Annotated in this window: 46 protein-coding genes (1 of these 46 running past the window's edge); 34 read left to right on the top strand and 12 right to left on the bottom strand. The window is 44.1% G+C overall.

Annotation, left to right across the window (positions count from 1 at the left end; all coding sequences use genetic code 11):
• The 9 genes from ACYVD3_RS17650 to ACYVD3_RS17610 form a co-directional block, all read left to right on the top strand.
• On the top strand, positions 1-1,030 hold the 3' portion of the coding sequence (locus ACYVD3_RS17650; RefSeq protein ID WP_460643808.1) for an alpha-glucosidase. Its footprint begins 971 nt before the window's first position; only the last 1,030 of its 2,001 coding nucleotides appear in the window; its start codon lies beyond the left edge, outside the window; the stop codon is at positions 1,028-1,030.
• Positions 1,027-1,857 (top strand): TSUP family transporter, encoded by an 831-nt coding sequence (locus ACYVD3_RS17645; protein ID WP_460643801.1) that lies wholly within the window; start codon positions 1,027-1,029, stop codon positions 1,855-1,857. Before ACYVD3_RS17650 ends, ACYVD3_RS17645 begins: the two co-directional genes overlap by 4 nt.
• Before the next feature lie 74 nt (positions 1,858-1,931).
• Positions 1,932-3,269: a fucose isomerase gene (locus ACYVD3_RS17640; RefSeq protein ID WP_460643800.1), complete on the top strand. Its 1,338-nt coding sequence runs from the start codon at positions 1,932-1,934 to the stop codon at positions 3,267-3,269.
• A 111-nt stretch (positions 3,270-3,380) separates the two neighbouring features.
• Positions 3,381-4,586 (top strand): ROK family protein, encoded by a 1,206-nt coding sequence (locus tag ACYVD3_RS17635; protein WP_460643799.1) that lies wholly within the window; start codon positions 3,381-3,383, stop codon positions 4,584-4,586.
• Positions 4,587-4,886: 300 nt separating this feature from the next.
• Positions 4,887-8,006, top strand: coding sequence for an alpha-mannosidase (locus ACYVD3_RS17630; RefSeq protein ID WP_460643798.1), 3,120 nt, complete (start codon positions 4,887-4,889; stop codon positions 8,004-8,006).
• Positions 8,007-8,135: 129 nt separating this feature from the next.
• A complete protein-coding gene (locus ACYVD3_RS17625) occupies positions 8,136-8,678 on the top strand; it encodes an HAD family hydrolase (RefSeq protein ID WP_460643797.1) in 543 nt (180 codons plus the stop codon).
• A 15-nt stretch (positions 8,679-8,693) separates the two neighbouring features.
• Positions 8,694-9,632: an ABC transporter permease gene (locus ACYVD3_RS17620; RefSeq protein ID WP_460643796.1), complete on the top strand. Its 939-nt coding sequence runs from the start codon at positions 8,694-8,696 to the stop codon at positions 9,630-9,632.
• Complete coding sequence (locus ACYVD3_RS17615) at positions 9,632-10,498, top strand: carbohydrate ABC transporter permease (protein WP_460643795.1); 867 nt, start codon at positions 9,632-9,634, stop codon at positions 10,496-10,498. The genes ACYVD3_RS17620 and ACYVD3_RS17615 overlap by 1 nt, the downstream gene beginning before the upstream one ends.
• Positions 10,499-10,546: 48 nt before the next feature.
• Positions 10,547-12,154, top strand: a complete 1,608-nt coding sequence (locus ACYVD3_RS17610; RefSeq protein ID WP_460643794.1) for an extracellular solute-binding protein — start codon at positions 10,547-10,549, stop codon at positions 12,152-12,154.
• A gap of 108 nt (positions 12,155-12,262) precedes the next feature.
• Here ACYVD3_RS17610 and ACYVD3_RS17605 read toward each other — a convergent pair whose 3' ends face one another.
• Complete coding sequence (locus ACYVD3_RS17605; protein WP_460643793.1) at positions 12,263-13,177, bottom strand: helix-turn-helix domain-containing protein; 915 nt, start codon at positions 13,175-13,177, stop codon at positions 12,263-12,265.
• A 170-nt stretch (positions 13,178-13,347) separates the two neighbouring features.
• On the opposite strand from ACYVD3_RS17605, the gene bglB reads away from it, so the two are divergent.
• A complete protein-coding gene (gene bglB / locus ACYVD3_RS17600; protein ID WP_460643792.1) occupies positions 13,348-14,424 on the top strand; it encodes a beta-galactosidase BglB in 1,077 nt (358 codons plus the stop codon).
• 85 nt (positions 14,425-14,509) lie between these two features.
• Entirely contained in the window at positions 14,510-16,153 is a 1,644-nt protein-coding gene (locus tag ACYVD3_RS17595; protein WP_460643791.1) for a hypothetical protein, read from the top strand.
• A gap of 424 nt (positions 16,154-16,577) precedes the next feature.
• Here ACYVD3_RS17595 and ACYVD3_RS17590 read toward each other — a convergent pair whose 3' ends face one another.
• Positions 16,578-17,909 (bottom strand): HD-GYP domain-containing protein, encoded by a 1,332-nt coding sequence (locus ACYVD3_RS17590; protein ID WP_460643790.1) that lies wholly within the window; start codon positions 17,907-17,909, stop codon positions 16,578-16,580.
• 253 nt (positions 17,910-18,162) lie between these two features.
• Between ACYVD3_RS17590 and treR the strand changes: the two genes are divergently transcribed.
• From treR to treC, 3 genes are all read left to right on the top strand, one after another.
• Positions 18,163-18,876: a trehalose operon repressor gene (gene treR / locus ACYVD3_RS17585; protein ID WP_460643789.1), complete on the top strand. Its 714-nt coding sequence runs from the start codon at positions 18,163-18,165 to the stop codon at positions 18,874-18,876.
• Between the two features lie 216 nt (positions 18,877-19,092).
• Entirely contained in the window at positions 19,093-20,502 is a 1,410-nt protein-coding gene (gene treP, locus ACYVD3_RS17580) for a PTS system trehalose-specific EIIBC component (RefSeq protein ID WP_460643788.1), read from the top strand.
• Complete coding sequence (gene treC / locus ACYVD3_RS17575) at positions 20,503-22,161, top strand: alpha,alpha-phosphotrehalase (protein ID WP_460643787.1); 1,659 nt, start codon at positions 20,503-20,505, stop codon at positions 22,159-22,161.
• Here the strand turns inward: treC and ACYVD3_RS17570 are convergent.
• The 3 genes from ACYVD3_RS17570 to ACYVD3_RS17560 form a co-directional block, all read right to left on the bottom strand.
• Entirely contained in the window at positions 22,158-22,724 is a 567-nt protein-coding gene (locus tag ACYVD3_RS17570) for a manganese efflux pump MntP (protein ID WP_460643786.1), read from the bottom strand. The genes treC and ACYVD3_RS17570 overlap by 4 nt on opposite strands.
• Positions 22,725-22,786: 62 nt before the next feature.
• On the bottom strand, positions 22,787-23,308 hold the full coding sequence (locus tag ACYVD3_RS17565; RefSeq protein WP_460643785.1) for an NYN domain-containing protein: 522 nt from the start codon (positions 23,306-23,308) through the stop codon (positions 22,787-22,789).
• Between the two features lie 54 nt (positions 23,309-23,362).
• A complete protein-coding gene (locus ACYVD3_RS17560) occupies positions 23,363-24,733 on the bottom strand; it encodes an MATE family efflux transporter (protein ID WP_460643784.1) in 1,371 nt (456 codons plus the stop codon).
• Between the two features lie 737 nt (positions 24,734-25,470).
• Here ACYVD3_RS17560 and aspS point away from each other — a divergent pair.
• The 5 genes from aspS to ACYVD3_RS17535 all read left to right on the top strand — a co-directional run bounded on the left by aspS (position 25,471) and on the right by ACYVD3_RS17535 (position 31,640).
• The gene (gene aspS, locus ACYVD3_RS17555; protein WP_460643783.1) at positions 25,471-26,802 is read left to right on the top strand and encodes an aspartate--tRNA(Asn) ligase; all 1,332 of its coding nucleotides are present in this window, start codon (positions 25,471-25,473) and stop codon (positions 26,800-26,802) included.
• 270 nt (positions 26,803-27,072) lie between these two features.
• On the top strand, positions 27,073-27,366 hold the full coding sequence (gene gatC / locus ACYVD3_RS17550) for an Asp-tRNA(Asn)/Glu-tRNA(Gln) amidotransferase subunit GatC (protein WP_460643782.1): 294 nt from the start codon (positions 27,073-27,075) through the stop codon (positions 27,364-27,366).
• Between the two features lie 12 nt (positions 27,367-27,378).
• The gene (gene gatA, locus ACYVD3_RS17545; protein ID WP_460643781.1) at positions 27,379-28,890 is read left to right on the top strand and encodes an Asp-tRNA(Asn)/Glu-tRNA(Gln) amidotransferase subunit GatA; all 1,512 of its coding nucleotides are present in this window, start codon (positions 27,379-27,381) and stop codon (positions 28,888-28,890) included.
• Positions 28,883-30,316, top strand: coding sequence for an Asp-tRNA(Asn)/Glu-tRNA(Gln) amidotransferase subunit GatB (gene gatB / locus ACYVD3_RS17540; protein WP_460643780.1), 1,434 nt, complete (start codon positions 28,883-28,885; stop codon positions 30,314-30,316). The genes gatA and gatB overlap by 8 nt, the downstream gene beginning before the upstream one ends.
• 31 nt (positions 30,317-30,347) lie before the next feature.
• Complete coding sequence (locus tag ACYVD3_RS17535; protein WP_460643779.1) at positions 30,348-31,640, top strand: aminotransferase class I/II-fold pyridoxal phosphate-dependent enzyme; 1,293 nt, start codon at positions 30,348-30,350, stop codon at positions 31,638-31,640.
• 117 nt (positions 31,641-31,757) lie between these two features.
• Here the strand turns inward: ACYVD3_RS17535 and ACYVD3_RS17530 are convergent, their stop codons facing one another.
• The 7 genes from ACYVD3_RS17530 to ACYVD3_RS17500 all read right to left on the bottom strand — a co-directional run bounded on the left by ACYVD3_RS17530 (position 31,758) and on the right by ACYVD3_RS17500 (position 37,843).
• Positions 31,758-32,636 (bottom strand): LysR family transcriptional regulator, encoded by an 879-nt coding sequence (locus tag ACYVD3_RS17530; RefSeq protein WP_460643778.1) that lies wholly within the window; start codon positions 32,634-32,636, stop codon positions 31,758-31,760.
• Positions 32,637-32,736: 100 nt separating this feature from the next.
• Positions 32,737-33,144, bottom strand: coding sequence for a GNAT family N-acetyltransferase (locus ACYVD3_RS17525; protein ID WP_460643777.1), 408 nt, complete (start codon positions 33,142-33,144; stop codon positions 32,737-32,739).
• Positions 33,145-33,230: 86 nt separating this feature from the next.
• Positions 33,231-34,391, bottom strand: coding sequence for a cobalamin-independent methionine synthase II family protein (locus ACYVD3_RS17520; protein WP_460643776.1), 1,161 nt, complete (start codon positions 34,389-34,391; stop codon positions 33,231-33,233).
• A gap of 95 nt (positions 34,392-34,486) precedes the next feature.
• Complete coding sequence (locus ACYVD3_RS17515; protein ID WP_460643775.1) at positions 34,487-35,416, bottom strand: LysR family transcriptional regulator; 930 nt, start codon at positions 35,414-35,416, stop codon at positions 34,487-34,489.
• A 43-nt stretch (positions 35,417-35,459) separates the two neighbouring features.
• Positions 35,460-36,656, bottom strand: a complete 1,197-nt coding sequence (locus ACYVD3_RS17510; protein ID WP_460643774.1) for an NADP-dependent isocitrate dehydrogenase — start codon at positions 36,654-36,656, stop codon at positions 35,460-35,462.
• Between the two features lie 72 nt (positions 36,657-36,728).
• On the bottom strand, positions 36,729-37,148 hold the full coding sequence (locus ACYVD3_RS17505) for a metal-dependent transcriptional regulator (RefSeq protein WP_460643773.1): 420 nt from the start codon (positions 37,146-37,148) through the stop codon (positions 36,729-36,731).
• A gap of 161 nt (positions 37,149-37,309) precedes the next feature.
• On the bottom strand, positions 37,310-37,843 hold the full coding sequence (locus ACYVD3_RS17500) for a hypothetical protein (RefSeq protein WP_460643772.1): 534 nt from the start codon (positions 37,841-37,843) through the stop codon (positions 37,310-37,312).
• Positions 37,844-38,092: 249 nt separating this feature from the next.
• Here ACYVD3_RS17500 and ACYVD3_RS17495 point away from each other — a divergent pair, with 249 nt between their 5' ends.
• The 15 genes from ACYVD3_RS17495 to ACYVD3_RS17425 all read left to right on the top strand — a co-directional run bounded on the left by ACYVD3_RS17495 (position 38,093) and on the right by ACYVD3_RS17425 (position 57,170).
• On the top strand, positions 38,093-40,957 hold the full coding sequence (locus tag ACYVD3_RS17495) for a penicillin-binding transpeptidase domain-containing protein (protein WP_460643771.1): 2,865 nt from the start codon (positions 38,093-38,095) through the stop codon (positions 40,955-40,957).
• A 26-nt stretch (positions 40,958-40,983) separates the two neighbouring features.
• Complete coding sequence (locus ACYVD3_RS17490) at positions 40,984-43,101, top strand: penicillin-binding transpeptidase domain-containing protein (RefSeq protein ID WP_460643770.1); 2,118 nt, start codon at positions 40,984-40,986, stop codon at positions 43,099-43,101.
• A 602-nt stretch (positions 43,102-43,703) separates the two neighbouring features.
• Positions 43,704-44,162, top strand: coding sequence for a hypothetical protein (locus ACYVD3_RS17485; protein ID WP_460643769.1), 459 nt, complete (start codon positions 43,704-43,706; stop codon positions 44,160-44,162).
• A gap of 524 nt (positions 44,163-44,686) precedes the next feature.
• Positions 44,687-45,742, top strand: coding sequence for a hypothetical protein (locus tag ACYVD3_RS17480; protein ID WP_460643768.1), 1,056 nt, complete (start codon positions 44,687-44,689; stop codon positions 45,740-45,742).
• A 17-nt stretch (positions 45,743-45,759) separates the two neighbouring features.
• Positions 45,760-51,222 carry an RHS repeat-associated core domain-containing protein gene (locus ACYVD3_RS17475; RefSeq protein WP_460643767.1) on the top strand — a complete coding sequence of 1,821 codons (5,463 nt, stop codon included), beginning with the start codon at positions 45,760-45,762 and terminating at the stop codon, positions 51,220-51,222.
• 75 nt (positions 51,223-51,297) lie between these two features.
• Positions 51,298-51,813 carry a hypothetical protein gene (locus ACYVD3_RS17470; RefSeq protein WP_460643766.1) on the top strand — a complete coding sequence of 172 codons (516 nt, stop codon included), beginning with the start codon at positions 51,298-51,300 and terminating at the stop codon, positions 51,811-51,813.
• A gap of 253 nt (positions 51,814-52,066) precedes the next feature.
• Positions 52,067-52,549, top strand: coding sequence for a hypothetical protein (locus ACYVD3_RS17465; RefSeq protein WP_460643765.1), 483 nt, complete (start codon positions 52,067-52,069; stop codon positions 52,547-52,549).
• A 104-nt stretch (positions 52,550-52,653) separates the two neighbouring features.
• Positions 52,654-53,091, top strand: a complete 438-nt coding sequence (locus tag ACYVD3_RS17460) for a hypothetical protein (RefSeq protein ID WP_460643764.1) — start codon at positions 52,654-52,656, stop codon at positions 53,089-53,091.
• 332 nt (positions 53,092-53,423) lie between these two features.
• Positions 53,424-53,894, top strand: a complete 471-nt coding sequence (locus tag ACYVD3_RS17455) for a DUF1905 domain-containing protein (protein WP_460643763.1) — start codon at positions 53,424-53,426, stop codon at positions 53,892-53,894.
• A gap of 112 nt (positions 53,895-54,006) precedes the next feature.
• On the top strand, positions 54,007-54,801 hold the full coding sequence (locus ACYVD3_RS17450) for a helix-turn-helix transcriptional regulator (protein ID WP_460643762.1): 795 nt from the start codon (positions 54,007-54,009) through the stop codon (positions 54,799-54,801).
• Positions 54,802-54,887: 86 nt separating this feature from the next.
• Entirely contained in the window at positions 54,888-55,298 is a 411-nt protein-coding gene (locus tag ACYVD3_RS17445) for a VOC family protein (RefSeq protein WP_460643761.1), read from the top strand.
• A gap of 295 nt (positions 55,299-55,593) precedes the next feature.
• Entirely contained in the window at positions 55,594-55,929 is a 336-nt protein-coding gene (locus tag ACYVD3_RS17440) for a DUF4865 family protein (protein ID WP_460643760.1), read from the top strand.
• 234 nt (positions 55,930-56,163) lie between these two features.
• On the top strand, positions 56,164-56,367 hold the full coding sequence (locus tag ACYVD3_RS17435; RefSeq protein WP_460643759.1) for a hypothetical protein: 204 nt from the start codon (positions 56,164-56,166) through the stop codon (positions 56,365-56,367).
• Entirely contained in the window at positions 56,360-56,602 is a 243-nt protein-coding gene (locus tag ACYVD3_RS17430; RefSeq protein WP_460643758.1) for a GNAT family N-acetyltransferase, read from the top strand. The genes ACYVD3_RS17435 and ACYVD3_RS17430 overlap by 8 nt, the downstream gene beginning before the upstream one ends.
• A 25-nt stretch (positions 56,603-56,627) precedes the next feature.
• Positions 56,628-57,170: a cysteine hydrolase family protein gene (locus ACYVD3_RS17425; protein WP_460643757.1), complete on the top strand. Its 543-nt coding sequence runs from the start codon at positions 56,628-56,630 to the stop codon at positions 57,168-57,170.
• The last annotated feature ends 501 nt before the right edge of the window (positions 57,171-57,671 follow it).

Here is a 57,671-nt window from a genome sequence, read left to right as displayed (position 1 = left end):
AGAAGGAAATTCCAGAGGTTATTTTGCCACGAAAGGGAATGGAAGCGATTACCTGGTGGATTTCGGAGAGTTTTACTGCGGAGTGGTGGATTTGACAAATCCGGAGGCCTATGAATGGTATAAAAATGAAGTGATTAAAAAGCACAGCTTAGACCTCGGTATTGACGGCTGGATGGCTGACTTTGGGGAGTATCTTCCGACTGATGACATCAAGCTGTACAGCGGGAAGTCTCCCATGATTGAACATAACCGCTGGCCTGCCCTCTGGGCAAAATGTAATTATGAAGCGGTGAAGGAAAGCGGAAAGCTGGGAGAGGCAGTGTACTTTATGAGGGCAGGAGGAGCCGGAAGCCAGAAGTACTGCACCCTGCTGTGGGCAGGAGACCAGTCCGTGGACTTTACCCTTCATGACGGCCTTGCAACTGTTATCTGCGCAGCATTAAGCTCCGGAATGACAGGCTGTGGTTTAAACCACAGCGATATCGGCGGATACACCTCTCTGTTTGACAACACAAGGACAAAGGAACTGTTTTTAAGATGGGCCGAGATGGCCGTATTTACGCCTGTGATGCGCACCCATGAGGGGAACCGTCCTGATACCAATTTCCAGTATTACGAGGATGAGGACTGCATGGAGCAGCTGGCAAGGCTGGTGGATGTTTACACCATGCTGGCTCCCTACATGAAGAAGCTGGTAAAGGAAAATGCCGGGAAGGGGACCCCGGTTCAGAGACCGCTGTTTCTCCACTATGAAGAAGATGAAAGGGCGTATAACATCCAATACGAATACCTGCTTGGGCCCGATCTGCTGGTGGCTCCTGTATATCTGGAAGGGCAGGTCACCTGGGAGGTGTACCTGCCGGAAGGAGAATGGATTCACCTGTGGACAGGAGAAGAATACAAGGGCGGGGATGTAACGGTGGAGGCCTCTATGGGATATACTCCGGCATTTTACTTAAAGTCTTCGGAATATGCTCCTTTGTTTGAGGAGATACGCAGAAAGCATGGGAAGCCGGACAGTCACCTATGAGATACCCAGGATTTTTTCTCACCATATTGCTGTCCAACATCATCCAGGGAATCACAGGCTTTGCCGGGACCATCCTTGCAATGCCTCCCAGCCTGATGTTGGTGGGATACAACACAGCCAAACCAGTGCTAAACGTATTGGGGCTGCTGTCTGGTGTCTATGTGTTTGCAGGCCACAGGAAAAGCGTGTGCTGGAGGGAACTGAAGAAAGTGGTGGCAGTGATGGCAGCGGGCATACTGGGAGGGATTTTTTTAAAGGGATTCTTTGTGGGGCAGGAGCAGCAGCTCTACCGGATGCTGGGAGTATTTGTCATCGCTCTTTCCGAGCAGGGCCTTATAAAGCTGAAGGGCGGAGAAAAAGGCTTGAAACGCAAAAAGGCGGAAGAAGCCGGGAGCACTGAGGGACTTGAGATGATAGAAAATGGGCCGGTGATGAAGAATTTACATCAGGCAAAGGACGGTCAGGAAACAAAAACTTCCCCGGCCCTGTATCTGCTGCTGGTCCTGGCCGGTATTGTACACGGTATTTTTGTATCAGGAGGCCCGCTTCTCATCGGATATATGACAAAAAGGCTGAAGGACAAGGAAAGTTTCCGGGCAACTGTTTCCACTGTCTGGGTGGTGCTGAATACCATCATACTGCTGGATGACATACGCATGAAGCTTTGGAATCCGGGCCTGGTCAGGATACTGGCCATGTCACTTCCTTTCCTGCTGGCCGGCATGTTCATGGGAAACCGGCTTTACGTCAAAATGAGCCAAAGGCTCTTTATGATGATTACTTACGCGCTTCTGTTTATCTCGGGCATTTCCCTTTTGGTAAAATAGGTACCGGGATAACATGGGAGGTTTCCCAGATGCGGTTAAGAATATAGCATTGATTTCAAAGGAGATAAGAAGATATGAAATTTGAAGTTGCATACATACCAATCGGCGTACCTACCTTTCATCTGGAAAGCGCCCAGATTGAATTTGAAAAATCCATCCGTCTGATTTCTTCTCTGACAGAGGAGGCAGTGTATCCGGAGAAAATGCTTTTGTCCATAAATGACCTGTGTACCTACCTGGATACCATCAATCCGGGACTCATCATCCTCCAGAATATCACTTTTGCAAACGCCGCCTATGCAAGTGAAGTCCTCAAGCGCTTCACCTGTCCGGTGCTTTTGTGGACACTCAGGGAGCCGGTCATCGACGGAGGCCGTTTGAGACTTAATTCCCTTACCGGAGCTTACTCCGCGGGCAACGCACTTTGTGCTTTCCGTGACGGTGAGTTTGAATATGTCTTCGGATCGCCGGAGGAAGATGCAGTGGCTGCAGTTGTAGGCTCTGCCATCAGGGCAGCCAGGGTAAAACACCGGTTAAGGGATTTAAAGATGACCTCCATCGGCCATACTCCCCAGGGTTTTGGATTTGGAAGGGCTTTGGATGCAGAATTGATGCGTGCATTCGGCGTGACCCTGGATTCCATTGAAGCCAGAGAGCTTATTGATAAGGCCAAATCCTATAGGATGGAGGAGTGTTCTTCCTATCTGGAAGAAGCAAAAACCATGATGACGGGCCTGGATCAGACGCCTGAGAGGAACGTAATGGACTTTGCAAGGCTTTACAAGGCTTACAAGGATTATGTGACGGAGAATCAGATCGGTGCCTTGTCTTCACGGTGCTGGCCGGACTTTTTCACCTCCTATGGAACTCCCGTATGTTCTGTGCTGGCCCTGCTTAATGCATTGGGGACAGCAGCCAGCTGCGAGTCTGATGTATACGGCGCCCTGTCCATGTACATCGGAATGCAACTGACAGGAAATGCCGCATTTTTCGGAGATCCAGTTTCCATGGATGAAAAGGAGGGCACCATCACGTTCTGGCATTGCGGTATGGCGGCCTGTACCCTGGCAAGAAAGGATACCGGTGCACAGGTGGGAGTACACCCTAACCGCAAGATTGGTCCAGTCATGGATTTTGGCTGCCAGGCATGGGATAAGGTTACCATTTTCCGGGTAGGCCGCAAGGCTGATGGAAGCTTCCGCTTTTTCATTGCGTCAGGAGAAGCCCTTGACCGCCCCAAGCAGTTCTGCGGGACCTCAGTGGTGGTTAAGACGGACCATGATGCAAAGGATATCATTGTGAAAAGCGTAAAATCTGGCTGGGAGCCGCATTTTGTTGTTATTTACGGAGATGTGGCAGAAGAGCTTGCCATGCTTGCCCATATGCTGGGGATGGAGACCTGCATATATTAGGAGTGGTGTACTTGAGATTTTCAAATACGGTCTAAGGTTCTTCTTGATTTTAACAATGTTTGAGCCTATACTGGTAGGGAATATGATATATTGAGAAACGGAGGAAAAGATATGGGCTATACGGGAATTAATCTGGAAAATGTAAAAGTGAGCAACCGCAGCGCCATATTAAAACTTCTCAATGACCACGGAGCCATGTCCAGAAAGGACATCGCCATAGAACTGGGTCTGACACCGGCCACAGTTACCCTGATCTGCACAGACCTTATTGCCGCAGGAATCCTGCTGGAAAAGGGCGAGATGGCTGAGGAGAAGCGTGCAGGCAGGAAAAAGATGTCCATTGATATCAATTACCGGTACAAATACGTGCTTTCTGTCAGCATTGAGGCCCCGGAGACCTGCATAGCTATCAGCGATTTAAAGGGACGTCTTCAGGGAATGAAAAAGATTAAGACAGAGACTTCCCTGGAGCCCCAGGTATTTTTAAAGAAAATTGCTGACGAGAGCAAGCACTTTATGTGGGAACAGGGGATATCCAGGGATTCTGTATTAGGTGCAGGCGTATCGCTTCCAGGCCCTGTGAAGCGGGATAATGGAGTGAGTCTTCATGCGTACCGCATATGGAACCAGGCGGTACCTGTGGGGGAATATATGAAGATGTACCTGAATCTTCCCGTTGTGGTGGATAATAATGTAAAGGCTTTCGCAGAGGGGGAACTCATATACGGAACAGGAAAGGAGCAGGAGAACCTTCTGTTCATCAAGTGGGGGCCCGGTGTAGGATCTGCCATTATCATACAGAACAAAATTTACGACAGCCAGAACTCCAAAACAGCGGAGATTGGCCATTACATTGTGGAACCAGGTGGTCTGCCCTGCCGCTGCGGCAGGCGGGGCTGTCTGGAAACCCATGTTGCCACCCATGCCATCGCAGACAGAGTAAGGCGGGCCTGCACCAAGGAGACCATGCCTGAGCTGTATGGGTTTGTGGAGGGGGATGTGGACAGGATAGAAGTAAAGAACATGGAGCAGTGGATTGAGATCAATGATCCGGGACTCCAGAAGATCATTGACGACATTGTAGAGCGTCTGGCACGTACTGTGGTGAATACCATCACTTTGCTGGCGCCGGATAAGGTGATTATTTACGGATTCATGTTTGAAATGGATAATATCCAGAAACGGTTTTTGGACTTCTGTACCTATTACGATCCCTTGTACAATGGGAATTACATCCTGAAATCTGAGCTCAGCGACAGAATTGGATATATCGGGCCTCTGGCAGCTGCGGTGAACGAGCTGTTTTTGGGGACGTGACCGGTTTCTTTTTCAGAATTGCTTCATAATATTAAAAGGTTCTTTTTATCAAAAAATCAGCCGGTAGATCAGAAACGATTGACCGGCTGATTTTTTTGTACCTTCATAAACACTGCCTGATTTTATGATCTTCTACGCTTTTTTGATTCCCATCAATGACTTTACAGTTCTTCGTGCTGAAATTTCACAACAACTGCAAAAGTTCTACAACAACTTGACAAACATTGCGTAGTCACCTGCCCATGAGATATCGTATAATGAGGAAATATGATGATCGTACGATAAAAGGGGGATATGTAGATGGTGCTTGCAGCAGAACGAAACAAACGGATAAGCATATGGATTGAGGAATTGAAAAACCATTTGTTTGATATGCTTGATGAGGTGACATTTACCGGCTTTACGACGAAACAGCATTTCACTTATGAAGAAGCAATAAAGCAGGAGTTTTATCCCATGCCCCAGGGGACTTCCTGGGGAGCCAAATGGGAATACGGCTGGTTTCAGACAGAGATCATACTGCCAAAAGAGGCGGAGGGGAAGCGGATTTTCCTTCACCCAGAGGTGGGTGGGGAGATGCTGGTCTGGGTGAATGGAAAGACAGCAGGGGCGAAAGATTTAAAGCACGAAGGAATTACACTGACCCGCCGGGGGAAAGCAGGTGAGGTTTTTTTTGTGGTAGCAGAAAGCTATGCAGGGCATGGTCCAAGACTGGAAAAAGGCGGACCATGCCCTCCTTGGCGTACGGCGGTTCCCGAACCTCCAGCCTTTCAGGTGAAGACAGGCGCTTCGGATTTCGGTATCTGGAATGAAGATGCATTTCAGCTTCTCATGGATGCAGTTACCCTTTATAAGCTTTCCCAAGGACTTGATCCAAAGTCTTTAAGAGCTATGAAAGTAAACCAGGGACTTTTGGAATTTACTTTTCTGGCAGATTTTGAGCTGGACCGGGAAGCAAGGGATGAATCCTTTCGCAAGGCAAGAAAAAAACTGGCACCGCTGCTTTCCTGTGTCAATGGGTCAACGGCACCGGAGTTTACTATATTTGGACAATCCCATCTGGATCTGGCCTGGCTCTGGCCCTGGGAGGAAACAAAACGAAAATGCGCAAGAACCCTGTCTACACAAATTGCTTTGTCCGATGAATATGAAGATTACAAATTCCTTTTATGTGAACCTCCCATTATGGAAAATGTAAAAGAAAACTATCCGGAGTTGTACGAACGTCTTCTTCACAAGGTTGAGGACGGAACCTTTATACCGGAAGGCGGGATGTATGTGGAAGCGGATACCAACCTGGTATCCGGAGAGAGTCTGATCCGTCATTGCCTTTACGGAAGAAAATGGTTTTTGGAAGAGCTGGGAAAAGAAAGTGTCATGGCATGGCTTCCAGACTGCTTTGGCTTTAACGGACAGCTCCCTCAGATTATGAAAGGCTGCGGAATCCGCTACTTTGCCACTCAGAAGGTGGCCAGGGCATTAAAGGGCTGTGATGTGTTTCCTTATAATAATTTCTGGTGGGAAGGAATTGACGGTACCAGGATTCTTACTCATTTTTATAAAGAGAATAACGCCCGGCTGGATCCTCTTGATTTAATCACAAGATGGCGGGAGGACCGGGTTCAGCAGGAGAATATTGATTCCTTTCTCTTTCCCTTTGGATTTGGTGACGGCGGGGGCGGTGCCACCAGAGAAATGGCAGAAACAGCAAGGCGTGTAAAAGATTTGGAAGGAGCACCGCGCACCCGGATGGAAAGCCCTGTTAAATTTTTTCAAAGGCTGGAAGAGGAAGGCTCAGTAACAGAGGTTTACAGAGGGGAAATCTACCTGCCCTGGCATAGGGGAACCTACACCTCCCAGGCGTGGATCAAGAAAGAAAACCGACTGACGGAACGGAAGCTGCGGGAAGCAGAACTTTTAAATTCCATTGCATGCTTTACAGAAAACGGAGAAAACCGGAGAAAGGAGCTGGAATCATTATGGAAAGTGCTGCTCTTTCACCAGTTCCATGACATCATTCCAGGAACCTCCATTACCAGGGTATATGAGGATGCCAGAGAAGCGTTAAAAACCGCCGGAGAAAAAGCACTTGGTTTTTATGAAGAAGCAAGAAAGCAGATCACAGGATCAGAGGATGACGGTGTCTTAATATTCAATTCTTTATCCTGGGAGCGGGAGGAACTGGCAGAGATACCGGCTAAAGAAGGAGAATGTCTGGTTCGGAGGGGAAGAATTCCTGTGACCCAGAAAAACGGGGACAGGCTGCTGGTTCCTGTGAAGGTTCCCTCCTGCGGCTATACGGATCTTGGCGGGCAGAACCAGACTGACTGTGGAAATTCCGCAGTTTCAGAAGATAAGGTATGCCGGATCTATGAACAAGACGGTTGGCTTGTTCTGGAAAACAGGTTGGTCAAGGTAATTGTGGACGGCCTTGGTCAGGTGAGGAGTGTTTTGGATCAGGAAACAAAAACCGAATATGTAGATGGGATCGCAAACCAATTTTTCTTATACCAGGATATTAATGTGGATTATGATGCCTGGGAAATGAGTTCCTTCTATAAAAATATACCGGTAGAGCTGGGAAGCAGGGCGGAGATCACCATAGAGGAGACAGGGCCGCTTAAAGTGGTGCTTCTGGTAAAGCGGATGATTCACCAATCCTCTCTGACACAGAGAATCGCATTAACCTATAACAGCAGGCGGATTGATTTTGTCACGGTCATTGACTGGCAGGAAACTCACAAGCTGCTGAAGACAGCTTTCCCGGTTCATATCCGAACGGAAGAAGCCCTGGAAGAAATCCAATTTGGGTATGTCAAACGCCCAACCCATGAGAACCGCCGTTACGATGCAGACCGTTATGAGGTCTGCAATCACCGGTATACTGCTATGACGGAACCGGGAAGGACTGCGGCAGTGCTCAATGATTCCAAATATGGAATCAGCACCAATGGGAATTCCATGGAACTGACACTCTTAAAATCTCCTGTATGGCCGGATATGTATGGGGATAAAGGAATACAGGAATTTACTTATTCTTTCTATATAGAAAGCAGAAATTTTACAGAAAGCGGAGTTGTGCGGGAAGGAATGCAGTTAAACTGCCCCCTGGCATTTTGGGGGAAGGGTACCGGAGAAAAAGAATTTTTCCGGATCTCAGCAGAAAATGTGATTCTGGAGACGGTGAAAATGGCAGAGGACGGGGAAAATCATATGGTTTTAAGATGCTATGAAGCCATTGGAAAACATACCTCCTGCTTGGTGACGGCTGGTTTTAAAATCAGCAACGTGTGGGGAACTGCCATGGAAGAGAATATGGAAGGCGGAAAAACTGTTCCGGTGAATCTGCTTGAAAATGGCAGTGAGATGCTCTTACATTTTGCTCCATTTGAGATTAAAACCCTTCGTCTGATTCCATAAACGCAAAAAGTGGGAATAAGATGTTTTCAACAAAAACAAATTACGCATAGCAACAATGTGACCAAAATATTATAATGTTTTTATCAGCTTTAAGATGAAAACGTCAAAATTTGATACGGAGTTAACAAAATGACAAAAAAGTTAATTATTTTTACAGACAGCGGAGACACAATTATTGATGAAGGAACCGAAGTCCGCAATGAAGACGGTATTGTAGTCCACGCAGAATTGATGCCCGGCGCAGGGGAGACCTTAAAAGCTCTTTACGATGCCGGTTATATCATTGCCATGGTGGCAGATGGAGAAGAACAGTCCTTTTCCAATGTTTATGAAGAAAACGGTCTTGGTTATTGTTTCCATACCAGAACAATTTCCCAGATCGTGGGGATACAGAAACCTTCCCAACAGATGTTTCAGGATGCCATGGAGAAGAATCACCTTACAGAAGAAGACAAAAAAAGAATTGTTATGATCGGTAACAATGTGAGAAAGGATGTTGCGGGAGCCAACCGTTTTGGAATTACTTCTATTCTCATTGACTGGTCTCCACGCTATGATATGATTCCGGCTGATGAATGGGAAAAGCCGGACTATACCGTCCATGAACCGAAAGAACTTCTGGCTCTGGTAGAAAGACTGGAGGCAGGGCTGGAAAAAGAAGGGAACGTATAGAAAGAGGGTGTGGATATGATGAAAGAAAAAATAACAAAGGAAAAGGTGCGCAAGATCCCGTTTAAGGTATATCTGCGCAATACCTGGCAGCTTTACTTAATGCTTCTGATTCCGGTAATTTATATGCTCCTGTTCCGTTATAAGCCAATGATCGGAGGCGTAATTGCTTTTAAGAAATTCAATGTATTTGCCGGTATCTGGAACAGCCCATGGGTTGGATTTGCCAACTTTAAGGAAGCCTTTGGATCAAAGGATTTCTGGAATGCATTGAAAAATACCCTGATTTTAAATGCAGGTGATTTGATTATTGGATTTCCCATTCCTGTATTTATTGCTGTATTCCTGTTTGAAATCAGAAACATACATATCAGGAAAGCGACTCAGACAATTTTGTACCTGCCCCACTTTCTTTCCTGGGTCATTATTGCAGGCATTATTACACAGTTGTTTTCAGCAGGAGGTCTGGTCAATGATCTGATCCGGAAAGCAGGCTTTACAGAGGTGAACTTTTTAAGCTCTCCTTTTATCTGGCGTTTTGTGTACTGGTTTTCAGGTGTCTGGCAGTCAGCCGGTTACTCTCTGATCATCTATCTGGCAGCACTGACAGCCACAGATCCGTCTTTAGGAGAAGCAGCGTATATAGACGGTGCAACAAGGCTTCAGAGAATCGCTCATGTTACCATACCCCAGATCAGACCAACGATTTCCATCATGCTCATCATGCAGCTTGGAAAAATCGTATCCATTGATTTCGACCGTCCTTATATGATGGGAAATACTCTGGTAAAGAGTGCTTCCGATGTTATCAGTACCTATGTTTATAATGTTGGCCTTCAGGCAGGACGATTTGATTTTGCCACTGCAGTTGGATTATTCCAGTCAGTGGTGGGCATTATACTGATTCTGTCTGTTAATAAAGTTTCCAAAAAAATGGGAGAGGAGGGAATTATGTAATGGGAGAATTAAAGAGCAAGACAGAACGCAGGTTTCAGCTTTTCTGGAATATCTTTTTTGTGGCAGTCAGCATTATTGCGCTGATTCCCATCCTCCGTGTTATATCCATGTCCTTCAGCTCCAAGGATGCCATTCTGGGTGGAAAAGTTTTTCTGTATCCCGTACAGTTTACGGCGGAAGCTTACGTCAGGGCATTTCGAAGCGGAAGCTTTGCTTCTTCTTTTGTCTATTCCGTTTTTCTCATGCTGGGATCTACGGTCGTATGTATCATCATGACAATCATGGCGGCATATCCCCTTTCAAAAAAGAATTTAAAGGGCGGAACAATCATTATGACCCTGTTTGTTGTGACCATGTATCTGGATCCGGGAATCATCCCCAAATATTTAAATGTCAAGGATTTTAAAATGATTGATACCGTATGGGCTCTCCTTATTCCGGAGGCTCTCAGCGCATATAATATGATCATTATGTGTACTGCTTTTAAAGGGGTAGACTCCTCCCTCTATGAAGCGGCAAAGATTGATGGATGTAATGAGATCCAGACCTTATTTAAAGTAGCCATTCCTTTGGTTTATCCCACATTGGCTACACTCGCCCTGTTTTATGCAGTAGGCAGATGGAACCGATTGAGTGATGTTCTTTACTATGTAAACACTTCTAAGCTGTACACGGTTCAGATGGTATTAAAACAGTTGATTGAATCGGTTAAGATATCCCAGGAAGAGGGAATTGCATCACAGTTGGTTGCTGATAACATTAAATCGGCCAGTATTGCGATTTCCATGACACCAATGATTATTGCCTATCCGTTTATACAGAAGTATTTTACAAAGGGCATTATGCTTGGGGCAGTAAAAGGATGAGTATTTTTTTACAATAAATATAGGAAGAAAAGAAAGGGAGGTTTATTTATGAGAAAAGCAGGATTATTGAAACGCTGCATGGCAGTTTTGGCAGCAGCAGCTCTGGTAACCGGATGCAGTTCCGGTGCAGGCAAGGAAGCAGCGAAAGCAGCAGGCGCTGAAGAAACAAAAGCTGAGGCAGCGGCTGCTGCAAATAATGGGGAGGAAGTGACCATTAAGGTTATGGTTTGGGACAGAGGTGATGCGGCTCCTGGAACGACTGTAGAAAACAATACCCAGACGGAATGGATCAAACAGCAGATGAAGGAAACGTACAACATTAATGTGGAATATGTTTCCGTTCCAAGATCCTCTTCTGATGATAAGCTGAACATCATGATGTCCGGCGGAAGCGCCCCTGATATCGTATTTACATACAATCAGAGTATTTTCTATAACTTTGCACAGAATGGCGGTCTGGCCGACTTAACCCAGGCCTATGAAACCTATGGCTCTGATATTAAGAAATTTGTCTCCGATGCACAGAACATGGGACAGATCGACGGAAAACAGTTTGCAATTATGAAGCAAAGAGGTGTGGAAGCTCCCCGTCATACTGGGTATATCCGCCAGGACTGGCTGGATAAGCTGGGAATGGAATTGCCGAAGACAAAAGAGGAACTGACTGCGTACTTACAGGCAGTAAAGGATAAGAATCCAGGCGGTGTTGATCATGTCATTCCCTGGGCAATGAGCGGACGCAATGATACAGAAAAGGGTTATTTAAATTTTGTGGGTTCTTATGTAAACCTTGAAAGCGACAAGGATGCTTATGTTTACAGCGAGACTTATATGGCAGTTGCTCCAGGCGCTGTTGATGGCATCAGGAAATTAAACGAACTTTACAACAAAGGACTTATTACAAAAGATTTTGCTACTGATACAACCGAAGATATCTACAAGGCTTCAGTGACAGCAGGCAATGCAGGATTCTTCTTAGATGACACAGAGCGTCCATGGGATTACATCACCATCTTAAACCAGAGTGCAGGCGGAAGAACCTTTGTTCCGGTACAGTGCTTTGAACTGGCTGACGGTTCCTTCCGAACTCCCTTTGAACAGAGATACGGTATGTTTGTAATGGTTCCAAAGTCAAGCGAGAAAAAGATTGATGCCTGTATGAAGTATTTAAACTGGCAGGCAGATCCGGAAGTTGCTGAGAATATTGTTTACACAACAGAGCATAAGAGAGATGAAAGCGGAGTACCGATCAAATTATCCGGCGAAGAACTTTCCAGCAAAGGATATCCGGGAACCTGTGATGACTTAAATATTGTAAACCTTGCGATGGAATGGACCAAGAGCAAAGATGCTATCGTATCCAAATGGGAAAAAGATCAGTCCGTTGAATGGGAAAATCCGGAGTGGTTCTCCAACTTCTATGATGTACGTTCTGAAGGCAAATTCCGTTTCCCTGTATACTCTAACATTTCACAGGCAGAGGCAGATTACGGACAGAATGTGGTAAACATGATGATTGAATATGTTTACAAACTGGTAAGCTGCTCACCGGATCAATTCGACAGTATGCAGCAGACGGAATACAACAACCTTGTAAATGCAGGGCTGCAGAAGATTCTTGACGCAAGAGCAGAATATTATGACAGCATAAAGTAATTCCTTTTACGGGGCAGCAGGCTATAAGAAGCTCGTTACAGCTCTTTTTCATCGGAATAATGATGATGCCGGGAAGCTGTAACGGGCTTTTTCTGCCCATTTGGTGTTTTAAGGAATGGTTGGAAGGCTGTTTCCGCCTCCGTCTTTTCGAAATTCAGATGGGGACTGGCTGCAATATTTCTGAAAAATACGGTTAAATTGAGAAAAACTGGTAAAACCGCATTCTTCCGCCAGTTCAGAGATCTTCTTTTTGGTGTTTAAAAGCAGGTATTGTACGTTTCGGATCCGCGTCATCTGAATGTACTGGGTGAGAGTGTAGCCCGTCACATCTTTAAACTGATGGGACAGATAGTAAGGACTGATATAAAATTCCCTGGAAAGGGAGTCCAGAGTTAATTCTTTCGAATAATGATTATGAATGTAATTGGCAATGGTGTATACCTTTTTGGAGGCTTCATCCTTTAACGGTTCATTGGTGTAGATGTTAGAGGGTGCCAGTTGCCTTATTGTATAGAGAAACTCCACAAACATTCCGTGAATCATCAGGGATTTTAATTCTGGTTCCTCATCCTGAAAGGAGTAGCGGTAAATCCGGTTTAGTTTTTCGTTGATCAACTGCTGCTGTTTGGAGGGAAAGCGGTATATGGGAAGGGGAGAATAAAATGGTTCGAAAAGCTTTTCATAAGTTTCCGGCATTCCCCAGAGTTCAGGGGGGAACAAAAAGCCGATGATAAGCCGTTTACTGGGAGCTCCTTTCTGATATTCTGTTCGGTGAAGAACCGATGGCCGCAGAAGAACCAGGTCACCGGTGCGGATGGAATAAGGAAGGCCCTCTACCAGATGGCATGCCTGAGGACTGATCAATATCATGATTTCATAAAATGAATGAAAATGTTGGAATGGCATGTTGATATCGAAGGAACGTTCATCATAGTCAAAATAATAATAAAGGGAATGCTGGATATCGTTGATGGTAATATTATGTTTTTTCTCATAAAGAAGTGTATCATCTGGATTTGTCATAGGAGTCGCCTTTATTCTTTCTATGGAATGGTCATGTTTCGGATATGTATTATAGCAGAGCAATCACAAAATGTGCAATACATTAGCTAAAAAAAAGGAAAAATATTGTAGAGATTGCAAAGTGCACCAACCGTTATGGTGGCTGGCAGCGGAAAGGAAGTGGCAAAGGAATGGAAAAATTAAAAGAAAAAATTGATTTACTGGTTTCAAGCTTTGAAAAAATTCTGTATGATGAAGATGATATCTTTTTAAAAAATATGGAAAAAAATAATCTGTCCGGAGACAATGCAGAGCGGTACCGGTACTGGGAATGGACGCAGGGAGTAGGACTGTTTGGTTTATGGAAAATATATGAAGAAACAGGAGAGAAAGAGTCTTTAAAGAAACTGGAAAAGTATTATGGAAAACAGCTTACCATTGGTTTGCCTGCACGCAACATTAATACAACAGCTCCTCTTCTGGCTTTATCCTATCTGGTAGAAAAAAATGGAAATGAGGCTTATATGAAAATCTGCAGGGACTGGGCGCAGTGGCTTGTGGAAGAACTTTCCAGGACAGAAGAAGGCGGATTCCAGCATCTGACCTCTGATACTTTAAATCAGCAGGAGCTGTGGGATGACACGTTGTTTATGGCTGTTTTATTTCTGGCCCGTATGGGAGTTCTGCTGGATAATAAAAAATGGATTGATGAAGCGGAATACCAGTTCCTCCTTCATGCCAAATATCTGGCTGACAGAAAAACCGGTCTCTGGTATCATGGCTGGACATTTCATGGCTGCCATAATTTTGCAGGTGCATTTTGGGGAAGAGGAAACAGTTGGATCACTATGGCGATTCCGGAATTATTCAGCATCATTCCATGCAGCAAAGCTGTGAAGCATTATCTGACAGAAGCGCTGAAAAATCAGATTAAGGCCCTGGTTGCCTATCAGAATGAAAGCGGTATGTGGCATACGGTAATCAATGACAGCGCCTCTTACGTGGAGGCAAGTGCAACTTGCGGGTTTGGTTATGGAATATTGAAAGCAGTTCATTTAGGACTTGTTGATCCGTCTTATGAAGCAAGTGCCAGAAAGGCTCTTTTACCGGTTCTTCAGTGCATTGATGCAGAAGGTGTCATGCATCAGGTATCTTATGGAACTCCCATGGGAAGAGAAAGCGTACAGTTTTATAAAGACATTGAACTTCGGCCAATGCCATATGGACAGGCAATGGCAATGCTGTTTCTGTTAGAAGCATCAAAATAACCTGTTTTTTTCATCAATAAACAGCATTATATTACCGGGGAACTTACTTTCTCCGGTGCAAAGGGCTAAAAGAAGGAGGAAGGCTATGAAGCGTTACATCGTACATCTGCTGAAGGGAGCAGAATATAGGACGAGGCAGTTTATGGACGAGCAGGTAAAAGATCCGGAGAACCTGCAGTGGGGAGGAATCCGGGGAGATATCTGGGAGGCAAAGCCAACGATTTATGGGTTGACCACGGCAGTGGCTGTATATCTAAACAGGGAAAGCAGCTTTTACCGTCATGAGGCTCTTTATGAGGCCATTAACCTGGCACTGGATTTTACAGCCAGGACTCAGAGAGAGGACGGGAGCTTTGACTATCCATCCTGCAATTTTAAATCCGCTGCAGATACTGCTTTCTGTTTCAAGCGGCTGATCGGGGCCTACCGGCTGCTGGTAAAATATGATATTGAGAAGGATTCCAAGCTTCTGGTCCTTCGGGAAAAATATCTGACCATCATGGGCCGTACTCTGGATGCGATCCTTACCGGAGGCTTTCATACGCCCAATCACCGCTGGGCCATAGTGGCTGCCTTGCTTCAGGGAGCCAATCTGTTTGCAGAAGAGAAGGAGTTCTCCGGACAGCTTAAGGCCAGGGCCGGGCAGTATCTGTCTGAGGGGATTGATGGGGATGAGGACGGGGAATATGCAGAGCGTTCCACTGGCAATTACAATGCGGTGGTGAACAGCGCAATGATAGCCATGTATGAGGAGACCGGAGATGAGGACTTCTTAGGCTATGTGGAGCGGAATCTGGCCATGATGCTGACTTATATAGATCCGGATGATACTATATTTACCCAGAATTCCACCAGGCAGGACAAGGGAAGGCTTGAATATGGGGATAAATACTTTTACCAGTACCTGTTTATGTGCAGTTATGCAGAAAATCCTGTGTTTGACGGAGCAGCACATAAGATCATCCGCGACAATATGGAGCGGGGAGATTTAGCACCGGACTGTCTGCATACGATCATGAACCATGATGAAATGTTTGAGCATTGCTTTAAAGGATACGGCTTTTTGGAAGAGTACCGGAAGTTTTTCCGGCATTCAGGGGTGCTTCGGGTAAAGAAAAAGGCCTATACTTATACGGTGCTCAATGGAAAGAGCGGATTTCTGTATTTTAAAAGCGGACGTACCATGGTTTACATAAAGATTGGAGAGAGCTATTGCGACATCCGCAATTTTATTCCTCAAAAAATAGAGGAGCAGGAGAACGGATGCAAGGTGGAGGCCGTGGCAAAGGGATGGTATTATCTGCCCTTTAAAGAAAAGCAGGACACCTCCGACTGGTGGAAAATGGACCATGCAAAAAGGGAAAAGCTGATAAGCAGTCAGTTAAAAACTACGGTGGAGATCCATGAGTTGGAACAGGGGCTGGAGCTTTCCATTAAGGCGGAAGGGCTGGACCGCCTTCCTATGCGGCTGGAGGTTTGCATTCCAGCAGGGGCTGCCCTGAATCATCCGGCCTTTAGTCTGAAGGCGGGAGCAGGGGAAGGACTGATTCTGAGAGAGGGCTTTTTGACGGTTCGGGATGAAGGAAAGGAGCTGGTACTGGGGCCGGGGTTTGGTGAGCATGAATTTCAGGGCCATTATTCAGGCGAGGAAGTAAATTGTGATGGGTATACGGTCTATGCCAATGGGTATACGCCGCTGGAGAAAACTTTTCGGATTACAGTACTCTGACTTTTGAAAAATTCCGGGCTTTTCCAACCCCTAATTGTCCGCTTTGTTCCGCAGAGAGGCAGGAACAAACGAAAAATGACAGGACTGGATTTATGTGGTAAAATAAATAGCAGCACGCTTTGGAAATATATTGTGAACGTGGCTAATGAATATACTACGTAATAGAAAGGAAATATTCTTTTATGAAAAAGATATTAACAATAGCGATATCCGTCCTTCTGGTGTTGCCGGCCATAGGTTGCAGCAATCAAAACGGCGATATGCTTCCATCTCGGTAGCATATCGCTGTTTGTTGTCAGCACTCGTTTCTCAGTCTGCATTTCCTTGTAAACTGACCTAAATGATGCTTAAAGCTATTTTTTATCCTGTCCCCGGGATTTGTATATGATATGAATCCATCTGAAACCAGATGGATCTTTTTACTTTATGGCCATGACGGCTTAAGCTCCGGATCCTTTATGGAAAGTGCGAAACAAAGCTTTTCATTGTAGGTTTCTAATTGAAGGAAAGATTCATACTCGTTTTTCAATTTCTCGTAAACGCTTAATATGGGCTGGCAGCGGATGGAGGTGGTTTCCAGGATCTCATCAATATGTTCCATAGCCAGGTCAACGATGAATTTATCCAGAAGGCCATCATGCTTCATCTTGGTCAGAATGGACAGAATGCGGTTTGTTGGAAAGGCGGTTTTATAGCTTCTGGTGCCGGTCAGTGCGCTGATGATATCCGCAATAGCCACCAGCCGTTCTTCCGTGGTCAAATCCTCGGCTTTCAGCTTTTTCGGATACCCGGCTCCATTTAGCTTCTCATGGTGGCGCAGGGCGATGCGTTCAATAGTTTTGTCAATGCTGCCCCCAAATATTTTTTCTGTAAAATTTACGTGGGTCCTCATAATGGACATGGCCTGATGGCTTAATTTTCCCGGATATTCAAGAATCTCCACCGGAATGGCGATTTTGCCCAAATCATGGAGCAGGGAGCCGCAGAGGATCAGGTTCAGCCGGTGTTCACTCAGGGAAAGGAGTTTTCCCAGCTCGTAGCTGATGCTGGTGGTGGTTATGGTGTGGGTTACGGTGTGGTGGCTTCTGAAATCAATGATAAAGACCAGCATTTTCAAGTATTCCGTAGTCTCTTCTTCGGAAAGGGGAATGCTGGTTAGGAAGTCGAAATATTCTGAATCTTTTCTCCATTCAATATCAATGGGTTCCTGAAAGTTAATCCTGGCTGCAAGTTCTACGATATGAGGTGCGAAGACATTGTTTGTTCCCTGAATCAGCAGTTGGCGGGTATCCTCCCAGGAACGTTTTTCCAGAGACATGGAGACATCAATGCGGTCTGCGATGTGAAGTATCTGCGATAAGTCTTTTAATTTTGTACTGAGTTCATCTCCATTTTCAAGAAAGTTCCAGGTGATGTGGTGTAAAAGCACTGCAGGAGCCAGTTCCTTTAAGGGAGAGAAATACCGTATGAAAAGATATCCATAGAAGGAATGTTCCCAAATATCACTGGTTTCAAATTGAATCATCCTGGAGATCTCCTCTGTTTTGTAGGCTCCTATATCGTGAAGCTGGGCCAGAAAGCAGATATCCCGTAACTCCTGCCGGGAATATTGCCCCGTATTCCTCAGCATGCGGGAAATAATATAAGCCACGTGAGAACCGTGTTCCGTAAGCCGCGGATCAATGTAATTGCAGAAGCGCCGGATAATGCCCAAGACGCTTTTGTTATTTAAGTTTTTTGTATACTGCATTTGCATGCATAACCCTCCTTTGTATTCCTTGCTCTGGAAATATTTTACCATATGAATCCATATATGGAAAGAAAAGAAAATTTTTTGTATTTCGTTATGATTTTCTTTTTAAAGAAAAAGATATGTTATAAGAAATGAATTGACGGCTGTCTCTTTTTTGCATAAAGCCGATTTATTTGACTAAGGTATACGTATATGTTAAAATAAAAACTGATATCTAAATCAATAGAAAAGTCAGGTAAAGTGAGGATATAGACCTATGGAAAGTAAATACAGGCGTCTTTATAAAGAGCTTCTTGAAAAAATAGAAAGGCGGGAATACCGTCCGGGAGACAAGCTTCCTGCGGAAGGGGAACTGATGGAAATTTACGGCGCTTCCCGTGATACCGTCCGCAAAGCCCTGGGGCTTTTGGCTGAGGATGGCTGCATCCGAAAAGCCAGGGGAAAGGCCGCCGAGGTGGTGGATAAGAGCAAGTTCAATTTCCCGGTATCGGAGATTGCAAGCTTTAAGGAAATCTACCGGTATTCGGATTCAAAGCCAAGAACCTTTGTAGAGAATTTAGAAATCGTGAAAAATGATAAAAAGCTGATGGAAGCGCTGCAGATCGGCCCGGAGGATGAGGCTTTTGTGCTGGAACGGGTCCGGGAGATCGATGGAGAGAAGATCATCATTGATAAGGATTATTTTTCAAGAAAAGTAGTGGAAAACCTTCCGCTGCGTGCGGCTCAGGATTCCGTTTATGAATATCTGGAAAACGAACAGGGTCTTAAAATCGGCTTTGCAATGAAAGAGATCACGGTCCATATGGCTGGGGATGAGGATTACCGCCTTCTTGATATGGGGCGTTATGATATGGTGGTGATCGTGAAAAGCTATACGTACCTGGAAGACTCCACCCTGTTTCAGTACACGGAATCACGTCACAGGCCGGACAAGTTTAAGTTCGTGGATTTTGCCCGCAGGAAACTATGAAAAACCCTGCTTCTCATCATGTTCCGGACCTGGCGGTTTGCCCCTGACCTATTAAGTCCGGATAAATGCCGCCTTGGTTGCCCCTTAGCTGTCTGCAGACAGGTTAAATTCTCTTTTCTGTATATTGACAAAGGTATACGTATATGTTATAGTGAAAATACAATATGAACATATAAGTTTGCTAATAGCAAAAACATGTATGAAGGGAGTATGAATATGGGTAAGTATGAAAGCGATGCAAGGAAATTATTGGAGTACGTGGGGGGAAAAGAAAATATCGGGGCAGTAAGCCATTGTATGACCAGGATGCGTTTTGTGCTGGTGGACCCGGGGAAAGCGGACACAAAGCAGATCGAGGCCCTTTCAAGCGTCAAGGGCACCTTTACACAGGCAGGACAGTTTCAGGTGATTATCGGAAATGACGTACAGTCCTTTTACAATGACTTTGTATCGGTATCCGGCGTGGAAGGAGTATCAAAGGATGAGGTAAAGAAAGAGGCAAAGGGAAATTTAAATCTTTTGCAGCGGGCGGTGGCGGACATTGCGGAAATCTTTGCTCCTCTGATTCCGGCCATTATCGTAGGCGGTCTGATTCTTGGCTTTCGCAATATCATAGGAGAGATCAAGCTTATGAACGGGGGAACAGAAACCCTTGTTTCTGTGTCCCAGTTCTGGGCCGGCGTCCATAGCTTCCTCTGGCTCCTTGGCGAGGCTATCTTCCATTTCCTGCCTGTAGGAATCACCTGGTCTGTCACAAAAAAGATGGGAACAACCCAGATCCTTGGAATTGTTCTGGGACTGACTCTTGTATCCCCCCAGCTTTTAAATGCCTATGCCATGGCAGCAGGCGCAGAAGTGCCGGTATGGGATTTTGGATTTGTAAAAATGGAGATGATCGGCTATCAGGCCCAGGTGATCCCAGCCATTCTGGCAGGCTTTGTACTGGTTTACTTAGAAAGGTTCTTTAAGAAAATCACGCCTCAGGCGGTTTCCATGATCGTGGTTCCATTCATGTCCCTGTTGTTAGCGGTGATCGCAGCTCACGCAGTGGTAGGACCCATTGGCTGGACCATTGGTTCCTGGATTTCAAAAATTGTTTATGCAGGTCTTACCTCCAGCTTCCGGTGGATGTTTGCAACCTTATTCGGTTTTGTATATGCTCCCCTTGTCATCACCGGTCTTCACCATATGACCAATGCCATTGACTTGCAGCTTATGGCAGAATTCGGAGGAACCATGCTGTGGCCCATGATCGCTTTGTCCAACATTGCACAGGGCTCTGCAGTTTTAGGAATGATGTACCTTCAAAAAAAGAATGAGGAAGCAAAGCAGATTTCCATTCCTGCCTGCATTTCCTGTTACTTAGGGGTTACGGAGCCGGCTATGTTCGGCGTGAATTTAAAGAGGGGCTTTCCGTTCCTTTCTGCCATGATCGGTTCTGCCATAGCGGCTACGGTTTCCGTTGGAATGAATGTTATGGCAAATTCCATTGGCGTGGGCGGTCTTCCCGGAATCCTGTCCATTCAGCCTCAGTATATGGGAATCTTCGGACTGTGTATGCTGATTGCCATTGCAGTGCCTTTTGTGCTGACTGTTATACTTGGAAAGAAGAAAGGGATTGAGTAAATGGAGAGTTTTAAGAAGTCATGTGTATATCAGATCTATCCCAAATCTTTTAAGGACAGCAATGGAGACGGAATCGGAGATTTAAGGGGAGTGATGGAAAAGCTGGATTACTTAAAGAGGCTGGGCGTGGATTCCCTCTGGCTGACCCCGTTTTTCCTATCACCTCAGAATGACAACGGTTATGACATCCAGGATTACTGCCGGATTGATCCCCTGTTTGGCACCATGGAGGATTTGGAAAAGCTGATCGCAAAGGCCGGAGAACTGGGCATGGGACTGATGCTTGATATGGTTTTCAATCATACCTCCACAAGTCATGAGTGGTTTCAAAAGGCCCTTCAAGGTGATAAAAGATTCCAGGATTACTATTTCTTCAAGGAAGGGGCCCCTGGAAATCCGCCTACCAACTGGCAGTCAAAATTCGGAGGCAATGCATGGGAATATTCTGAGGAAGTTGGAAAATACTATCTCCATTTATATGATAAGACTCAGGCAGATTTAAACTGGGAAAATCCCATGGTACGGGAAGAGATCAAAAAGGTGATCCGTTTCTGGAAGGAAAAGGGGATACGGGGATTCCGGTTTGATGTCATTAACCTGGTATCCAAGCCCTCTGCCTGGGAAGATGATGAAGAGGGAGACGGCCGCCGGTTCTATACCGACGGCCCCCGGATCCATGAATATTTAAGAGAGATTGTGGTGGATACGGGCTTGGATGGGGATAATATCATTACGGTGGGAGAGATGTCTTCCACCACCATTGATCACTGTATCCGCTATACCAATCCTCTTGAAAAGCAGTTTAAGATGTGTTTTAATTTTCATCACTTAAAAGTGGATTATCAGGGCGGTGACAAATGGTCTCTGATGCCCTTTGACTTTGAGAAACTGAAAAAGATTTTCCATACATGGCAGACCTGTATGACGGAAGGGGATGGCTGGAATGCGGTGTTCTGGTGCAATCACGACCAGCCCAGGGCAGTATCCAGGTTCGGCGATGATGGAAAGTATAGAAAGCAAACCGCGAAGATGCTGGCTACCGTCATACACGGAATGAGGGGAACACCCTATATTTATCAGGGAGAGGAAATCGGAATGACCAATGGGTACTTTACTGATATTTCCCTTTACCGTGATGTGGAAAGCCTTCATTACTTTGAAATTTTAAAAGAACAGGGGAGAGAGGAAGAAGAGATTTACCGGATTTTAAGAGAACGGTCCAGGGATAATGCCAGGACCCCCATGCAGTGGGAAGCAGGAGGCCAGGCCGGATTTACCACAGGAACTCCCTGGATCGGTGTCAATAAAAACTGTGAAGAGATCAATGTAAGGGAGAGCCTTGCTGATTCTGACTCAATATTTTTCTACTATCAGAAGCTGATTGAGCTGAGAAAGGGATACAGCGTAATCAGTGAAGGAAGCTATGAGCCTGTTTTGCTGAAGCAGAAAGGAATATTTGCCTATAAAAGAATCTGGCAGAAAGAAAAACTCCTGGTCTTTGCAAATTTTACAGGAAAGAGTCAGGAAATTGAAGGAAATGAAACAATGGAGGGCTGGGATATTCTGTTATCCAACTACCTTAGTCCAAAGATCAATGGGAAAAAGTTTGTTCTGGACCCCTTTGGTGCAGTCATGCTGTATTCTTGTGAACAAACTTAAACCTCCAGCAGGTGCTGTGCCAGAATTTTGATCCCCATAAGGATCAGGATCAGCCCGCCGGCAAATTCCGCCTTTGATTTATAGCGTGTTCCAAATACGTTTCCAACCTTAACTCCAAGGATAGACAGGGTAAAGGTGGTGGCTCCGATAAAAGAAACCGCCGGAACGATCTGTACCTGAAGGAATGCAAAGGTGACACCTACGGCAAGGGCATCAATGCTGGTGGCGACTGCCAATGGGATCATGTTTCTGGGGGCCATGGGAGAAGATTCACATTCTTCCTCCTCCTCTTTGCTGAAGGATTCCTTTATCATATTAAAGCCGATGGCTCCAAGCAGGATAAAAGCGACCCAGTGGTCAAAGGAGGTAATGGCCTCCTTAAACTGCGACCCAAGCAGGTATCCTACAAGAGGCATTCCCGACTGGAATCCCCCGAAATACAGACCTGCAATGACTGCATTGTTCCAGTTCATCTTTGGCATGCATAATCCTTTGCAGATGGAAACGGCAAAGGCATCCATGGATAAGGCTACCGCAATGATGAACAATTCCAGTAATGACATGTGATATTCCTCCTGTGTATTAGCTTAATAAGTATATGCCCCGGAAAAAAGGGATAGAATGGTCAGTCTTTTTTATTCAGCCGTATTTTTTCTAAATATTCAAACAGCTCCGGGTCCAGGTTATCGAAGAGGCGGTTTTTCTTTGAAGGAATCCGTTCCAAGTGTTCCTTCTTAATCTCAAGATTCGTGTCTTCGATTTCTTTCTTTAAGTCTCTTGCAGAAAGGCGTGTGCAGCCTGTTCCCAGGATGATAATCTGTTCCAGCTTGTCTGAGGTGGCTACCCGTACCTGGTGCTGTCTGCCGATCTGCTGGGAGACCTTTTCAATGTACTGGTCTGCGGTCTCGGCTTCTTTGGTAAAAATCACATGGATGTTGTGGTATTCCAAGACAGTGCCCGGATTTCCCTTGACCTTGTAGCCGTCAAAGACAAGAATGACATTGCATTTTTTATAGCCCTGGTAGTTGCATAGCACATCCTGAAGCCTGGTTCTGGCGGAGTCCATGTTGGTCTCCGCCAGTTCTTTTAGTTCAGGCCAGGCAAATATGATGTTGTAGCCGTCTACTAGCAGATAATCAGACCTCATTTTTTGCCTCCTGGTGGAGCAAGCGGATATGCTTGCATATTCAGTTTGTAGAGCCTAAATTTTTTTGATGCAGTTTTCGTAAATTCGTTTAAACAGGATGGTACTTAAAACCAGGGCCATGATCTCAGCCAGAGGGAAGGCATACCAGATTGCATGAAGACCAAAGACTTTCGCGAAAATATATGCAATAGGTAAAATACATACAAGCTGCCTGGCAATGGATACGATAAGGCTGTAGACCCCGTTTCCAAGAGCCTGAAAAACGGAACCAATGATGATGGAGTAGCCGGCAAAAAGGAATCCTGAGCTGATGATGCGCAGGGCGGGAACTCCGATGGAAATCATGTTCTCGGAAGCATCAAACAACTGGAGAAGCTGTACCGGGAATACCTGGAATATAATGACTCCCAGGAACATGATGGAGACAGACCCAATGATGCTGGAGCGTATGGTCTTTATAATGCGGTCCCTGTTTTTAGCGCCCCAGTTATAGGCCACAATGGGGACCATACCGTTATTGAGTCCAAATACAGGCATGAAGATGAAGCTTTGCAGCTTAAAGAAAATACCGAATACGGAAACTGCGGTTTCGGAAAATAAAAGGAGGATCTTATTTACTCCAAAGGTCATGACAGAACCGATGGACTGCATGATAATGGAGGGAAGTCCTACCTTATAAATATCCATAATGGTCTCTTTATGGGGACGGAAGCCCCGCATGTTTAAATTCACGTCAGGATTTTTGGTCAAATTAAAATACAGCAGGAGCATCATGGCGATGATCTGGCCGATGACAGTTGCAATGGCCGCTCCGGCAATGCCAAGGCGGGGAAAACCAAAGAGTCCGAATATGAGGATGGGGTCCAGAATGATGTTGATAATGGCTCCAAGCCCCTGGGTGATCATGTTGTAGATGGTGCGGCCGGTGGACTGCATGATCCGCTCCAAAGCGATTTCCAGATAAACGCCGAAAGAAAAGACCGTACAGATGGAAAGATAAGTAGTTCCCTGGCTGATGATCTCCGCATTGTCTGTCTGCACCGTAAAATAGAACCTGGAAAATAGAATTCCGAACAGGGCGGAAACAATATAACTGAGAATAAAAACGAATATTCCGTTAACTGCAGCCAGATTAGCCCCTTTCTGGTTCTTTTCTCCTAAGGACCGGGAAAGGAGGGCATTAACCCCCACGCCGGTGCCTACGGCGATTGCAATGATCAGGTTTTGAATGGGAAAGGCAAGGGAGACTGCAGTAAGGGCTGTTTCCCCGATCTGTGCCACAAAAATACTGTCGACCACGTTATAAAGCGCCTGTATGAGCATGGAAATAACCATGGGAAGAGACATAGTCAGTAAAAGCTTGTTTACCGGCATGGTTCCCATCTTATTTTCTTCAGGTCTTAAAGCATCCATTGTTTCAGACATAAAAAAAGCCCTCCCTATTTTATAGTAAGCGTGATCATAATTGTAACCTTTTCGACAGGAAAAGTCAATATTGTATGATTTATTAGGTTCTTTTTCCATTGCTGGAGAGATTTTGTGAAAAATAAATATTGCAGGTTAAAATAGATTGTGATATTATAAGTGCAATTCATTGTAGTGAAGTGGTGAACTGTTATAAAACAGACCTGAACAGGGAACCATAAACCTACAGGAGTTCAGAAGATATACTGAGAAAGGCAGAGAAGGAGACTCTGGCCTATGGACCTCAACAGGAAGAGGGCGCCACCGACTGAGAGCGCCGTCACGTGGGACTTGGCTAAGGGAACACTCCGGAGCCGATATGCCGAAGCGGCCGTTGATCCTTTTTGATTGGATTGACGGTGACATGAGTAGGCTTATCCGTACACATGCGTTAAATGTTTGAGTGGAGGCATTTGCTTATCCGGCTGTCATATCTGCGGCTGGAGGAAGAGGCAGTTGTCTCAATGCGGGTGGTACCGCGGGAACTTATAGCCATATAAATCCCGTCCCGGAATATGTAACTGTATTCCGGGGCGGGATATTTTGTTGCAGTTAAGCTATGCAGAAGTATTTGGCGGCATATCCGTATGTCTTTTAAATACCTCTCACATCCGCCAAATTATGAATGGCATGGCTGAACTGCAGCAACCTCTTCACCGGAATCAAAACAATTACATTCAGGTAAGGAGAATACAGATATGGAATTTATCAGTGGTGTAAAAGAAAAAGAAACGGTCTCCATGGACCAAATAAGATCCGGCGGTTATGAGGGCCGGACGGTAAAAATGGAAGGCAGCGTTCATACCATAAGGGATATGGGAGAGGTTGCTTTCGTGATCCTTCGGAAAGCCGAGGGTCTGGTGCAGTGCGTATATGAGGAAGGAAAGACGGATTTTGACTTAAGCCTTTTAAAGGAAGAGTCTGCAGTCCGGGTCACAGGAGTCGTATCAAAGGAAGAGAGGGCTCCCCGCGGGTTTGAGATCCGCCTTTTGAAGATTGACCTGCTGTCCCAGCCGGCGGAGGTGCTGCCGGTGGCTATCAGCAAGTGGAAATTAAACACTTCTCTTGAAACAAAGCTGGCCCTGCGTCCCATTACCCTTCGAAATCCCATGGAACGGGCGAAGTTCCGCCTCCAGGAAGGCATTGTAAGAGGATTCCGGGATTTCCTCCATTCCCAGGCCTTTACCGAGATCCGTACACCAAAGATCGTAGCCCGCGGAGCAGAAGGCGGCTCCAACGTATTTAAACTGGACTATTTTAATAAGAAAGCAGAGCTGGGCCAAAGTCCCCAGTTTTATAAGCAGACCATGGTAGGCGTGTACGACCGGGTATTTGAAGTCGCCCCCGTCTTCCGTGCGGAAAAGCATAATACAACGAGACATTTAAATGAATATACCAGCATGGATTTTGAAATGGGATATATTGACGGCTTTGAGGAAATCATGGAAATGGAAACAGCCATGCTTCAGTATACCTTTGGACTTCTTTGCGAGGAGTACGAAACAGAGCTAAAAATGCTTAAGGTCACCCTTCCCAATGTGTCCAATATCCCCACGGTCCGCTTTGCACAAGCAAAGGAGCTGGTGTCTGGGAAATATAACAGAAAAATCAGAAACCCCTATGATCTGGAGCCGGAAGAGGAAGTGCTCATCGGCCGTTATTTTAAGGAGGAGTATGGCAGTGATTTCGTATTTGTCACCCATTATCCCTCAAAGAAACGCCCCTTCTATGCGATGGACGATCCGGCTGACCCTAAGTTTACCTTAAGCTTTGACTTATTGTTTAAGGGGCTGGAGGTCACTACGGGAGGCCAGAGAATCCATGATTATGACACCATTCTTAAAAAAATGGAGGCCAGAGGCATGAATCCGGAGGACATTTCTTCCTATTTAATGATCTTTCAATACGGCATGCCCCCTCACGGCGGTCTTGGGATCGGCCTGGAGCGCTTAACCATGCGCCTTCTTGACGAGGGGAATATAAGAGAGACCACCCTGTTTCCAAGAGATGTGACAAGACTGGAACCATAAACACCCTGGGGGTATACCTTTACACCCGATAAAACGGGGTGGGGTCTGCCCAAAGTACATGGGCAGGGAAGAGGAAACACCCTGCGGGTATACCTTTACACCCGATAAAACGGGGTGGGCCCTGCTCAGAAGACATGAGCAGGAAAGTGGAAACACCCTGCGGGTATACCTTTATGCCCAAAGTACATGGGCAGGGAAGAGGAAACACCCTGCGGGTATACCTTTATGCTCAGAAGACATGAGCAGGAAAGTGGAAAGGAGAAAGAAAAAATGGCGCACATGATCGATGATGATATGATCCAATACGTAGGGATCCTGGCAAAATTGGAGCTTGACCATGAGGAAAAGGAAGCGGCGAAAAAGGATATGGGCCGCATGCTGGATTATATTGATAAATTAAACGAACTGGATACGGCTGGCGTGGAACCCATGTCTCATGTATTCCCGGTGCACAACGTTTTCCGTGAGGATGTGGTGGAAAACGGCGACGACAGAGAGAACATCTTAAAAAATGCTCCCCAAAGCAAGGATGGAGCTTTTAAGGTGCCAAAAACAGTGGAATAGGGGGATTCTAATATGACAGCGAAAGAAATATTATCCCTCACAGCAGTACAGTTGGGGAAAAAAATAAAAAGCGGAGAAGTTACCTCCGTAGAAGCGGTAAAAGCAGCCCTGGGCCAGATCAAGGCCATGGAGCCGGTGCTTAACAGCTTTGTAACCATAGAGGAAGAACGTGCATTAACACAGGCCGAAGACGTACAGAAACGAATCGAAAACGGAGAGCTTACAGGCCCTTTGGCAGGGGTACCGGTGGCAGTGAAAGACAATATCTGCATTGAAGGCATGAAGACCACCTGCAGCTCCAAGATCCTTTCTAACTTTGTTCCTTCTTATACGGCTTCCGCAGTGGAGAGTTTAAAAAAGGCAGGGGCAGTGATCCTTGGGAAAACCAATATGGATGAATTTGCCATGGGAAGCACCACGGAAACATCGGCCTACGGGGTCACGAGAAATCCCTGGAATCCGGAGCACGTTCCCGGCGGTTCCTCCGGCGGCTCCTGTGCGGCAGTTGCCGCGGCAGAATGCTTTTATGCCTTAGGATCGGATACAGGAGGTTCCATAAGACAGCCTGCCGCCTTCTGCGGAGTTACGGGATTAAAGCCCACCTACGGGACCATTTCCAGGTATGGGCTGATTGCCTATGGATCTTCCTTAGACCAGATCGGCCCTGTTGCAAAGGACGTGACGGATTGTGCCGCGATTCTGGAGGTTCTGGCTTCCCATGATGAGAAGGACAGCACGTCTGTGGACCGGAAAGATTGTGATTTCACCCAGGCTTTAAAAGAGAACGTGAAAGGAATGCGGATCGGTATTCCTGGGGATTATCTGGGCCAGGGCCTTGACCAGGAGGTAAAGGAGGCTGTTTTAAAAGCCGCCAGGGTCTTGGAGGAAAAGGGAGCCATTGTGGAGACCTTTGATTTAGGGATGGTGGAATATGCCATTCCAGCCTATTATGTAATTGCCTCAGCAGAAGCCAGCTCCAACCTATCCAGGTTTGACGGCGTGAAATACGGCTACCGGGCCAAGGAATACGAGGGACTTCACGGCATGTATAAAAAGAGCCGTTCCCAGGGCTTTGGGCCGGAGGTAAAACGCCGTATCATGCTGGGCTCCTTTGTATTAAGCTCCGGGTATTATGATGCATATTATTTAAAGGCCTTAAGGACAAAGGCCCTGATCAAGAAAGCATTTGACCAGGCATTTTCAAAATACGATGTGATCCTGGGACCGGCTTCCCCGTCTACAGCACCAAAGCTGGGGGAAAGCTTAAGGGATCCTTTGCAAATGTATCTGGGAGATATTTATACCATTTCCGTGAACCTTGCCGGACTTCCCGGTCTTACGGTTCCCTGGGGCAGGGATTCCAAAGGGCTGCCCATTGGGGTCCAGTTCATTGGAGACTGCTTTAAGGAAAAGAACATCATCCGGGCGGGCTTTGCCCTTGAACAAAGCAAAAGCTATGAGATGCCCCCTATGGCAGCAGAAGCCATTTCAGGAAAAGGGAAAGGAGGAGAGATAAATGAGTAAACAGTATGAGACGGTCATCGGCCTGGAAGTCCATGTGGAACTGGCTACGAAAACGAAAATCTTCTGTGCCTGCTCTACGGAATTCGGCGGAGCGCCCAATACCCACACCTGTCCGGTATGCACCGGAATGCCCGGCTCCCTTCCTGTCCTTAACAAGCAGGTAGTGGAATATGCCCTTGCGGTTGGCCTTGCGGCAAACTGTCAGATCAACCAGTATTGCAAGTTTGACCGGAAAAATTATTTTTACCCGGATAATCCCCAGAACTACCAGATATCCCAGCTCTACCTTCCTATCTGCCATAACGGCTATGTGGAGATCGATACAACCTCAGGAAAGAAAAAGATCGGGATCCATGAGATCCACATGGAAGAGGATGCAGGAAAGCTCATCCATGATGAATGGGAGGACTGTTCCCTGGTGGACTTTAACCGGAGCGGGGTTCCTCTCATTGAGATCGTATCAGAGCCTGACATGAGGAGCGGGGATGAGGTGATCGCCTATTTAGAAAAGCTGAGACTGATCATCCAGTATCTGGGAGCTTCAGACTGCAAGCTTCAGGAAGGTTCCATGAGGGCTGATGTGAACATATCTGTCCGTGAGGCCGGCTCGGCCCAGTTGGGCACCAGGACGGAAATGAAGAATTTAAACTCCTTTAAGGCCATTGCCCGTGCCATTGAGGGGGAGAGGAAACGCCAGATCGAATTGATCGAGGAAGGGAAGCCGGTGGTTCAGGAAACCAGACGGTGGGATGACAACAAGGAATCCTCCTATGCCATGCGGTCCAAGGAAGATGCCAGGGATTACCGTTATTTCCCTGACCCGGACCTTCCTCCTGTGGCCATCAGTGATGAATGGATCAGCAGTATAAAGGCCAGACAGCCGGAGCTGCGGACCGAAAAAATGGCCCGCTATCAGGAAGTGTTCAATCTTTCCCCATACGATGCGGATATTATTACCGGTTCCAAGCATATGGCGGATATTTTTGAGGCTGTCACCGGGATCTGTAAGAAGCCAAAGGAAGCCGCAAACTGGCTTATGGTAGAGGCCATGAGGCTTTTAAAAGAGACAGAAACGGAACCTGATAAAATGACATTTTCTCCGGAAAACCTTGCAAAATTAATCGATTTAGTGGATAATGGTACCATTAACCGTACCGTGGGCAAGGAAGTTTTCGAGAAAATTTTTGCAGAAAACGTTGATCCGGAGCAATATGTGGAAGAAAACGGATTAAAGGTTGTAAATGACGAAGGAGAACTGCGCAGGGTAATTGAGGAAATTGTTTCTGCAAATCCGCAGTCCGTGGAGGATTTCCGTAATGGAAAAGAAAGAGCCTTTGGGTTTTTAGTAGGCCAGACCATGCGTTCCATGAAGGGAAAAGCCGATCCGGGAGCGGTCAACAGGATACTAAAGGACCTTTTGGGTTAGAGGAGTCTATATGAGGAGGAAAATGAAATCTATGAAGCCGTATGTTGAGATGACAAAGGAAGAGTTACAGGAGTTAAGGAAACAGCTTTCCATGCAGTATAAGGAGTTTCAGGGCAAGGACTTAAAGCTTGACATGTCCAGAGGAAAGCCCAGCACGGAGCAGTTGGATATATCCATGGGAATGATGGATGTGCTGAGCAGCAATGATGATCTGACCTGTGATGACGGCACAGACTGCCGCAACTATGGGGTCCTTGACGGGATCAAGGAAGCAAAAGAGCTTCTTGCCGACATGATGGAGGTAGCACCTGACCACATCATTATTTATGGCAATTCCAGCTTAAACGTTATGTATGATACGGTTTCCCGTTCCATGACTCACGGCGTTATGGGAAGCACTCCCTGGTGCAAACTGGATAAGGTGAAATTCCTCTGTCCGGTCCCTGGGTATGACAGACATTTTTCCATAACCGAATACTTTGGGATCGAGATGGTGAATGTTCCTATGACCCCTACAGGTCCTGATATGGATATGGTGGAAGAGCTTGTGGCAAAGGATGATTCCATCAAAGGAATCTGGTGCGTTCCCAAATACTCCAATCCTCAGGGGATTTCCTATTCCGATGATACGGTGCGCCGTTTTGCCCGCTTAAAGCCGGCTGCCAAAGACTTCCGCATTTACTGGGATAATGCTTACACGATCCATCATTTGTACGACCGGGACCAGGATCATCTCATTGAGATCCTGGCAGAGTGTAAGAGAGCCGGAAATCCGGATATGGTATATAAATTCGCCTCCACCTCAAAGGTCAGCTTCCCAGGCTCCGGCATCGCAGCCATTGCGGCCAGCCAGAACAACCTGGTGGATATTATGAAGCAGTTAAAGATCCAGACCATCGGCCATGATAAAGTGAATCAGCTTCGCCATGTACGGTATTTTGGAGATATTCACGGTATGGTAGAGCATATGAGAAAGCATGCAGATATCATGAGGCCGAAATTCGAGGCAGTGATCCAGATTTTGGAAAGAGAGCTGGGAGGCCTTGGAATCGGGGAATGGACCAGTCCAAAAGGCGGCTATTTCATTTCCTTTGATTCTCTTGACGGATGTGCAAAGACCGTTGTGGCAAGATGCAAGAAATCCGGCTTAGTCATGACCGGAGCAGGAGCTACTTATCCCTATGGAAAGGATCCGCGGGATAACAATATCCGCATTGCTCCCTCTTATCCTCCTTTATCTGATCTGATCCTGGCAATGGAATTATTCGCCCTTTGTGTGAAGATCGTCAGCATTGACAAGATTCTGGCTGAGAAGGAATCATAAAACAGAAGCGCCGAAAAATGACCCTGGTTTCGTCATTTTTCGGCGCTTCCTTTTGTTTGTGCCGGATTACATGGCCTCTCAAGGGTATGGCAGAACTTCTCTTGCCCATAGCCACCCTTAGTCGAATAATACCAGGTTGATAAACGCCTGGAATGCTTCCGTCTGGAACTTGTCCTTATGAAATACCACATGGTTCATGCAACTGATATCCAGGTTTTTCACCTCTATTTCAACGATTTCCCCTTTTTTTAAGGACTCATCGGCAAAAATCCTGGGAACAATACCGATCCCGATCTTTTCCTTTACCGCCTGAAGGATCACATCCGAGTTGGTGCTGGACCAGAGGGGCTGTGCCGATAAATTATTCAGAGCCAGAGAGCAGTCAAAGGTATCCCGAAGGGTACAGCCCTGTTCTCTCATCAGCAGGGGTTCCTCAATGAGACGGTCCAGTGCCACCGGCTGTGCAAGGCGTTCTGCAAAAGGATGGCCGGGGGCGCAGATCACTGCTATGGGATAAGAGGAAAAAGGGATCTTCTCCAATTGCTCATCAGGGATGACGCCCTCAATCAGGCCGATATCCAGTTCGTTTTTCAGAAGCTTATTTGTGATCTCCTGGGAATTGTTTACGGTGACCTTTAGCTGGATATCAGGATTTGTAAGAGCAAAGCGGGATACCACTTTAGGAAGCAGGTAAGTAGCCAGGGTTACGCAGGAGCCGATCCGCAGAGGAGCCTGAAGGTGCAGGGTGCCGGAGTAGTTTTCCAGATCCTGATACAGTTCCAGGAGAGGGATGACCTTAGACAAATAAAATTTTCCGTTCTCATTGATGACCACCCTGCGGGATACACGGTTAAAGAGAGGGGAGCCAACGGATTCTTCCAGTTCATTGATGGCGTGGGAGATGGCAGGCTGGGTCATGGACAGCGCTTTGGCTGCTCCGGTGATGCTGCCTTCTTCACATACCGTTTTAAAGATAGTAAGATGTCTTAAGTTCATGTCAAAGATCCTTCCATTACCAAGATGTTATATAATAATATTCATTATATCATTTTGATAATGATATGAACAGGGATTTTGAAAAAAATATGGAAAAATTTTAAAGGTTTACCATCATCAGATGGGCAGTCCCATAGCTTCCATCCCGGTATTTAAAGGAGTGTTCCCTGGTACCGTAGATTTGGAAGCCAAACTTTTTATAAAGAGCCAGCCCCCGTGCATTTTCACATACGACTTCCAGCTCCAACTGTTCATAGCCCATATCACGGGCACCTTCTTTGATGGCGTCAAGGAGATGGGAACCGATCCCAAGCCCCCAGTATGCCTTGCATGTGGAGATGCCTAAGGAGGCCCGGTGGGAGTAACGTTCCGTGGCTCCAATGGGATTGATTCCGGAATTTGCAACGATTTCTCCGTTTACCACGGCACAGACCATTAAATCCTTTTGGCTTTTTAAGATGCAGGGAGTTCCGTTTTTTAACAGGATTTCTTTTGGTTTGTATTCCATAATTTGATTACCTCTTGAAAGAAAAAAGAAAACAGATGACTGGTCAATGCCTGCAGATTTCTTTTCCGGCTCCCTGCCTTTCCTTATTACTCGCCCCAGTATTCCAGGGCGATCTTTTGACCCTGGTCAATTTTTGCCCACTGCTGGTCTTCAGTCAGTTCATTGCCGCCGTCGCAGGAGGCAAAGCCGCACTGATGGGAGAGGAACAGACGGTCTTTGGGAATGATTTGGGACGCTTCGTCAAGCAGTCTGATGACCCGGGATTCGTCGTCAAGGTTGTTGGTTTTGCTTGAAAGAAGTCCCAGCACGATTTCTACACGGGGGTTGTCCTTAAATACGGAAAGGGCGTCAAGGGAACCGGCCCTGTCGTCATCCCACTCAAGGAAAAAGCGGTCGTATTTCAACTGTTTTAAGAATAATCGGGCAATTTTTAAGTAGGAGCCGCCTCCCATGTTTCGGGAATCATAGTTGCCGCGGCAGTTGTGAGTCCACATATTCAGCCCAAGGCTGTGGCCGAAGTCAATCACTGTGTTGTTGATGTCAATAAATTCCTTTGCCAGGGCCTGAACTGTTTCCTGATCAATGTTTTTGCCTGTATAGGGAGAGTTGGGGTTGTCATCGGCGAAAATTTCCCACAGGCAATCGTCCATCTGCAGGATTTCCCCCCCTGCTGCTGCGTACTCCGTGATGAATTCCTTGTAGGCTTCAACCAGCCCTGCCTTTAACTCCTGAGGTGTGGAATAGACGGAATCCTTGCCACCGATGTTGTCTGACCAGGAAAGTTCTCCAAAGATGTGTGAGGGCGAAGGAATGCAGAGCTTTGTCTCCCTGCCGTCAGCAATTGCTGTCAGCCTTTGAAAAACTTTAATAAAATGGTGATTCCTGCCGCTTAAGGGCTGGGTAATGCCCAGGCCGATGTCCCGGCGGGTCTCGTATGTTTGAGTTTCATCCTTGTCACGGAAAAAGTAACCATGGTCCGCAATGTACCGGCTGATGCCCTTTAACCCCCAGACAAAGTCTAAGTGCCACATGGACTTGGAGTATTCGCCGTCTGTAATGATCTCAAGCCCGTGGAGGATTTCCTTATGAACCACGTCTTTGGTGGCTTCATATTCGCATTCCTCATACCCTGGAAACTCATCATAGAACGGGTAGGTTATGTCGTCACGGTGCTCAATCTGATGTTTATAGCTCAGCAGTTTTTCCGGGCGGAGAAAGCTGCCCACGGTTTGAAATTTTTTGCTCATAAAAAAGCCCTCCTGAATGTTTGATGGAACCATTGTAATACAAAAGAGGGCATATAGGGTAATGTCATTATTCTATGTTATGTTATAGCTATTAGCTATACCTTTTCATCCATGAGAACATCGTACTGGGCGATCACCTGCTTTAATTCCTCAAGGTACATTGCCGCCTGTTTGGTGAGCTGTATGGAATTATGTCCGATCCAGCCCACTTCCATGGAATCGTCAATGTGAAGGGGCACTGCCGTAATGTTGTCCCCATTTAAGTCCGCGCTTACGATCCCCGTTGAGATGGTGTAGCCATTAAGACCGATCATAAGGTTGAAAATAGTCGCCCTGTCGCTGACCCGGATTATTTTCCTGCTGAAGGCTGTGCTTAAGATTTCCTCTGAAAAATAGAAGGAGTTGAATTCCCCCTGTTCAAAGGAAAGGCAGGGATAGGGTTCTAAGTCGTCAGGGGTGGCGTACTCTTTTTTTGCCAGGGGGTTAGATGCGCTGACAAAAATATGGGGCTTTGCGGTAAACAGGGGATGGAAGGTCAGGCCGTTTTCATGCAGCAGCTTTTCCAGCACCCGTTTATTAAAGGGATTCATGTACAGAATGCCAAGCTCGCTCCGTAAGGTCTTTACATCCTCGATGATCTCATGGGTCCGCGTTTCCCGCAGGGTAAATTCATATTCGTCTGCATTGGTTTTTTGGACCATGTTTACAAATGCGTTTACGGCAAAGGCATAGTGCTGGGTGGAGATGGAGCAAAGGCGGCGGGAAGGCTTCCTGCTTAAATAGCGCTGCTCTAAAAGGCCTGCCTGCTCAGTCACCTGGCGGGCATAGCCCAGAAATTCCACGCCATCCATGGTCAGTGAGATGCCTTTTGGCGTTCTGGTGAAAAGCTCCACGCCGATCTCTGCTTCTAAGTCTTTCACTGCATTTGACAGACTGGGCTGGGAGATAAAAAGGCTTTCCGCCGCCTTGTTGATGGAACCGCAGTTCACGATTTCAATAAAATACTTCAGTTGCTGCAATGTCATCGCTGCTTTTTCTCCGATTGGATTTATGGTATGGCGGCAGTTCTTACAGCCTTTTTGCAATGGCCTTTATAAATTCTTCACTGCTTAATGCCGTTGGATTTGAAATGGTGGTGATGAGGGCCAGATCCTTTGTCATCTCACCGGCTTCAATGGTGTGGATGGTAGCCAGTTCCAGCTTGTCTGCAAAAGCGGTCAGTTCCGTGTTTCCATCCAGTTCCCCCCGCTTTCTCAAAGCCCCGGTCCATGCGAAGATGGTTGCAACGGAGTTTGTGGAAGTTTCCTCCCCTTTTAAGTGCTTGTAGTAATGGCGCTGTACGGTTCCGTGGGCAGCTTCGTATTCGTAGTCCCCATGGGGAGATACCAGGACAGAGGTCATCATGGCAAGGGAGCCGAAGGCAGAGGATATCATATCGCTCATCACATCGCCGTCGTAGTTTTTGCAGGCCCAGATATAGCCGCCTTCTGATTTCATGACACGGGCCACCGCATCGTCGATCAGGGTATAGAAATAAGTGATGCCTGCTTCCTTAAATTTGTCCTCATAGTCAGCTTCAAAGATTTCCCGGAAAATGTCCTTGAAGGTATGGTCATATTTCTTGGAAATGGTGTCTTTTGTGGCAAACCATAAATCCTGGCGGGTATCAAGGGCGTAGTTAAAGCAGCTTCTGGCAAAGCTTTCAATGGAATTATTTAAGTTGTGCATTCCCTGTACAATTCCAGGGCCGTTAAAGGAATGAACCAGCTCCCTCTCTTCACTGCCGTCCTCAGCGGTATAGACAAGCTCCACCTTTCCGGCTCCCGGGACCTTCATTTCAGATCCTTTGTAAACATCACCGTAAGCATGTCTTGCTATGGTAATGGGCTTTTTCCAGTTGATCACACATGGTTCGATTCCCTTGACAACAATGGGAGCGCGGAACACGGTTCCGTCTAAGATCGCCCGGATGGTACCGTTGGGGCTTTTCCACATTTCTTTTAAGCCGTATTCCTTAACCCGGTCTGCGTTGGGGGTGATGGTGGCGCACTTGACTGCAACCTTATATTTTTTTGTGGCATTGGCGGAGTCAATGGTCACCTGGTCGTTTGTCTCGTCACGGTATTCCAGGCCCAGGTCATAGTATTCTGTCTTTAAATCAATATATGGCAGCAGAAGGTGGTCTTTGATCATCTGCCAGAGAATCCTGGTCATTTCATCCCCATCCATTTCGACGATGGGGGTTGTCATTTTAATCTTATCCATGTGTTTGTCCTCCTTAGAAATGTACGTGTTATGCTATAGTATACGATGAATTATAAAATCACACAAGCCTGTCTATGTGAATTTATCCAGCCATTTTTGAATATTATACACAGTTTCCGGTTCGATGAAATGCTCCACCTTTTCCACCTGTTCCAGCTCATTGGAATTTTGATTGATGTAGCAGAAAAAACGGCGGAGGACTTCGTGGCGGAATAATAAATATTCTCCCAGCTCCAGGCCGTCCTCTGTCAGGGAAACAGTGCCGTATTTCTCAAAGCGCACCAGTCCCTGTTTCCTTAGGTTCCCGGTCATTTTAGAAGCGGAGGAAGGCTTTACATGGAGGCATTCCGCCAGTTCTTTGATGCGGACTGGCTGGCCGTCACGATGGATTCTGCATATCATTTCCAGATAATCTTCCATGGAGGAGGTGATTTGCGTATGCTCCAAAAGGGAGTAGCCCTTCAGGGTATAGAAATTATCGGTTTGGGCCATGGTTCCCTCCTTTCTTTTTACTTATGAATATTACTTATATTTATTCTCTCCTTCGGGGATCTATGAGTGGGGAGGATAAAAGGAGGGAAGATTCCTTTTTTATACAAGGATCGTGACCGGAAGCGACAAATACTGGATTTCATGATTGGTTTACCGGTACATTAATAGCATTTTGAACAGGGAGTCCTCCCAAGGGCTTCCGCGTCGGATTGTGTCATGTGGGCCGGGCCTTTCATATTACTGCAGTTTGGATTTGAATGATATTTTGTGCCTGTCCTGGATACCCATACCATCTTTTCTTTATTGTTGACGGCAGCAGTGCTTTGAGTGGTATCCTGAGCCGGCTGCGTGGCAGTTACCGTATTACCGTTTGACGTTGTGGTGTTTGCAGAGGAATTGCCGGAGGTTTTTGTCTGCACTGTGCCGGAAATGACAAGTGCTCCGTTTGCATCCACTGTTTTTCCATCGGGAGTTGTGGTATTGGTCAGACAATAGCCATTTTCATTGAAATAATAGCATTCAGATACGCCGTCTGCATCTCCATCAATCCATTGCCAGCTATTTACCGGATAGGTACTGTCATCATTTTGGTACCACCAGCCTTTGGCATCCTGATTCCATTGTCCGGCAAACGCAGAAAAACTCATTGCCATGGAGAGAACAGTTGTTGCAATTAATAGTCTCACATTTTTCATGATTCTACCCCCATTTAATATTTTAATTGAGATGTCAGTGGATTTAAGCCATTCTGACAAGTTGTTAATTAAATTTTAACAAAAAGACTCACTTTTCTCAATACAAATATAGTAAAAGCACGCTGAAATTGCTTCGCAAGTATAGTGTTTTTTACAGTGAGCAGATGGGATTAATAAAAAAAAGTTTACATCAGAACAAAATCCGTGTATAATAAAATCTTACAAATGTAAGATTAAAGGAGAACTATATTGCGCAATCATAAATTATGGAAAAATATGAATTTTTCCGGACTTCAATTAATGGACCGGATTCCAAGGCTGGCAATCCTGTGCGTTATTTTCGGATTTCTGTTTCTGGTGCTTATTTTCCGGCTGTACCGTCTTCAGATTATGGAGGGGGCAGCGAATCAGGAAGAGTTTATGAGTTCCATTATGAAGACTCAGAGACTTTCCGGAAGCCGTGGAAACATCTATGACAGGAATGGAAAATTACTGGCTTCGAACCGGCTTTCCTATGATATTACCCTGGAGGATTCCCAGAATTACAAGTCATCGAAAGAGCGCCAGCGGTCCTTGAACGGAATTGCCTATCAGTTGATCTGCCTGGTCAAGGATGAGGACAACCTGAATACAGTTCTGCCCATATCTGTGGATGAACAGGGAAACTATGAGTTTACCGATGAAGGGTGGAAGCTCAGCCGTTTCAAGGCAGACTTTTATGGGAAAAACTCGGTGGATGAACTGACGGATGGGGAAAAATCCGTAACAGCGGATGAACTCATGAAAAAAATAAGCAGCAAGGAAAAGTTCCTGATTGAGGCTGCTTATACAGAAGAGGAACAGGGGCAATACGGACTGCCCCAAACCCTTACGCCTAAGGAGATTCTGGAGATAGCCAACATCCGTTACGGCTTATCCCTGAATTCATACCGTAAATATCTTCCTTATCTGGTGGCTTCGGATGTGTCTGAGGAAGCTATGGTGGAAGTGCTGGAAAAGAAACGCAGCCTGCCGGGGGCGGATATTCAGGAAGGCAGCGTCCGCGTTTATTATGGAGGAGAAAGCCTTTCTTCCATATTGGGATATACAGGGCCGGTTTCCGCCGAGGAACTGGAAGCAGGGAATCGGGAAGGTGCTGTTTACACGAACCAGTCCATGATAGGAAAAGGCGGAATTGAAAAATCCATGGAAGGTGGGCTTCGGGGACGGGATGGTATGGAACAGTTTTATACGGACGTAGTGGGAAACAGGAAATCAGACCCGGAAATTACCAGTATGCCCCAGACCGGAAACGATGTTTACCTGACCATTGACATGGATTTACAGAATGCTGTTTATCAGATGCTGGAACAGCAGATTGCCGGAATCCTCCTTGCCAATATGGAAGAGAGCAAAAGGGCGGACATGCCAAAAGCAGCCGATGCCTCTCAGATCCGGATTTCATCGGATGAAGTGTATTTTGCCTTAATAAAGAACCATGTCATTGATACCGGACGGTTTCAGGAAGCGGATGCAACGGATCTGGAGAAAGCCGTCTATGAGCGGTTTGCTGACAAGAAAGAGCAGGTTTTTCAAGGATTTTTTGATTCCTTTGATGTCTCGGGGTCCGGGTATGACTCCTTAAGCAGCGAGGTAAAAGGCTATTATGATTATCTTCTGGATACAGTAAGGAAGAATAAAACTATTTCGGAACAAAGCGGAGCCTGGGACCGGAAGGAAAAAAGCTTCCGGCAGTATCTTTCCGACTGCATTGCAAATGGCTGGATTGATTTAAGCCAGGTGGAAGCTTCTGAAAAATATATGACACTTGACAACAGCAGAAGCCTGATTGAAGAAATGATCATGGACGGCTTAAAGAAAGATTCCGGTTTTGATTTACTGATATTTCAGGCAATGATAACGGAAGGAACTCTGACCGGGGAGGATGTGGAAAAGCTCCTTTATGAGCAGGGAATATTATCAAAAGAGGACCCGGATTATGCCCCTCTTTTAAATGGGCAGATGAATGCCTGGCAGTTCATACGCAAAAAGATAAAAAATCTGGAGATCACTCCTGCCCAACTGGCTTTAAATCCCTGTTCCGGGTCAGCCGTTGTGGTCCAGCCCCAGGACGGACAGGTGCTGGCCTGCGTAAGCTATCCGGGCTATGATAACAACCGGCTGGCAAATCAGATGGACACGCCCTACTATGAGAAGCTTGCCGCAGATTTATCCCTGCCCTTATTTAACCGGGCAACCAGCCAGTTGACGGCTCCGGGATCCACCTTTAAACCGGTAACGGTCATTGCAGGACTGAGCGAAGGGGTCATCACTACAGATACCAGCGTAGTATGCTCCGGTGTATTTGATAAGGTACAGCCGCCTTTGCGCTGCTGGAAGCGGTCAGGGCACGGTCCCATACTTTCCAGTGCCGATGCTCTTAAAAATTCCTGCAACGTTTATCTGTCTGAAATTACATACCGCTTGGGAACTGAAGAGGATGGTCTGTTTTCGGAAGGGAAGGGATTAAATAAACTGCAGGAATATGCCGGTTTGCTGGATCTGGATAAGAAGACAGGCATTGAGATCGGAGAAGCAGAACCTCATGTAACGGATCAGTTTGCTATCCCTTCTTCCATCGGACAGGGAACCCATAACTATACGACCACGCAGATGGCACGGTATACTGCGACCCTGGCCAACCATGGATCCAGCTATGACCTTTCTCTTATTTATAAAATAACAGATTCAGAGGACAATACGGTCCAGTCCTTCAATCCAAAGCTTCAGAATAACGTATCCCTTCCGGGCTACGTATGGAATGACGTTGCTAAGGGTATGAATGAGCTGGTGAAAACCAATGCAACCTTAAAAGACTTGAAAATCAATGCGGCCGGAAAGACCGGAACTGCAGAGGAATCCAAAACCCGGCCAAACCACGGGCTTTTCATAGGATATGCACCGTTTGAGGACCCTCAGATAGCCATAACGGTGCGGATCGCCAATGGTTACAGTTCCGGCAATGTGGTTGGAGTAGGAAAAGGAATTTTGAATTATTACTTTCATCTGGAAGATCCCGCTAATATCCTTACTGGGACTGCTTCCGGCGTGTCCAATAATCTGCGGACGGATTAAGCGGACGGATTGACAGGGGGTATGCTATGAGGCGTAGAAAGAGGAGATTTTTATTCAGTATTGTTTGCACACTTTTTATTTTACTGGCCGGCCTGGCAGGAGCAGCCCTGTTCTTTCGGATACAGGGGAAATTCGGAGCGTCAAGGAAAAAGCCGGATGCGTTGTTCCTGGAATACGTGGAGTGTCTTTCCAGGGCAGACTATCAGGCCATGTATGGGATGTTGGATGAGCAGAGCCATATAAATATCAGTGAAGAGGATTTTATCACCAGGCATAAAAATATCTACGAAGGAATCGAGGCCTCCGGAATAACCGCCCAGATGAAGCAGGTAGAGGAAAAAGACGGGGAGGCGGCGGTCAGTTACACCATGAGCCTTAATAGTATTGCAGGGGAAATCAGCTTCAGCAATCAGGTAAAGTTCCGGAAGGAGAAGAAAAAGGGCTATGAGATGGTGTGGAATGACACCGTGATCTTTCCGGAGCTGGGGCGCACCGATAAAGTGAGGGTATCAACGGACAAGGCGCTGAGAGGAAGTGTTTTTGACAGGAATGGACTGCTTCTTGCAGGGAAAGGCACCGCTTCTTCCGTGGGTTTGGTTCCTGGAAAGATGAGTGGGGATTCTGAGGGGGATTTAGAGAACCTTGGGAACCTCCTTGGGATGTCGGTGGATGCAATCAAAAAGAAATTATCTGCCAAGTGGGTAAAAGAAGATTCGTTTGTACCGTTAAAGACCATTAAAAAAATAGATGAACTGAATTTAAATTCCATGGAGCCACGGGAGGAGAATGTTAAAAATAAGGAATTCCAGGATGAGCTTCTGGCTGTGCCGGGAGTCCTGATCACAGATACGCAAGTCCGTTATTATCCCTTGGGGGAGAGCGGAGCCCATCTGGTGGGATATGTCCAGAATGTGACGGCAGAGGATCTTGAAAAGCATCCGGAAGAAGACTATCTTTCTGACAGTGTTATTGGAAGGAGCGGAATGGAGGCCTTGTTTGAGAAAGAGCTGAAAGGGACCAATGGACGGGCGGTTTCCATTACTGATTCCAGCGGAGTCCTGAAGAAAACCCTGGCCGCAAAGCCGCGGTCAGACGGAAGGGATATTACCCTGACCATTGACAGCTCCCTTCAGTCTGAAATTTATGAGGCATTCAAAGAGGATAAGAGCTGTACAGTGGCCATGAATCCTTATACCGGCGAAGTGCTGGCCCTTGTCAGTACGCCGTCCTACGATGACAATGATTTTATTCTTGGAATGTCTGAGGAAACATGGGCATCTTTAAATGATGATGAGAGAAAGCCCATGTTCAACCGGTTCCGTCAGAGATTTGCCCCGGGATCTTCTTTTAAGCCCATAACCGGTGCCATCGGGCTTTCCACTGGAGCCATTGATCCTAATGAGGATTTTGGAAAGGAAGGGTTAAGCTGGAGAAAGGATGAAAGCTGGGGAAATTATTATGTTACCACCCTTCATGATTACAGCCCTGCCATACTGGAAAACGCATTTATTTATTCGGACAATATTTATTTTGCAAAGGCGGCCTTAAAAATCGGCTATGATGATTTCATGTCAGGTCTGGATAAACTGGGATTTAATCAGGAGATTCCTTTTGACATATCCGTAACAAAGTCTCAATATTCCAATACGGAACGGATCGAAACCGAGGTGCAATTGGCTGACAGCGGATACGGACAAGGGCAGATGTTGGTAAATCCTATACACTTAGCGTCGCTTTATACCATGTTTGCCAATGGTGGAAATGTAATCAAGCCGTATCTGCAATACAAAGCGGAGCCGGGTGCGGAAGTCTGGCTGCCGGGTGTATGTTCTCCGGAAATTGCGGACAGGATACGGACAGCACTCAGTAAAGTAATCAGTTCTGAATACGGGACTGGTCACGGAGCATACCGGAATGATATGGAGCTTGCAGGAAAGACGGGAACGGCTGAGATCAAGGCATCAAAAGACGACACAAACGGTACGGAGCTTGGCTGGTTTGCTGTCTTTACAACAGATACCAAGCTGGAGACTCCCATTCTTCTGGTCAGTATGGCAGAGGATGTAAAGGATCGGGGAGGAAGCGGGTATGTGGTGAGAAAGGACAAAGCGATATTGGATTCCTATATTCCAGGCGGACGGTAAAAAATGCTGCTGTATCGGTTTGAATTTGGTATGCGCCTTTCTTTCTTTAGTTAAAATTCGTTTTTATTATCAATATGATATCAAGAAACTATGCATAAACATACATTAAAAATCCCTAAGAGCAAAATTAGGGATTTTTTAGTGTCTGTTTATGCAATTTTTCTGGCTGGCTGGGGAGGAACTGTAACCTTAGATGGTAACCTTAAATTTACTAAAATAGAACATATGTTCGAATTATATTGACAACAGGCTTCGAGAGTATTATAATCCAGATGTCGACAAAAAAGAACATATGTTCGAAGTGTAAGAAGGATAACGTATAGGATCATAGATTGTTTCGTAGCAATGTATGTAACAGTTAAATGATCAGAATAAACGTGATAAGCGGTAAATATTTTATGCCATAATGAGCCGATAACGTGGTATTAGTTGTATATTAATGAAAGATTGGTCATCAATAGATATTGCTGAATTCCTTCTTTTATTAAATAAATGTTTAAAATAAGATTTATGCCAGAGTTGTTTAAAGGAAAATGAATAAAATAGTTTTACAGCTAAAGAAATCAAAGAAGAAAAATTCAAATTAAAAGAGGAGAAGTAATATGTCAAGTACAAATAAAACATCATTAGGATTAAATATGTGGGAAGCATCGGATAAGCCGGTAAGACAGGATTTTGTCAATGATAATGTTATTATTGATGAGAAGATATCAGAGTTAAATAGCAATAATGTTATTGTTGATGAGAAGATATCTAAGTTAAATAGCAATTTAGGTAACAAGGCAAATACCAGTGATATAATTGATAAAGTTAGACTTACTGGTACGGTTACTACCGCAACTGATGCAAAGAGTCCATTGGGTTATTCCGGTACAGCTGATATAACCACATTAAGTGGGTATCCCACTGGAAAGGAAATAATTGCAAGAGTACCCATGATCGCTTATAGTTCTACTACAACTGCGCTGATTTATTTTCTAACAAGTACTGGAGTTGCGGTGACTGCAAAATCAGCGGCAACCTATACATATATAGTTGATGTACTTTATAAACGTGGTTAAATTAATCATTTTTCGACCCATGTATTCCAAGATCCCTCCCTTTTTGACCTAATCCATATCCGCGCACTGGCCTCAATGGAAGTAAATCGTTGTATTGCATAATCGCCACCGTCCATATACATTGTTTCAACCAGGCCCGCGCTTGTTGAAGGTTTGTTTGATGCAACCGTCGCAGCTCGGTAAAATGTCACTTTATCTATAGCTACAGGAATATTGTTTAAGTCTCCAGTATAAACGCCCTTATTAATCAAATTGCTATTTACTTAAGTTAAACGGAACTGTTGATACTCTTTGTTCTCCCTCAATAGGAAAGGATGAGTATCAGTATAATAAATGATTTTTTCTATCAGAAAATCCACTATTGACCAAAAACGAAATATGGCAAGAAACCACATGGTACTGAAACGAAAAATAGCATAATCACAACGGGATGAGGTGCGGAGTACCAGAGAAAAACTCCAAATACAATCAATTACAAAAATAAAAATTACCAATAGAAAAATGAAAGGAGAAATCTATTATTTATGAACCGACCGGAATGTTTACATATCCCCACCCTCCACGAAGGGGAACAAGCACAAATCAGTTGGGGAGCGGTGGAAGCACATAAAAATTATACTATAGAACGGGTATTTAATGAATCTTTTTTACAGGCCCTGTCCGGATACACCTGGGACAATTTTGACAGTACCAATGAACCATGGAGCAGGCATGATCAGGCTGCCCTAAACTGGCATCAAATCGAAACCAGAACAGGCAAAGGTCAGCACTGGGAACGCCTGGATTATGAGCAGTTAAGCTGGTCACAGCTTGAGAATCATTTATATACCTGGCAGCAGTTAGAAAGCCAGGAAATCAGTTTTGAAATATTTAACGGCCCCGGCGCCAGACGGCCCGGCATTGAGCAGGGACGTACCTGGCTGGAACTGGACGAGCTTAATAAAGCCTGGAGCAGCCTGGAAGAATCCGGACATTCATGGGAGGAAGGGGAGAAGGTGACGCTGCCTGGCATCTCATGGGAGAGTATTGACTCCAGATGGCTGACATTTAACGAATGGGAAGGAAAAGGTTTGACCTTCCATGAATTGGATACACAGAAACAGATAGAAGAACACCGGGGAATGACAGATTCCATCCCAATTGGGGCGTCTAACGCAATGTACCGGATCAAAGTATATGGTTCTAAAGGTGATGAATCTGATTATTTAGAGACAGCACAATTGCCGGTTATTCCTGTATTTTACCGCAGCAGCACCATGGAATACCCGGTAAAGACCGGTAAACGTTACGCAGTCCTGCTGAAAGCCCAGGAGGTCAGCGGTCTGGACAAAATCCGCATGAACCTCCGGTATGATCCACATTTACTGGAATTAACCAGCCTCGCAGCCGGCAGCCTAAGAAGCATAACAAAACCAGGAAATTATCCGGAAGAAAATTTAAAAATATATTCCAGTATTCCGGGAAAGCTGTGGTTTCAGTCAACCAGACAGTTAAGTCAGAACGAATGCTTTAGCGGTTCCATTGCGTTGGTGGAATTTATCGCCAGGGGAACCGGAAATGCAGCAGTATCATTATTTTAAGATTAAGAAGGGATTAGATGGACGATAAAAAGATTATAAAGGATTACATTGATAATGATAAAAATGAATGGGAAGCATCTGATACAGAGACAGCGGAGGACGTATTAGACGGAGAAGAAAGGGAAGAACAAAGCCAGAAAACACAGTTGAGCCGGGCGGCACTGTCTGCGGATGAGGAGGAATTTTCTGATATAAAACAGTATCCGGAATCCCCATTTACCTATTTCGAAACAAACCAGGTAAATGTGCAGTTAAGCACTGGTAATGTTCAATATGAGACAACAGATTTTGTACTGCCCGGAAGAGACGGCTTTGATGTAACCATTACCAGGCGCTACGACTCTGGTTGTGCAAACTTGGTAGATATGGATCCATATATTGACATCAAAAAAAAGGATCCATATATTGATATTGGAAAACTAAAAACAGGTTCTAAAGATAATAGTTTTTATGCTGCGACTTATGGTCTGGGATATGGTTGGTCCTTTGTCTTACCCTCTATTGAGACTGTGCCATATCTTAACATGACAATACTGGATATTCCTAAGGACCCAATGGTAATGGGGTTTCACAGTTCTGATTATATTCTGCATCTTGAAGATGGCAGAAGTTTGGAAATAAGCCGGTCTTCAGACAGATTCGCGAATCATAGCCTAAAAGATATTATTGTTATTACCAGATCAGGTACAATTCAGCATCCCTATGCTGCTAATATTACCAAAAGCTATGATATCATCATTGAATACAAGAATGGAAATAAGGATTATTTTAAAAATTTAAATGGAAATGATGGCGAACGAGGTAAGCTGACTCCGATGAAGTTTACACTGGCTGCCCGGCAGGACAAGTTTGGAAATGTGATTTGTTACGATTTAAAGGATTACGGCGGTATGGTGATTGTGGACACCTGGGGACGTAAAATCAGCCTGGTGAAGACCGATTACGGACTTATCTGGAGATTGCCAGAAAGCATAGCAGGAAAGGCATGTGAACTTTCCTACCATATCGATCAGGCGCAGCCGCTTAAGCTCACCGCAGTAACAGACCCCGTAGGCCGTAGGACTGAATATAACTATTATAATCCGGGAGATTACAAGGGCATTATGAGTTATGCCTCCAAGAAAGCAGTAGGAAATACTACCGGAAATAAGGAACGCAATTATCTGCTGTTGAAGAGCGTCACATACCCCAATTATGCATCCACACAGTTTACATATGGCAGAGAAATCAGCATTGTAAATGATGCCGGTGGAAAGCTTACCCATTTTGCATTGACGATGAAAACGGATATTGCTGACGGAGCCGAATACAACCGGGGAGAATACAGATACAGGCTTGATTCCGGAACTTCCTACGAGTACGGCAATGGTAAATATATCGAATATGCAGAAGTAAAACATCATCAGGATATTTTGGAAACCCATCAGTTCGATAGAGAAGGGCAGTTATTAAAAAAAGAGGTCCGGCATCAGGAAGCCCTTATTTCAAAAAGTGTTTATAAATATAGCAATAAACTAATCGTGTCAGCAGTTGACCAGGTATTTGACAGGAACAATGAATCAAAATTTCTCGAAAAGAAAACCTCTTGGAAATATTCCGCAGATCAAAAAGCAAATATCATCCAGCTCATTGAAGAATATCCGGATGACCCTTCATGCAGCCAGGAAATCAATACAAGCTATGGAGACTACAGCATCATTCTTGAAACGGAAAGAAAAAAAGGCTCTGACCAGATCAGGGAAACAAATGAACTCCATACGGAATTGGGAAAGCGGGTAATAAAATATCATCGGATATATCAAAATGGAGTCTTAAAAGAAAAAACAGGATATGATTATAAAGATTCGAAAAATCCCTATTGTGTGACCAACGAAAGAAGGTACTTCCTGGCAGTCAGCGGGGACCTGGAGCAGTCAGGTGATTATGCTGAAACAATTTATAAATACAGCTCTCCTTCCAGTACTGCCAGCAGATACACACATAACTATATATCAAAAGAACAAACCGGCATCATAGATGCGGACGGCAGGTCCTGCGATCCAATAAAGGAAGAATTTCAATATGACAATTGGGGACGGCTCATCTCCAAAAAGGATTTCAGGAACCAGGTCAGTACCATTCGCTATGACGGGCTGGGACGAGTTGAAGCAGAGACATTGCCTCCGGCAGACGGCCAGCAGGCAACAAATGAAATCTATTATAATGACCGCTTAAACTATATCACGGAAACAGATGCGAACCACCAGAAGAGACGAATTCAATACACACCGTTTGGACAGATTCAACAGGTCTGCCTGGCCGTATCCAATGAACCAACTTCCGGTGATGTAGTACTGCAGGATTTCCGGTATAACTCATGGGGAGAACTGACAGAAACAGTCACATACGATGGGAACGGCACAGCAGCGAATCATGTAAGAAAGACTGAACGATATACCTACGATTCATTTGGCCGGGTGTTATCCCATACGATACCGTTAGTGGGCTATGAGGAGAAGTATGAATACAATGAGGTATTTACTGATCCGGCTGATGGCAGGAAGTACTATCGCGAACTGAAAAAAGTCATGGGGGATGCTTCCGCTCCGGATATCGTGACAGAATGTTATAAGGACCAGAAGGGCCAGGTCCGGAAGGAAATTTTAGCCGGGGAGAGGCTGTTTACCTACGAGTATGACAATGCAGGAAACAAGATCCGGAAAATTGATGCCAGGAACAAAGTGGAACGCTGGGAGTACGATTATGCAGGCCGGGCAGTAAAGTCCATACGGATGGACTCCGGCCAGGAGAGAATTACCAGCATTCAATATGATGCGTTAGGCAATAAACGGTTTCATTGGGATGAAGCCGGAAAGAAAACTGAATACCAATACGATAAGACCGGACGCCTGATTCAAATCACTGCACCGTTTGACCACCGCAGCCAGATTGTAAAATATTACTATGATGGAGCCGGAAATGTAATAGGGGAAAAGAAAGCACAAAAAGATGGCTGGCAGGAGACTCAGTATGTTTATGATGCCAGGAACCGACTGACCGATACCTACCAGTACCTAAGCCCGGGCAATTGGATTAGGACCGCCTGTCGGTATGATGCGGTGAATCAGGTCATTCTAAGGAGAACCGGGGATACCCCAGCCGGAGAAGGGCGGGAGGTGACAAAATACGCCTATGACCGTTTTGGAAACGTCACGGCAATGACGGATGCCCGAGGATGTACGGAATACTACGGGTATGACAAAGCCGGAAGACTGCAGAAAAAAACGGACAGGAACAAGGACCAGACCATTTATCAGCATGATGCCCTGGAACGCCTGATAAAAGAAACCGTGCAAAAAAGAACTCCAGATGGACTGGTAATGAGCGAGCGGGAGTATTTCTATGGTAAGAACGATAAGCGGATTAAAGAAGTCAGCCGGGAATCCGTGGGAGGAAAACAAACCGTCTTCCTGGAGACGAAGTACCGCTATAATAATAAAGGCCAGATGTCCCACCAGGAGGATCCGGGAAATACAGGGAAGGATTATACTTATGATATATATGGAAACCGCCAGTCCTTTCAACTGACCCGCGAAGGAAATGCAAGCCCGGATGTTAGTCTGTATTATACGTATGACGACTTATACCGTTTAAAGCAGGTAAGAAAAAACAGCGCTGCCGGGGTGATACTGGCAGAGTACGAATATGATGAAAAAGGCAACCGTAAAACCCTCCGCTATCCGCAGTCCGCTATGGAAACCAGCTATAAGTATAATGATGGCAACAGGATAATATCATTGGAGAATAAACGGCAGGGAATCGTGACTTCTGCATGGGAATACAGCTATGATGTGGATGGGAACATTCTAAGAAAGATTAACAAAGCCGGTTCTGCCCCAACCACCATATCATATCAATATGACCGGCTGGGCCGTCTGACAGAAGAAGATTATTCCGGCTGGAAGCGGACGCTTTATACCTATGACGCTTATTCCAACCGTATGAAAATGATGGTGGAAGGAAGAACAAAGGATGAGCTGGTCAGTGTTACCAGTTATGAGTATGGTTTGAACAACCGGTTGGAAAATGAGATAAAAAAGCAGGGGAAAACAACCGAAACTTATCGGTACCTTTATGATGATAATGGGAATGAAACCTTCCGGATTTGGGAGAAAACAGCGCCAACGCCGGACTATCCGGGAAATGTCAAGTTATCGGGGACTTATCAAAAAGAGGTTCCAACGGTTTATGAGTGGAGACATTATGATGGATTCAATCAACTGAGCCGGATCAATCAGGATGACAAAGAGATTACATATCAGTACCGGGGAGATGGACTGCGTCACAGCGCCCAGGTGAGGAAATTAACCGAAAACCAAGGTAAAACGAATTTGTATTGCTGGGATGGAAGCGATATTGTGGCGGAACAGGCTGACGGCAGTAAGATTAAGACCTATTTAAGGGGAATCAATTTGGTTGCCAGTGAAATAGACCGTGTGGTATACTACTATATATTTAATGAACATGGGGATGTAACCCAACTGTGGAGTCAAAGCGGGGGATGTAAAGCTTCGTATGAGTATGATGCTTTTGGAATTGAGAGAAATCCCGATAAGGAGGATGAGAATCCGTTCCGGTATTGTGGGGAGTATCTGGATTTAGAGTCGAATACTTACTACTTACGGGCAAGAAGCTATAGGCCAACAACAGGACGTTTTTCGACGGAAGATAGTGTACGCGGAATCATGAGAAAACTTCCTAACGACATGAAAGTTCCGGACCCGTTGAGTTTAAACCTTTACACATATACCCATAATAATCCTCTTTATTATCAGGATCCGGGTGGACACTTTGTAATAAGTACTACTGTTCTTGTGGCTATTGGATTGGCGGCAGTGGGTGCAGTAGTTGGTGGATTCATTGGAAACTACATAGCTAATAAAGTTAACGCAGCAAGCCAAGATCGTTGGAAATATATTGCTGCCGGAGCAGTTGCCGGAGCGGCGGTTGGTGCTACAGTAGGATATTTAGCAGGACCGGCAATAGCATCTGCCACAGGGGTAGGCGGTATATCAGTTACAAGTGCTGGCATTTCTACAGTAACAGCAGGAACTTTTGGAGCAACGGGTTTTCAGCAGGCTCATCAGTTGGTACAGGCACAACAAACTGCTCAAGAGGCTACACCAGTAATAGGAAGTAAATTAGACTATGTATTTGGCCAAGCGACAGGTTCGGCTCATAATATTAAACGCTCAACAGATATGTTGAATCAATTAAACCGCATTGGTATTTACGATACTGAGTATTGGCGGAACTTTATGTTTCAAAAATTATGGCAAGATTATTATAATCTTATACCAATTCTACAGGAAAATGGGCGGAATGTAAGGGATGCATTGCTTATCGGGCCGAATGGAATGCTTAAAATGGAATCTATATGGCAAGGAGGGAAGCTTATTACAATTGAATTGTTCGGCAAGGCAGACTCTTGGTTCCGGTAAAGAGTTATTAACATCAAAGAATGTTGTTGAGGAGATATTATATTTATTTAGAATAATTAGTGAGGAGATAATGTTATGAATTTATTGTTTGGTAACTGGATTATTAAAATGGTCGGAAATATTTCGAAAAGTGACTTAGATAGAATATTAATCCATAATAATATAGTTATAAGTTTGGGAGAAGATTCTTATTGGGAAAATATTTTTTTGCTTGATATTGGCTCGGTGAATGATAATTCTAGGTTGTTGGTTCCTGTATTTTCTGAGAGTAGCATTGAACCCTCAATTATGATTAATAATAACAATCAATTAATTGTAGGATTTAATAAAAAAATTGCTATTATTGACTTGGATATGCAACAGGTTATTATTGAGAAAGAACTACCACATAATTTTATATATGCCAAATATATAGGTGATAAGTTAGTGGTTATTTTCGAGATTGGGATAGTTATTTTGAATTCTAATTATCAGGAAATATTTAATCGACCAACAGATGTTATAGAAAAATTTGAATTCTTAGGAAATCAAATACTATACAAAACATGTTTGGGGACAGAGGAAGTTAATATGGAGACTATTGCAGTCTAAATAATTTTAAATGCAGGGCTTATTTTTTGATTGACAGTGATGAGTCCTGCATTTCATTCCAGATAACTAAAATAAAATCAATTCGAATCACCAATTCTTGCCCCGCCCGCTGGTATCCAAGTGGCAGCCAAGCATATTGCGTTATGCTTTTCAGCCCTTGAATCCCTTGAAGGTAAATTTTCATGGAATGCAGTTGCCCAGGGTGCTGTAGTTGGTGGAATGATCGGTCTAACTGGAGGAGCAGTTCTTGCATATGGGATTACTGGCAGTGCTCTTGCATCAACTGGTGCAGTTGTGGAAGGTCTTGGGTTTGGTGCAGCAACAATGGGGTCGTGCTGGAGCAACTGGTTTTGAGCAGGCTCGGCAGTTACTGCAGGCACAACAAATGAGAGCTGGTGAGGGTTCGGGTCAGAGTCCTAAAGGTTTGATAGGTAAAGCTTTTGAAGATTATTTAAATAAAAAATTAGGCGGAGAAGGATCGCGTCAAATAGGTGGTAGGGATTTTGATGGAGTAAATGGAAATAGATGGTGGGAGGCAAAATCTGGTCAATATTGGGATATGTTAGAAAATGATCTTAAAAAGCTTTTAAAGTTTAAAAGTGATATGGGAGATCGATTAAATATTGCAAAACAGAATGGTGCAACCTATGAGTTGTTTTCTAATACTCCAATACCACAAACAATAAAAGGTTGGCTTGCAAAAAAGGGAATTTCGTTTACGGAGTTTCTAGATTAAATTATTTATGGTAAAAATCAGTATACCATGTAGAGATACCAATAAGTATCGTAGTTACGGGGCCCTTAGCCCCGTAACTACAAAATTCAAAAGGAGGTTGAAAAATGTCGCATTCAGTCTCGCTAAATGTGAAATTAAATTCAAATGCTATACGCTCTTGCAAAGAAATTATTATCCTTTTATTAAGATTTGGTTGGAATATCGAAAAAAACAGCAAAATCACATTTTTACCTTTAAATGATGATGATATGTTTGACTGGACAAGTTCAAATATCACTTTTGATGATTTTATTAAACTGGTGGAAAAAAAAGAAAATGCGAAAGAAATAGTAGGGGTAGAATTGTACTGGCAAAGTACAGATATTGGTGGCCACTTATTGATGTATAATAATAGTGATTTTTCTTTTGAATTTAATATTAATACTAAATATGTAGAAGAAATGATTAAAATTCCGGATTTCAATTGGTATGCAGAAAAAACAATACCATGCCTAAATCAAGGAGGCCGTATGATGGAATATAAGTTTGAGTTTACTTATTAATGTAATTTAACTGAATCCACATTGGAAGCTGTAAAGTTATTTTTATAAAGTACAAATTTAAGGGAGAAGTCTTTTCTGACAGAAAGAGACTTCTCTCTTGGAATTCTGCTTTAAAGCGAATTTAATAAAAGAATTCTGGTAAAAGAATGAAGGCTGACTTGAAAAAGTAAATTCCGGTGCATTGTCTTTTGAACTAAGGATAAGGACTAAAAAGAATCTGATTAGTGATATTAGCTGATGTTATAACTAGGTTAATATTTCTTAGTTGCAGTTATATTGAAATTTAGTGAGGTATGTAAAATTTATATTATACATTTTAGGGGCATGGAATTATGGATTTCGAATTTGAAGCAAGGATATATAAAGTTGGTATAAATGCTTGTGTTGATGTTCCTGACACAGTAACAAGTGTATTAATTAAGGAAAAGGGATTTATTTATATAAAGGGAACAATGAACAACGCTCCATTTTCAAAAAGCTTAGTTCCAGTAAAGAATTATTTATACCGACTTTTTGTAGATTTGACTATGTTGAAAGAAGCTAATGTCCAAATTGGAGATACAGCTAAATTTAATATATCGCAAGCCAAAAAAGAAACGATTGAATATGAAATACCCGATTTCGTAAAGCAAGCATTGGATGAAAAGAAGCTATTAAATAAATTTTACGCTTTAAGTGATTCAAAGAGAAAAAGTATTCTTAAATATCTCTGTTCACTTAAAACAATGGAAACATTAAAAAAGAATACATCTAAATTAATACTTGGATTAGAATCTGAAATTAAAGATATTCGATTACCTTAATTGCTATAAGTAAGCATAACCGTAATAAATGGCTAAAAACTAAGTATGACGAGTAAATATTAGCAGTGATTGTATTTTGATTATAAAATGTTAGAATTATATGGAGAAAACAATGAAATTAATTATCAAAGAAGTTATTGCATATATCAATAGCAATATCAGTCATGAAATGAAGGTAGAAGATATTGCTGTATATTTTGGTTATAGCAAATTTCATTTTAGCCGAGAATTTAAAAGACTAACAGGATTTTCAGTTTCTGAATATATATCTGCTCTAAAAATCGAGTTAAGCATTAAAGAGTTGACTAGAAATAAAAATTCTGTTTTAGGTTCACAATTGAAATCGGGATATTTGAGTTCGGGAACGTATTCATCTACATTTTCTAAAAGTACAGGTTTAAGTCCGAGGCAATATCAGCGAAAATTGATAGATTTGTATAATACCTTAAATGAATATGAAAACGCTGAAGGGAAGATAGAAACACCTTACTATAATATGATTCAACAAGCAGACCAATCAAAAGAGTTTTATAGTTGTAAAGTAATTATTGAAGTTCCAAGCCATTTCAAAAAGGGAGTTGTTTTTGTTGGCTTATTTCAAACACCAATACCAAACCATAGACCCATTGTGGGAAAGGCATTGCTAAAAACACAGCAATGTACACTAGATAGAATTCCAAAAGGGGAATACTACTTATTGGTATGCGCCATAGAAAAAAGCAATAATCCATTGCATTATTTTTTATTGAACAGTTGCTTAAGAGGTAGAGTAGAGGAAAAAGTATCATTCCCAACAGAATGTGAAAAAGAGTATTTCGTAAAATTAAGAGACCCTCTTCCACAAGACCCACCCATACTTGTCAATTTACCGAGCCTGCTTGCAGAAGTTATTTTAAATAGAAAATAAACCCATCTAAATGCGCAATGTAGGAGAAGTAGAGGACAATAATTTTGGCTATAATAATGACATCACAAACCAAAGGAGTGTTCATAATGATAAAATCCACAATAACTTTTTTACAGTTCGATGGAAATTGCAATAAAGCGTTGGAGTTTTACCAAGATGTTTTTTCTGCGAACGTTACTGAAAAGGTAACGCTTGGTGAAGCAAAAATGGCAAGAAATGAAACGAAAGCCCATTTGATTATGTATTCAATGTTTATGTTGGGAGAACAAAAGTTTGGAGCCTGCGACATAAGTGACGATACCCCTCTTCAAATTGGAAATCAAATGTCTATTTGGCTTGAAATTGATACCGAAGACTCGATACGTAATCTGTACTCTGACTTAAAGGAAAAAGGTTGTACCGTCATCATGGAACTGGGAGATTCTTTTTGGGAGTCAAAATACGCTAAAGTACAAGATATGTTTGGTGTCATATGGGAATTAAATTACCAGAAGTAGTTTATTGAACTTTAATCTGTACTAAGGATAATAAGCATTTTTAAAGTTTGGCATTAACAAATCCAATTACTTGATAATATTGTTTTTCTACGACGATAGTATTTTATTATTGTGACGCTGCAAGATTTTAACCACGCACTCAATTATCCATAAATAGCTATGATTCAATTGAATCATAGCTATTTAAAATTTAAAAATTTTAGTCTTTCGCTTGACACAAGCCTATGATAACATGGGCAACCATTTTTCGACAAATTTATACAGTGGTATGCTTCAATCTCTTTAAAATTTCCTGTTGGATGGTTATTTTAGCAATATCCTTAACTCATTTGGATGGACTAGGGTTAATAACTGGATCGTTTTGCATGAGCAAGTCAAAAAATCAACCAAACAACAATATGCTGCTATTCAAAAAATTACTATCCCTGCATTTACCGATTTTACGGCTATGTGTGATAATGAGAAAGAAAAATTTACAAGTTGGATTGATGACAATGCAACCACAGCATATATCAAAGCATATAACCCTTTTACTTGGGAACTATGCCACTACCATATGACTACGGATTTGGAAATGATTAAAAAATCAGCTAAAGATTCTTTGATTTATGACGTTCATCATATTTCTTAATAAAGTATAATTGAATCAAATGGCTAAAAATTAAGTAATACAACGAATTTATATTTTCAGAAAAGAAAGGTTTTCTTATGGATAAGGTCAATATAACCCCCAAATTAAGCTTATTTAGTGAGTTTTGGAATCCTAAATAAATAAAAACATGACCTTACCCACAAAAAAGTGGGTAATTTACTTTCCTCTCGATTTGATTATAATTTACCTATGACAATTGAGAGGGATGATGACATGGCAGTATTTATAAGAAATGTGCAAAGGGAAGATTTTGACCATATTTTCTCTTTGCTACAGCAGTTGTGGTGTGATAAAGATTTATCTAAGTCAAAGCTTGAAAAAATTTTTATGCAAACACTTTGTTCAGAGAAAGATTTCGGTTTTTGTGCGGTAGATGGTGAAAAAAAACGGGTTTGTTGCAGGCTCTATTATGAATAACTATTATCACGCTGGTTATGTATGTTATATATCAACACTGGTTGTAGATACTACATGTAGAGGAAAACATATAGGGACAGACTTAATAGATAGGGTTAAGTTATTTGCCATACAAAAAAATTGCAATGCTATTGAGTTGGATGCAAATTTTCACAGACAACAAACTCATGTTTTCTATGAGAACTATGGATTTATGAAAAGAGGATTTACATTTACCAAAGGCGTTGCTAACTAAATGATTCCATAAGGAGATGACTATTTTGAGTAAAGCATTATTATTGATTGATATTCAAAACGACTATTTTAAGGGAGGTCTTTCAGAACTTGTAGACCCATTACAGGCAGTGGACAATGCCAAAAAGATTCTAACTACCTTTAGGGAAAATAAATTACCTGTTATCCATATTCAGCACATTAACACTAGAGAGGGGGCAACTTTCTTTTTGCCAAATACCGTTGGGGTAAAGATTCATGTTGCAGTAGAACCATTGGAAAGTGAGTATATTGTAATTAAACATGCCCCTAATAGTTTTTTTGAAACAAACCTTGGTTCAATACTAAAAGAAAATAATATTGAAAGCCTTGTTGTTTGTGGCATGATGAGCCATATGTGCATTGACACGACTGTACGGGCGGCAAAAGATTATGGCATAGATGTAACTTTAATTGAGGATGCCTGTACTACAAAGGATTTATCTTTTAATGGAACAACAATACCAGCCAAAACAGTGCATAATTCATTTATGGCGGCATTAAATGGTATGTTTGCTAAAGTAATTAAAACTTCAGAATTAATAATATAGAGCGAAATAAGCATTTTCAAAGTTCGGCATTAACAAAGCCAATTACTTGATAATATTGTTTTTCTATGACGATAGTAATTTATTATTGTGACGCTGCAATATTTTAACCACGCACTCAATTATCCATAAATAGCTATGATTCAATTGAATCATAGCTATTTAAAATTAAAAAATTTTAGTCTTTCGCTTGACACAAGCCTACGATAATGATGTTGTCGAATAATGACAAATATAGCGAATGAAAATGAATCTAGTTTTCGTTTAGCAGTCATGATATACTTTAAATATAATTATAAATGGAATAATTATGGCTAAAATGGATTGTAGAGTGTGAATGTCAATGAAAATATTTACCACCTGACATTTTGAAAGTTTACCAGGTTGATACCGAATTAGTTTACCAATCCGACGATTTTGACATTCAAAAAGTTTACCGCTCGTGACAGTGAAAAAGTTTACCATTTGACAGTGAAAAAGTTTACCACTTTGCTTCTGATAAAG

The organism is Lacrimispora brassicae, assembly GCF_054772055.1.
The sequence above is the reverse complement of the archived record's forward strand: the minus strand, read 5'-3'. Positions and strand labels throughout refer to the sequence as shown.

What these genes read in the sequence shown, in the direction of transcription:
- ACYVD3_RS17645 (WP_460643801.1), top strand. Translation starts at nt 1,027, where the DNA reads ATGAGATACCCAGGATTTTTTCTCACCATATTGCTGTCCAACATCATC.
- ACYVD3_RS17640 (WP_460643800.1), top strand. Translation starts at nt 1,932, where the DNA reads ATGAAATTTGAAGTTGCATACATACCAATCGGCGTACCTACCTTTCAT.
- ACYVD3_RS17635 (WP_460643799.1), top strand. Translation starts at nt 3,381, where the DNA reads ATGGGCTATACGGGAATTAATCTGGAAAATGTAAAAGTGAGCAACCGC.
- ACYVD3_RS17630 (WP_460643798.1), top strand. Translation starts at nt 4,887, where the DNA reads ATGGTGCTTGCAGCAGAACGAAACAAACGGATAAGCATATGGATTGAG.
- ACYVD3_RS17625 (WP_460643797.1), top strand. Translation starts at nt 8,136, where the DNA reads ATGACAAAAAAGTTAATTATTTTTACAGACAGCGGAGACACAATTATT.
- ACYVD3_RS17620 (WP_460643796.1), top strand. Translation starts at nt 8,694, where the DNA reads ATGATGAAAGAAAAAATAACAAAGGAAAAGGTGCGCAAGATCCCGTTT.
- ACYVD3_RS17615 (WP_460643795.1), top strand. Translation starts at nt 9,632, where the DNA reads ATGGGAGAATTAAAGAGCAAGACAGAACGCAGGTTTCAGCTTTTCTGG.
- ACYVD3_RS17610 (WP_460643794.1), top strand. Translation starts at nt 10,547, where the DNA reads ATGAGAAAAGCAGGATTATTGAAACGCTGCATGGCAGTTTTGGCAGCA.
- ACYVD3_RS17605 (WP_460643793.1), bottom strand. Translation starts at nt 13,177, where the DNA reads ATGACAAATCCAGATGATACACTTCTTTATGAGAAAAAACATAATATT.
- bglB (WP_460643792.1), top strand. Translation starts at nt 13,348, where the DNA reads ATGGAAAAATTAAAAGAAAAAATTGATTTACTGGTTTCAAGCTTTGAA.
- ACYVD3_RS17595 (WP_460643791.1), top strand. Translation starts at nt 14,510, where the DNA reads ATGAAGCGTTACATCGTACATCTGCTGAAGGGAGCAGAATATAGGACG.
- ACYVD3_RS17590 (WP_460643790.1), bottom strand. Translation starts at nt 17,909, where the DNA reads ATGCAAATGCAGTATACAAAAAACTTAAATAACAAAAGCGTCTTGGGC.
- treR (WP_460643789.1), top strand. Translation starts at nt 18,163, where the DNA reads ATGGAAAGTAAATACAGGCGTCTTTATAAAGAGCTTCTTGAAAAAATA.
- treP (WP_460643788.1), top strand. Translation starts at nt 19,093, where the DNA reads ATGGGTAAGTATGAAAGCGATGCAAGGAAATTATTGGAGTACGTGGGG.
- treC (WP_460643787.1), top strand. Translation starts at nt 20,503, where the DNA reads ATGGAGAGTTTTAAGAAGTCATGTGTATATCAGATCTATCCCAAATCT.
- ACYVD3_RS17570 (WP_460643786.1), bottom strand. Translation starts at nt 22,724, where the DNA reads ATGTCATTACTGGAATTGTTCATCATTGCGGTAGCCTTATCCATGGAT.
- ACYVD3_RS17565 (WP_460643785.1), bottom strand. Translation starts at nt 23,308, where the DNA reads ATGAGGTCTGATTATCTGCTAGTAGACGGCTACAACATCATATTTGCC.
- ACYVD3_RS17560 (WP_460643784.1), bottom strand. Translation starts at nt 24,733, where the DNA reads ATGTCTGAAACAATGGATGCTTTAAGACCTGAAGAAAATAAGATGGGA.
- aspS (WP_460643783.1), top strand. Translation starts at nt 25,471, where the DNA reads ATGGAATTTATCAGTGGTGTAAAAGAAAAAGAAACGGTCTCCATGGAC.
- gatC (WP_460643782.1), top strand. Translation starts at nt 27,073, where the DNA reads ATGGCGCACATGATCGATGATGATATGATCCAATACGTAGGGATCCTG.
- gatA (WP_460643781.1), top strand. Translation starts at nt 27,379, where the DNA reads ATGACAGCGAAAGAAATATTATCCCTCACAGCAGTACAGTTGGGGAAA.
- gatB (WP_460643780.1), top strand. Translation starts at nt 28,883, where the DNA reads ATGAGTAAACAGTATGAGACGGTCATCGGCCTGGAAGTCCATGTGGAA.
- ACYVD3_RS17535 (WP_460643779.1), top strand. Translation starts at nt 30,348, where the DNA reads ATGAAGCCGTATGTTGAGATGACAAAGGAAGAGTTACAGGAGTTAAGG.
- ACYVD3_RS17530 (WP_460643778.1), bottom strand. Translation starts at nt 32,636, where the DNA reads ATGAACTTAAGACATCTTACTATCTTTAAAACGGTATGTGAAGAAGGC.
- ACYVD3_RS17525 (WP_460643777.1), bottom strand. Translation starts at nt 33,144, where the DNA reads ATGGAATACAAACCAAAAGAAATCCTGTTAAAAAACGGAACTCCCTGC.
- ACYVD3_RS17520 (WP_460643776.1), bottom strand. Translation starts at nt 34,391, where the DNA reads ATGAGCAAAAAATTTCAAACCGTGGGCAGCTTTCTCCGCCCGGAAAAA.
- ACYVD3_RS17515 (WP_460643775.1), bottom strand. Translation starts at nt 35,416, where the DNA reads ATGACATTGCAGCAACTGAAGTATTTTATTGAAATCGTGAACTGCGGT.
- ACYVD3_RS17510 (WP_460643774.1), bottom strand. Translation starts at nt 36,656, where the DNA reads ATGGATAAGATTAAAATGACAACCCCCATCGTCGAAATGGATGGGGAT.
- ACYVD3_RS17505 (WP_460643773.1), bottom strand. Translation starts at nt 37,148, where the DNA reads ATGGCCCAAACCGATAATTTCTATACCCTGAAGGGCTACTCCCTTTTG.
- ACYVD3_RS17500 (WP_460643772.1), bottom strand. Translation starts at nt 37,843, where the DNA reads ATGAAAAATGTGAGACTATTAATTGCAACAACTGTTCTCTCCATGGCA.
- ACYVD3_RS17490 (WP_460643770.1), top strand. Translation starts at nt 40,984, where the DNA reads ATGAGGCGTAGAAAGAGGAGATTTTTATTCAGTATTGTTTGCACACTT.
- ACYVD3_RS17485 (WP_460643769.1), top strand. Translation starts at nt 43,704, where the DNA reads ATGTCAAGTACAAATAAAACATCATTAGGATTAAATATGTGGGAAGCA.
- ACYVD3_RS17480 (WP_460643768.1), top strand. Translation starts at nt 44,687, where the DNA reads ATGAACCGACCGGAATGTTTACATATCCCCACCCTCCACGAAGGGGAA.
- ACYVD3_RS17475 (WP_460643767.1), top strand. Translation starts at nt 45,760, where the DNA reads ATGGACGATAAAAAGATTATAAAGGATTACATTGATAATGATAAAAAT.
- ACYVD3_RS17470 (WP_460643766.1), top strand. Translation starts at nt 51,298, where the DNA reads ATGAATTTATTGTTTGGTAACTGGATTATTAAAATGGTCGGAAATATT.
- ACYVD3_RS17465 (WP_460643765.1), top strand. Translation starts at nt 52,067, where the DNA reads ATGGGATTACTGGCAGTGCTCTTGCATCAACTGGTGCAGTTGTGGAAG.
- ACYVD3_RS17460 (WP_460643764.1), top strand. Translation starts at nt 52,654, where the DNA reads ATGTCGCATTCAGTCTCGCTAAATGTGAAATTAAATTCAAATGCTATA.
- ACYVD3_RS17455 (WP_460643763.1), top strand. Translation starts at nt 53,424, where the DNA reads ATGGATTTCGAATTTGAAGCAAGGATATATAAAGTTGGTATAAATGCT.
- ACYVD3_RS17450 (WP_460643762.1), top strand. Translation starts at nt 54,007, where the DNA reads ATGAAATTAATTATCAAAGAAGTTATTGCATATATCAATAGCAATATC.
- ACYVD3_RS17445 (WP_460643761.1), top strand. Translation starts at nt 54,888, where the DNA reads ATGATAAAATCCACAATAACTTTTTTACAGTTCGATGGAAATTGCAAT.
- ACYVD3_RS17435 (WP_460643759.1), top strand. Translation starts at nt 56,164, where the DNA reads ATGGCAGTATTTATAAGAAATGTGCAAAGGGAAGATTTTGACCATATT.
- ACYVD3_RS17430 (WP_460643758.1), top strand. Translation starts at nt 56,360, where the DNA reads ATGAATAACTATTATCACGCTGGTTATGTATGTTATATATCAACACTG.